The sequence below is a fragment of the Streptomyces sp. NPDC087859 genome (assembly GCF_044742595.1).
In the GTDB taxonomy this organism is placed as follows: domain Bacteria; phylum Actinomycetota; class Actinomycetes; order Streptomycetales; family Streptomycetaceae; genus Streptomyces; species Streptomyces canus_F.
The window spans coordinates 1-55,236 of record NZ_JBIUUU010000031.1 but is presented as its reverse complement, the minus strand read 5'-3'; the positions used below and the strand labels follow the sequence as shown (position 1 = coordinate 55,236).

General features: G+C 70.2%; 50 protein-coding genes and 6 pseudogenes (1 of these 56 only partly in view). 20 read left to right on the top strand and 36 right to left on the bottom strand.

Annotated features, from left to right (window positions below; genetic code table 11):
* Nucleotides 1-367 carry the 3' portion of a class I SAM-dependent methyltransferase gene (locus ACIOHP_RS46750; protein ID WP_401897478.1) on the top strand. Its footprint begins 299 nt before the window's first position, so only the last 367 of its 666 coding nucleotides appear in the window; its start codon lies off the left edge, out of view; it ends in the stop codon at nt 365-367.
* A 10-nt stretch (nt 368-377) separates the two neighbouring features.
* Here the strand turns inward: ACIOHP_RS46750 and ACIOHP_RS46745 are convergent, their stop codons facing one another.
* From ACIOHP_RS46745 to ACIOHP_RS46735, 3 genes are all read right to left on the bottom strand, one after another.
* Complete coding sequence (locus ACIOHP_RS46745; RefSeq protein ID WP_401897475.1) at nt 378-806, bottom strand: GNAT family N-acetyltransferase; 429 nt, start codon at nt 804-806, stop codon at nt 378-380.
* 54 nt (nt 807-860) lie between these two features.
* Entirely contained in the window at nt 861-1,388 is a 528-nt protein-coding gene (locus ACIOHP_RS46740; RefSeq protein ID WP_401897473.1) for an aspartate carbamoyltransferase, read from the bottom strand.
* Between the two features lie 98 nt (nt 1,389-1,486).
* The gene (locus ACIOHP_RS46735) at nt 1,487-2,899 is read right to left on the bottom strand and encodes an MFS transporter (protein ID WP_401897471.1); all 1,413 of its coding nucleotides are present in this window, start codon (nt 2,897-2,899) and stop codon (nt 1,487-1,489) included.
* Between the two features lie 104 nt (nt 2,900-3,003).
* Between ACIOHP_RS46735 and ACIOHP_RS46730 the strand changes: the two genes are divergently transcribed.
* A complete protein-coding gene (locus tag ACIOHP_RS46730; protein ID WP_401897468.1) occupies nt 3,004-3,624 on the top strand; it encodes a TetR/AcrR family transcriptional regulator in 621 nt (206 codons plus the stop codon).
* 77 nt (nt 3,625-3,701) lie between these two features.
* Here the strand turns inward: ACIOHP_RS46730 and ACIOHP_RS46725 are convergent, their stop codons facing one another.
* Both ACIOHP_RS46725 and ACIOHP_RS46720 read right to left on the bottom strand, forming a co-directional pair.
* Nucleotides 3,702-3,833 (bottom strand): hypothetical protein, encoded by a 132-nt coding sequence (locus ACIOHP_RS46725; RefSeq protein WP_401897465.1) that lies wholly within the window; start codon nt 3,831-3,833, stop codon nt 3,702-3,704.
* A 732-nt stretch (nt 3,834-4,565) separates the two neighbouring features.
* On the bottom strand, nt 4,566-4,700 hold the full coding sequence (locus tag ACIOHP_RS46720) for a hypothetical protein (RefSeq protein WP_401897462.1): 135 nt from the start codon (nt 4,698-4,700) through the stop codon (nt 4,566-4,568).
* A gap of 74 nt (nt 4,701-4,774) precedes the next feature.
* Here ACIOHP_RS46720 and ACIOHP_RS46715 point away from each other — a divergent pair, with 74 nt between their 5' ends.
* A complete protein-coding gene (locus tag ACIOHP_RS46715; protein WP_401897460.1) occupies nt 4,775-5,611 on the top strand; it encodes a DUF2182 domain-containing protein in 837 nt (278 codons plus the stop codon).
* A gap of 1 nt (nt 5,612) precedes the next feature.
* On the opposite strand, the gene nrtS is transcribed toward ACIOHP_RS46715, so the two are convergent.
* The 3 genes and pseudogenes from nrtS to ACIOHP_RS46700 all read right to left on the bottom strand — a co-directional run.
* A complete protein-coding gene (gene nrtS, locus ACIOHP_RS46710; RefSeq protein ID WP_401897459.1) occupies nt 5,613-5,810 on the bottom strand; it encodes a nitrate/nitrite transporter NrtS in 198 nt (65 codons plus the stop codon).
* A gap of 78 nt (nt 5,811-5,888) precedes the next feature.
* Nucleotides 5,889-6,038 carry a hypothetical protein gene (locus tag ACIOHP_RS46705; protein WP_401897556.1) on the bottom strand — a complete coding sequence of 50 codons (150 nt, stop codon included), beginning with the start codon at nt 6,036-6,038 and terminating at the stop codon, nt 5,889-5,891.
* Nucleotides 6,039-6,166: 128 nt separating this feature from the next.
* A pseudogene (locus ACIOHP_RS46700) lies at nt 6,167-6,439 on the bottom strand (hypothetical protein); the annotation flags it as partial.
* A 63-nt stretch (nt 6,440-6,502) separates the two neighbouring features.
* Between ACIOHP_RS46700 and ACIOHP_RS46695 the strand changes: the two are divergent.
* Nucleotides 6,503-7,111 (top strand): permease, encoded by a 609-nt coding sequence (locus ACIOHP_RS46695; RefSeq protein WP_401897456.1) that lies wholly within the window; start codon nt 6,503-6,505, stop codon nt 7,109-7,111.
* Nucleotides 7,112-7,206: 95 nt separating this feature from the next.
* On the opposite strand, the gene ACIOHP_RS46690 is transcribed toward ACIOHP_RS46695, so the two are convergent.
* Nucleotides 7,207-7,866 (bottom strand): DUF1326 domain-containing protein, encoded by a 660-nt coding sequence (locus ACIOHP_RS46690; RefSeq protein WP_401897455.1) that lies wholly within the window; start codon nt 7,864-7,866, stop codon nt 7,207-7,209.
* Between the two features lie 134 nt (nt 7,867-8,000).
* Here ACIOHP_RS46690 and ACIOHP_RS46685 point away from each other — a divergent pair, with 134 nt between their 5' ends.
* Complete coding sequence (locus ACIOHP_RS46685; RefSeq protein ID WP_401897452.1) at nt 8,001-8,243, top strand: hypothetical protein; 243 nt, start codon at nt 8,001-8,003, stop codon at nt 8,241-8,243.
* A gap of 208 nt (nt 8,244-8,451) precedes the next feature.
* Here the strand turns inward: ACIOHP_RS46685 and ACIOHP_RS46680 are convergent, their stop codons facing one another.
* The 3 genes from ACIOHP_RS46680 to ACIOHP_RS46670 form a co-directional block, all read right to left on the bottom strand.
* Complete coding sequence (locus ACIOHP_RS46680; RefSeq protein WP_401897551.1) at nt 8,452-8,982, bottom strand: winged helix-turn-helix domain-containing protein; 531 nt, start codon at nt 8,980-8,982, stop codon at nt 8,452-8,454.
* Nucleotides 8,983-9,517: 535 nt separating this feature from the next.
* On the bottom strand, nt 9,518-10,012 hold the full coding sequence (locus ACIOHP_RS46675; protein WP_401897450.1) for a MarR family winged helix-turn-helix transcriptional regulator: 495 nt from the start codon (nt 10,010-10,012) through the stop codon (nt 9,518-9,520).
* A 133-nt stretch (nt 10,013-10,145) separates the two neighbouring features.
* Nucleotides 10,146-11,378: an acyl-CoA dehydrogenase family protein gene (locus tag ACIOHP_RS46670; protein ID WP_401897448.1), complete on the bottom strand. Its 1,233-nt coding sequence runs from the start codon at nt 11,376-11,378 to the stop codon at nt 10,146-10,148.
* A gap of 63 nt (nt 11,379-11,441) precedes the next feature.
* On the opposite strand from ACIOHP_RS46670, the gene ACIOHP_RS46665 reads away from it, so the two are divergent.
* On the top strand, nt 11,442-12,269 hold the full coding sequence (locus ACIOHP_RS46665; protein WP_401897447.1) for an SDR family oxidoreductase: 828 nt from the start codon (nt 11,442-11,444) through the stop codon (nt 12,267-12,269).
* Between the two features lie 198 nt (nt 12,270-12,467).
* Here the strand turns inward: ACIOHP_RS46665 and ACIOHP_RS46660 are convergent, their stop codons facing one another.
* Nucleotides 12,468-15,119 (bottom strand): RICIN domain-containing protein, encoded by a 2,652-nt coding sequence (locus tag ACIOHP_RS46660; RefSeq protein ID WP_401897445.1) that lies wholly within the window; start codon nt 15,117-15,119, stop codon nt 12,468-12,470.
* A gap of 161 nt (nt 15,120-15,280) precedes the next feature.
* On the opposite strand from ACIOHP_RS46660, the gene ACIOHP_RS46655 reads away from it, so the two are divergent.
* Nucleotides 15,281-16,489: an RNA-guided endonuclease InsQ/TnpB family protein gene (locus ACIOHP_RS46655; RefSeq protein ID WP_401897443.1), complete on the top strand. Its 1,209-nt coding sequence runs from the start codon at nt 15,281-15,283 to the stop codon at nt 16,487-16,489.
* A gap of 59 nt (nt 16,490-16,548) precedes the next feature.
* On the opposite strand, the gene ACIOHP_RS46650 is transcribed toward ACIOHP_RS46655, so the two are convergent.
* Complete coding sequence (locus tag ACIOHP_RS46650; RefSeq protein ID WP_401897440.1) at nt 16,549-18,933, bottom strand: non-reducing end alpha-L-arabinofuranosidase family hydrolase; 2,385 nt, start codon at nt 18,931-18,933, stop codon at nt 16,549-16,551.
* Nucleotides 18,934-19,421: 488 nt separating this feature from the next.
* The gene (locus tag ACIOHP_RS46645) at nt 19,422-20,972 is read right to left on the bottom strand and encodes a sigma-70 family RNA polymerase sigma factor (protein ID WP_401897438.1); all 1,551 of its coding nucleotides are present in this window, start codon (nt 20,970-20,972) and stop codon (nt 19,422-19,424) included.
* Nucleotides 20,973-21,225: 253 nt separating this feature from the next.
* Here ACIOHP_RS46645 and ACIOHP_RS46640 point away from each other — a divergent pair, with 253 nt between their 5' ends.
* Both ACIOHP_RS46640 and ACIOHP_RS46635 read left to right on the top strand, forming a co-directional pair.
* Nucleotides 21,226-21,588, top strand: coding sequence for a hypothetical protein (locus ACIOHP_RS46640; RefSeq protein ID WP_401897437.1), 363 nt, complete (start codon nt 21,226-21,228; stop codon nt 21,586-21,588).
* A pseudogene (locus ACIOHP_RS46635) lies at nt 21,581-21,778 on the top strand (transposase); the annotation flags it as partial. The gene ACIOHP_RS46640 and the pseudogene ACIOHP_RS46635, both read left to right, overlap by 8 nt.
* Before the next feature lie 57 nt (nt 21,779-21,835).
* On the opposite strand, the gene ACIOHP_RS46630 reads toward ACIOHP_RS46635, so the two are convergent.
* Together ACIOHP_RS46630 and ACIOHP_RS46625 are read right to left on the bottom strand one after the other, a co-directional pair.
* Nucleotides 21,836-21,958, bottom strand: a complete 123-nt coding sequence (locus ACIOHP_RS46630) for a hypothetical protein (RefSeq protein ID WP_401897434.1) — start codon at nt 21,956-21,958, stop codon at nt 21,836-21,838.
* A gap of 515 nt (nt 21,959-22,473) precedes the next feature.
* Nucleotides 22,474-22,851 (bottom strand): ArsR/SmtB family transcription factor, encoded by a 378-nt coding sequence (locus tag ACIOHP_RS46625; RefSeq protein ID WP_401897431.1) that lies wholly within the window; start codon nt 22,849-22,851, stop codon nt 22,474-22,476.
* A gap of 98 nt (nt 22,852-22,949) precedes the next feature.
* On the opposite strand from ACIOHP_RS46625, the gene ACIOHP_RS46620 reads away from it, so the two are divergent.
* From ACIOHP_RS46620 to ACIOHP_RS46610, 3 genes and pseudogenes are all read left to right on the top strand, one after another.
* Nucleotides 22,950-24,212, top strand: coding sequence for an MFS transporter (locus ACIOHP_RS46620; protein WP_401897430.1), 1,263 nt, complete (start codon nt 22,950-22,952; stop codon nt 24,210-24,212).
* A 306-nt stretch (nt 24,213-24,518) separates the two neighbouring features.
* Nucleotides 24,519-27,089, top strand: a complete 2,571-nt coding sequence (fxsT, locus tag ACIOHP_RS46615; RefSeq protein WP_401897427.1) for an FxSxx-COOH system tetratricopeptide repeat protein — start codon at nt 24,519-24,521, stop codon at nt 27,087-27,089.
* Nucleotides 27,090-27,701, top strand: a pseudogene (locus tag ACIOHP_RS46610) (molybdopterin-dependent oxidoreductase); the annotation flags it as partial.
* Nucleotides 27,702-27,734: 33 nt separating this feature from the next.
* Here the strand turns inward: ACIOHP_RS46610 and ACIOHP_RS46605 are convergent.
* Nucleotides 27,735-27,940, bottom strand: a pseudogene (locus tag ACIOHP_RS46605) (hypothetical protein); the annotation flags it as partial.
* A 3-nt stretch (nt 27,941-27,943) separates the two neighbouring features.
* Entirely contained in the window at nt 27,944-28,819 is an 876-nt protein-coding gene (locus ACIOHP_RS46600) for a helix-turn-helix transcriptional regulator (RefSeq protein WP_401897426.1), read from the bottom strand.
* 105 nt (nt 28,820-28,924) lie between these two features.
* Between ACIOHP_RS46600 and ACIOHP_RS46595 the strand changes: the two genes are divergently transcribed.
* Both ACIOHP_RS46595 and ACIOHP_RS46590 read left to right on the top strand, forming a co-directional pair.
* Entirely contained in the window at nt 28,925-29,623 is a 699-nt protein-coding gene (locus tag ACIOHP_RS46595) for an SDR family NAD(P)-dependent oxidoreductase (protein ID WP_401897424.1), read from the top strand.
* Between the two features lie 94 nt (nt 29,624-29,717).
* A pseudogene (locus tag ACIOHP_RS46590) lies at nt 29,718-30,718 on the top strand (IS5 family transposase).
* Nucleotides 30,719-31,040: 322 nt separating this feature from the next.
* Here the strand turns inward: ACIOHP_RS46590 and ACIOHP_RS46585 are convergent.
* The gene (locus tag ACIOHP_RS46585) at nt 31,041-31,694 is read right to left on the bottom strand and encodes a TetR family transcriptional regulator (protein ID WP_401897423.1); all 654 of its coding nucleotides are present in this window, start codon (nt 31,692-31,694) and stop codon (nt 31,041-31,043) included.
* A gap of 114 nt (nt 31,695-31,808) precedes the next feature.
* On the opposite strand from ACIOHP_RS46585, the gene ACIOHP_RS46580 reads away from it, so the two are divergent.
* Nucleotides 31,809-32,264: a YybH family protein gene (locus ACIOHP_RS46580; RefSeq protein ID WP_401897548.1), complete on the top strand. Its 456-nt coding sequence runs from the start codon at nt 31,809-31,811 to the stop codon at nt 32,262-32,264.
* Between the two features lie 766 nt (nt 32,265-33,030).
* Here ACIOHP_RS46580 and ACIOHP_RS46575 read toward each other — a convergent pair.
* On the bottom strand, nt 33,031-33,615 hold the full coding sequence (locus ACIOHP_RS46575; RefSeq protein ID WP_401897421.1) for a hypothetical protein: 585 nt from the start codon (nt 33,613-33,615) through the stop codon (nt 33,031-33,033).
* 413 nt (nt 33,616-34,028) lie between these two features.
* On the opposite strand from ACIOHP_RS46575, the pseudogene ACIOHP_RS46570 reads away from it, so the two are divergent.
* Both ACIOHP_RS46570 and ACIOHP_RS46565 read left to right on the top strand, forming a co-directional pair.
* A pseudogene (locus tag ACIOHP_RS46570) lies at nt 34,029-34,683 on the top strand (hypothetical protein).
* Nucleotides 34,684-34,951: 268 nt separating this feature from the next.
* Nucleotides 34,952-35,815: a DUF1963 domain-containing protein gene (locus ACIOHP_RS46565; protein ID WP_401897420.1), complete on the top strand. Its 864-nt coding sequence runs from the start codon at nt 34,952-34,954 to the stop codon at nt 35,813-35,815.
* A gap of 693 nt (nt 35,816-36,508) precedes the next feature.
* Here ACIOHP_RS46565 and paaE read toward each other — a convergent pair.
* The 11 genes from paaE to ACIOHP_RS46510 all read right to left on the bottom strand — a co-directional run bounded on the left by paaE (nt 36,509) and on the right by ACIOHP_RS46510 (nt 47,115).
* The gene (gene paaE / locus ACIOHP_RS46560) at nt 36,509-37,609 is read right to left on the bottom strand and encodes a 1,2-phenylacetyl-CoA epoxidase subunit PaaE (RefSeq protein WP_401897419.1); all 1,101 of its coding nucleotides are present in this window, start codon (nt 37,607-37,609) and stop codon (nt 36,509-36,511) included.
* Entirely contained in the window at nt 37,606-38,112 is a 507-nt protein-coding gene (gene paaD, locus ACIOHP_RS46555; RefSeq protein ID WP_401897418.1) for a 1,2-phenylacetyl-CoA epoxidase subunit PaaD, read from the bottom strand. Before paaD ends, paaE begins: the two co-directional genes overlap by 4 nt.
* Nucleotides 38,106-38,972: a 1,2-phenylacetyl-CoA epoxidase subunit PaaC gene (paaC, locus tag ACIOHP_RS46550; protein ID WP_401897416.1), complete on the bottom strand. Its 867-nt coding sequence runs from the start codon at nt 38,970-38,972 to the stop codon at nt 38,106-38,108. The genes paaD and paaC overlap by 7 nt, the downstream gene beginning before the upstream one ends.
* Nucleotides 38,973-39,002: 30 nt before the next feature.
* Nucleotides 39,003-39,299, bottom strand: coding sequence for a 1,2-phenylacetyl-CoA epoxidase subunit PaaB (gene paaB / locus ACIOHP_RS46545; RefSeq protein WP_361558941.1), 297 nt, complete (start codon nt 39,297-39,299; stop codon nt 39,003-39,005).
* On the bottom strand, nt 39,296-40,234 hold the full coding sequence (gene paaA, locus ACIOHP_RS46540; RefSeq protein WP_401897546.1) for a 1,2-phenylacetyl-CoA epoxidase subunit PaaA: 939 nt from the start codon (nt 40,232-40,234) through the stop codon (nt 39,296-39,298). The genes paaB and paaA overlap by 4 nt, the downstream gene beginning before the upstream one ends.
* A gap of 124 nt (nt 40,235-40,358) precedes the next feature.
* Nucleotides 40,359-41,141 carry an enoyl-CoA hydratase/isomerase family protein gene (locus ACIOHP_RS46535; RefSeq protein ID WP_401897414.1) on the bottom strand — a complete coding sequence of 261 codons (783 nt, stop codon included), beginning with the start codon at nt 41,139-41,141 and terminating at the stop codon, nt 40,359-40,361.
* A gap of 44 nt (nt 41,142-41,185) precedes the next feature.
* Nucleotides 41,186-42,052, bottom strand: a complete 867-nt coding sequence (locus tag ACIOHP_RS46530) for a 3-hydroxyacyl-CoA dehydrogenase family protein (RefSeq protein ID WP_401897412.1) — start codon at nt 42,050-42,052, stop codon at nt 41,186-41,188.
* Nucleotides 42,049-42,810 carry an enoyl-CoA hydratase/isomerase family protein gene (locus ACIOHP_RS46525; protein WP_401897409.1) on the bottom strand — a complete coding sequence of 254 codons (762 nt, stop codon included), beginning with the start codon at nt 42,808-42,810 and terminating at the stop codon, nt 42,049-42,051. Before ACIOHP_RS46525 ends, ACIOHP_RS46530 begins: the two co-directional genes overlap by 4 nt.
* Complete coding sequence (locus tag ACIOHP_RS46520) at nt 42,807-43,988, bottom strand: thiolase family protein (protein ID WP_401897407.1); 1,182 nt, start codon at nt 43,986-43,988, stop codon at nt 42,807-42,809. The genes ACIOHP_RS46525 and ACIOHP_RS46520 overlap by 4 nt, the downstream gene beginning before the upstream one ends.
* The gene (gene paaN / locus ACIOHP_RS46515) at nt 43,978-45,687 is read right to left on the bottom strand and encodes a phenylacetic acid degradation protein PaaN (RefSeq protein WP_401897406.1); all 1,710 of its coding nucleotides are present in this window, start codon (nt 45,685-45,687) and stop codon (nt 43,978-43,980) included. The genes ACIOHP_RS46520 and paaN overlap by 11 nt, the downstream gene beginning before the upstream one ends.
* Before the next feature lie 75 nt (nt 45,688-45,762).
* Nucleotides 45,763-47,115 (bottom strand): dihydrolipoamide acetyltransferase family protein, encoded by a 1,353-nt coding sequence (locus ACIOHP_RS46510; protein ID WP_401897404.1) that lies wholly within the window; start codon nt 47,113-47,115, stop codon nt 45,763-45,765.
* Between the two features lie 161 nt (nt 47,116-47,276).
* Between ACIOHP_RS46510 and ACIOHP_RS46505 the strand changes: the two genes are divergently transcribed.
* A complete protein-coding gene (locus tag ACIOHP_RS46505) occupies nt 47,277-48,485 on the top strand; it encodes an RNA-guided endonuclease InsQ/TnpB family protein (RefSeq protein ID WP_401897401.1) in 1,209 nt (402 codons plus the stop codon).
* Between the two features lie 13 nt (nt 48,486-48,498).
* Here the strand turns inward: ACIOHP_RS46505 and ACIOHP_RS46500 are convergent, their stop codons facing one another.
* Both ACIOHP_RS46500 and pdhA read right to left on the bottom strand, forming a co-directional pair.
* Nucleotides 48,499-49,518: an alpha-ketoacid dehydrogenase subunit beta gene (locus tag ACIOHP_RS46500; RefSeq protein ID WP_401897399.1), complete on the bottom strand. Its 1,020-nt coding sequence runs from the start codon at nt 49,516-49,518 to the stop codon at nt 48,499-48,501.
* Between the two features lie 5 nt (nt 49,519-49,523).
* Complete coding sequence (gene pdhA / locus ACIOHP_RS46495) at nt 49,524-50,645, bottom strand: pyruvate dehydrogenase (acetyl-transferring) E1 component subunit alpha (protein WP_401897397.1); 1,122 nt, start codon at nt 50,643-50,645, stop codon at nt 49,524-49,526.
* Between the two features lie 120 nt (nt 50,646-50,765).
* Between pdhA and ACIOHP_RS46490 the strand changes: the two genes are divergently transcribed.
* Nucleotides 50,766-51,266 (top strand): Lrp/AsnC family transcriptional regulator, encoded by a 501-nt coding sequence (locus tag ACIOHP_RS46490; RefSeq protein ID WP_401897396.1) that lies wholly within the window; start codon nt 50,766-50,768, stop codon nt 51,264-51,266.
* A gap of 10 nt (nt 51,267-51,276) precedes the next feature.
* On the opposite strand, the gene ACIOHP_RS46485 is transcribed toward ACIOHP_RS46490, so the two are convergent.
* Complete coding sequence (locus ACIOHP_RS46485) at nt 51,277-52,968, bottom strand: aldehyde dehydrogenase family protein (protein ID WP_401897394.1); 1,692 nt, start codon at nt 52,966-52,968, stop codon at nt 51,277-51,279.
* A gap of 5 nt (nt 52,969-52,973) precedes the next feature.
* A complete protein-coding gene (gene hisC / locus ACIOHP_RS46480) occupies nt 52,974-54,020 on the bottom strand; it encodes a histidinol-phosphate transaminase (protein ID WP_401897391.1) in 1,047 nt (348 codons plus the stop codon).
* Between the two features lie 343 nt (nt 54,021-54,363).
* Between hisC and ACIOHP_RS46475 the strand changes: the two genes are divergently transcribed.
* Nucleotides 54,364-55,023: a hypothetical protein gene (locus ACIOHP_RS46475; protein ID WP_401897388.1), complete on the top strand. Its 660-nt coding sequence runs from the start codon at nt 54,364-54,366 to the stop codon at nt 55,021-55,023.
* Nucleotides 55,024-55,236 lie beyond the last annotated feature (213 nt).

Genomic DNA, 55,236 nt, shown 5'->3' with positions numbered 1-55,236 from the left:
CGTGCACGATGTGCGCGACCCGTTGCCGCTGCCCGACGCCTCGGTGGACGCGGTGTTCGCGCACATGCTGCTGTGCATGGCCCTGTCGACGAAGCAGATCCACGCTCTTGTCGGCGAGGTCGGCCGGGTGCTGCGGCCCGGCGGCGCCTTCGTCTACACCGTCCGCAACACCGGCGACGCTCACTACGGCACCGGTATTGCTCACGGTGACCACATCTACGAGCACGGCGGCTTCGCCGTGCACTTCTTCGACCGGGCACTGGTCGACGCTCTCGCCGGCGGCTGGACCCTGAACGAGGTACACGCCTTCGAGGAGGGCGATCTGCCGCGCCGGCTGTGGCGCGTCACCCAGACTCTGCCCCGGTGAAGGCGCGGGATCAGGCGCCCATCACGCGGTACATGCCGATCGAGTCGTGTGTGGCGGTGTCGGCGAAGCCGAACTTTTCGTAGAGGACGCGTGCCGGGCCGTCCGCGATCAGTGAGACGTAGGCGGTTGCGGGCGCCCGGCGCTCCAGTTCCTTGGTGAGCGCGGCCATGATGCGCCTGCCCAGGCCGCGACCCTGATGTGCGGGGTGTACGCACACGTCGACGATCTGGAACGCGGTACCGCCGTCACCAATGATCCGCCCCATGCCGATGGGCTTCCCCTCGTGGTGGAGGACCACCCCGTGCCAGGTGTGGGGCAGGGCGAGGGCCACCGCTTCTGGGGCCTTGTCCGAGAGGCCGGCATCGGTGCGCAGGCGGCGGAAGACTGCCACGGAGGGCACGCCCTCGCTCAACTCGTACGGGTCGTTCAAGGTGTCCACTTCCGATCGTGCGATGTGTGCGGCAGCGGCCTTCCGCAGTGCTCGTCTTGTTGGTCAGTGTCCGGTTTGGGCGTGGTCGCCGTGGTCGCTGAGCTGTGCTGCGAACCAGTCGTGCAGGGCGTCCACCAGCGAGGGCTCTTCGGTGGTGTAGGTGAGGGTGGCCCCGTCGGGCCGTTCCCGGTAGCGGACTTCGATGCGTTGGTAGCCCTCTTCCAGTCTTGCAAGGCCCGGCATGCTGTCGCCGTGGATCTGGGCGGGGTCGCCGAAGTCTCCCTGGCCGAACGCCCTGGCCTCCTGCTGGAGGTGGGTGCGTATGAGGCCGACCTGTGTGGCGTCGTCGGGCTGGTCGGCGACGACATCCTGGACCCCGCCCGTCTCGGCGGGGGTGAAGAAGTGGGTGGTGTCTTCGAGGTCGAAGGGCATCACGGTCCGGCCGCGTTCCGCCACCGTCTCCTGCCGGCGGGTTTGCCCGTTCTCCCGCTCTTGCTGGGTGCCGCTGATCACGAGGGCTATGCCCAGTGCCGCGCCAACACCTGCCGCGGCGATGCCGGCTGTCAGCAGCTGACGCTTGCGGTGATTCATCCAGTGCCTCCGCGAGCCTGTCGAGGGCGTGCAGTACGCCGGCTCCGTCGTGGGTGGGATCGCTGTAGCGCGGTGACCGATAGGGCGCATCGGGCTGGTCATCGGCTTGGGCTCACTGGTGCTCGGGCGGGGATCAGCCACACAGCGACGACGGCGGAGGCCGCGGCCAGGCCGGTGGCGACGAGGAACGCGTCGTCGAAGCCGGAGGCCGTCTGAGTGCCGGTGTGGGCGGCGATGCTGGTGGCGGCGGCGCTGGAGACGGCCGCGGCGCCGGCCGCGGCGCCGAACTCGTGGAAGGTGCTGACGATGCCCGACGTCACGCCGGCCTCGTGGGGGGCCACGGTGGTCAGTGCGGTGGCGGAGGCGACGACGAACAAGGCGCCCAGTCCCGCCGCGGCGATGCTCACCCCGGTGACCATCGCCGTGGTTCCGGACCACAGCACCGGAACGAGGAACCCGGCGGCTGCGGCGGCCAGGCCGAGCACAGCCAGCAGCCGGGCTCCCAGACGGCCGATCACGCGGCCGGCGGCTGCGGCGGCGGCCATGGTCAGCAGCGCCACCGGCAGGAACAGCACGCCGGTCATCAGGGCGCCGTGGCCCTGGTGGTTCTGGAGGTAGAAGGAGCCCAGGAAGAAGGCCCCCACCATCAGCGCCGTGGTGACAGCGATCACGAAGGTGCCCGCCACCACCGGGCGTCGGCCGAGCAGACGCAGGTCCATCAGCGGTGCCGCCGCCCGTCGTTGCCAGAGGGCGAAGACCGCGTAGGCGGCTGCCGCGGCGGTGACCAGGACAACGGTGACAATGTCGAGCCAGCCGTGGTCGCCGGCACGGATCAGGGCGTAGATGAGGGTGCCGGTCGCGGCAGCGACCAGGACGGCGCCGGGTATGTCGAGGGAGCCGGTGCCCGCTCGGGACAGACTCGGCAGGATCCGGGCGAGCGAGACGAGGACGACCAGGCCGACGGGGACGTTGACGAAGAAGACCCAGGCCCAGCCCGGACCTGCCGTGATCAGCCCGCCCAGCAGCACGCCGAGCGCGGCGCCCCCGCCGCCGAGCGCCGACCAGATGCCCAGCGCACGGTTGCGCTCGTCGCCATCGAACAGCCGCACCACCACCGACAGCGCGGCGGGCGAGAGCATCGCAGCACCCGCCCCCTGGGCGATTCGCGCGGCGAGCAGCAGCGGGGCGCCGGTGGCGAGTCCGGCGGCCAGTGACGCGGCGGTGAACACGGCGAGTCCGGCCAGGACGACCCGCTTGGGACCGAACAGGTCCGCGGCCCGCCCGCCGAGCAGCATCAGGCTCCCGAACGTGAGGGCGTATCCGCTGACCACCCAGGTCAGCGCCGCGCGGTCCAGGTCCAGTTCCACGCCCATGTCAGGCAGTGCGATCGCTACCACGGTGATGTCGAGGATCAGCATCAGCTGGGCCAGCCCCAGCAGCCCCAGGACCGTCCAGCGCAGCGGATGCGGTGCATCCGGTGCGCGTGTGGTGGTGGTTTCCGTGTCGCTCATGACGCTCACTCCTCGTCGTTAAGTCGTACAGGTGTGTTCACGTTATACGCCTGGGGGGTATAAGCCAAACAGACCTGTACGACTTACTGGGGTATCGTGGGCGTATGGGCAGCAAGAACTCCACAGCCACCAAACGCGCAGACGCCCTGCGCAGCATCGAGGCGATCGTGCAAGCCGCCGCCGAATGCCTCGGACGCAACCCCGAGGCGAGCCTGAGCGAGATCGCCCGGGCCGCGGGCGTGGGCCGGGTGACGCTGTATGCGCACTTCGCCTCCCGGGCGGAGGTCGTCGACGCGGCGATGAGCCGCGCCATCGACCGTGGCAATGAGGTGCTGGACACGGTTGACCTGGCCGGTGATCCGCTACTCGCTCTGGCCCGGTATATCGAGGCGGGCTGGCACCTGGTGGACGAAGCGCGGGCGCTGCTCGCCGCCGCGCAGCGGGAACTCTCCGCCGGACGCATCCGCGAACTCCATGCCGGGCCCGCCGCCCGGGTCGAGGCGCTGGTCGCCCGCGGCCGCGCCGAGGGAGCCTTCCGTACCGACCTGTCGATCGCCTGGATGGTCAATGTCCTGCACACGGTCATGCACAGTGCGGCAGAGGAGATCCGCGCAGGCCGTCTCACCGCCGACCGCGCCGCCGACCACATCACGGCCACGGTCCTCGCCGCCTTCACGCCCCCGGGCACACCGGTACCCGAGACCGGCGGCGAGGCCCGCACGTAACCCGAAGCGAAGACCTGCGAACCTCGGGGGAGCCCTCGGTCAGTCCGCCCAAGCGGTGATCTCGACGGCGGGCGTCGTCAGGCGGTGAAGGGCAGCGTCCGGTGCGGGGTGAGGTCGTCGCGCAGACGTACGGAGCGGACCGGGTGGCAGTAACGGCCGACGTCGACGTCGGTGTCGGAGACGAACTCGGGCGCCAGTTCCGGTCTCACCGTGCGGAACTCCAGCTCGCCACCAGGCTCCCCGTTTGGCGCTGAATTGCCGCTCGTGCCAAGGGTGCTCGGATCCTGACGGCGCAAGCCGTGTCCCAGCTCGCGGCGGACCGCAGTGTTCAGCGCACTGGTACGGGCGACCGGGCGCAGGTCACCTGAATCGTCGTAGCGGCCCAACAGAATCGCGAGCGCGACCGGGCCCTGAGCGCCCTACACCAGGACCTGCTGGAGCACCGCGAGCGGCTCTCGGCCGCCGCGCGTTCTTCGTGGTCCTCGGCAACTTGCCTGTCTTCCGCTGGGAGCGATGTACTGGTGGGGTGCGCCGCGCTCACCCTTGACCTGGGGCCCGGCCGGGGGCTGGCCCTGTCCTCCCTGGAGACCATCTCCAGCAGGCAGTACCTGGAGCGGGGCCCGGCCTGCCGACTCAGTGGTCTCCGTCCCTGCTGCTGGGTACACCGCGGCAGGATGTTCATCGCGGTCATCGTGAGTACGGGGTCGTCTCGCTGGTTGAGCACCTCGATGCGGGTGTGGACCAGTCCGCGGTCCGGCTTCGGGCGGGAGACACGGGCCTGTTGCACCGTACGGAATGACAGACTGTCCCCTGGACGGACCGGCCGGGCCCAACGCAGCTCGTCGACGCCGGCGGAGGCCAGGCTCGCGACCTTGCTGACGTAAGTGGAGGTCCTGCTCGCTTACCGTGATGCTGCCGTAGACGTACACCGAACCGGGCATCTAGTCCTCGAAGTACCGTTCCTGGATAGGGGCGTTGACGTCGGCGTCGCTCAACGTGGTGGTGGTCGTCATGGGCGGCACGATTGCCGTGCGACCCGCGGGCAGCCGCCCGGGCTCGGTGGTCCATGCGCGCACACCGCCGTGCTGTGCGAGGTCGCACCGCAGTGGAATGCGTGCTGTCCTGGAAGCATCCGCAGGAGGACTTGCCGATGCGTCACAGCCGGATTTCCGCCTTCGCTTCCGCCCGGTCGCCCGCGCCGACCGGAGCGGGCGGAGGCTTGCTGCCGGCTCGGGATCTCGCGGCCGCCTGGTTCCTGGTCGTTCTGATCGCGGCGCCGGCTTGGGCGCTGACGGTCGGGCAGGCCCGGGACATGGGGGTCGAGCCCGGCACGATGGGGATGGCGCTGCCGGTGTTCCTGCTGCTGTGGGTGACGATGATGGCGGCGATGATGCTGCCCTCCATGGCGCCGGTGGCCATCACGTGGGTGCGCGGGATCGGACGGCAGTCCTCCGGCTGGACGCGGACCTGGCGCACCGTGGAGTTCGTCGGCGGGTATCTGCTGGTGTGGACCGCCTTCGGACTGCTTGCCTACGCGTCCCTGGCCCTCACCGGCGGCCTGGTGGACGACCATCCGACTGCCGGGCGCTGGATCGGCGCGGCGGCGTTCCTGCTCGCGGGCCTGTATCAGCTCGGCCCTCTCAAGTACGTCTGTCTGCGGCACTGCCGCGACCCCATGAGCCACCTGGTGCGCTACGCCGGGTTCCGGCAGCCGGCCCGCGACCTTCGGGTGGGCGTCCATCACGGCGCCTACTGCGTCGGCTGCTGCGCGGGACTGATGGTCGTCCTGGTCCCGCTCGGCGTGATGAACGTGACGGCGATGGCCGGACTGGCCGTGGTGATCTTCGTGGAGAAGCTGTGGTCCCGTGGCCCGCTGCTCGGCCGGATCGTGGGCGTCGTGTTTCTCGTGCTGGCCGTGCTCGCGCCGTTCCAGGACTGGCTGCTGCCGGGGCTGCAGGGGACGATGCCCTCGATGGACGGCATGTGACTCACCTGGCCCCCGAGGACTGTGCCGTCCGCCAGGCGGCCCGCGGGCAGCCGAAGAAGCCCGCGCTGGACACGCAGAACGGCACCAGGTAGTTGAACAGCACCCGCAACCAGGTTGCGGCCGTGGCGTCGCCGGACGCGATTACCGAGCCCTGGTTGACCAGTGAGAGCAGGGTGCCCACAAGGAGGGCGACCGGCACACACCTCGACAACGAGGCCGCCGAGAACACCGTCGCCAGGAGTCGCGGTGCCTCGCCTGCGCTGACGTGCGTACTCGCTCAGACCCGGCCGTGGCCGGCCTCTTCGGTCTCCTCGCTGCTGAAGACGTAGCAGGCGCTCTCGCCGTACGACGCCTCGTAGCTCGGCCCGAAGGCGTTGGAACGACCAGTGGTGGTGCCGACTTCGAATTCGGCTGCGAACCCGGACACGGCGTTCTTGATCTTTGTCGAGCCGCCGTCGGCTCCGGTGAGCGGTTGGTAGGAGAGTTCCCTCCTGCCTCGACGGTGAGGCCGGGCCTGTCCCCATCCGTGAGGGACACCCTCACCCGCTCCATGCCCAGGTACTCGCCGTAGAACTGCGACAGCCGGCCGAACGGTCCGCCTTCCCGGCCGGACAGGATGCGCTCCAGGGCCTCGTCGTCCTGCTCGTGCGCGGCTGTGGCCCTGGCCCGTGCGTTGTTCCGCAAGGGCGCGAACTTCACGGTGGCGATGGCGTTGACGTACTCGCTGTGGTCTTCCGCCTCTTCCTGTGCGAGCGGCTGCTGAACCGGGCACGAAAAGGCCGAGCACGGGATCGCGGGATCGATGGAGGTCCATACCGCCAAGGACATGTCGGTGCAGGCCAAGGGCGGCTTCGCTCGCCGCCTGTTCTTCCGTGACGGTTTCACCTCCGCGTGCACGTCTTCGTCATGGAGTGGGCCGCGATGGTGCGCGACCTGGCGGCGGGACTGCTGATCGCGGGGGCGATCGAGGCCTGGGTGCCGGATGACTTCTGGCGCGCGTTCTTCCTGGAGGAACATCCGCTCGCCGCCAAGCTGATCGGCCCGCTGGTGGCGGTCGCGACGTTTGTCTGCTCGATCAGCAACGTGCCGCTGGCCGTGGTGCTGTGGAAGGGTGGCATCAGCTTCGGCGGCGTGATCGCCTTCATCTTCGCGGACCTGCTGATCCTGAACATCTACCGGAAGTACTACGGCGCCCGCATGGCCGTCTTCTTGCTGGTCACCTTCTTCGCCGCGATGGCCGTTGCCGGATACGTCATGGACTTCACCTTCGGCGGCACGGGACTGATCCCCGACCAGCCCGATGCCACGATCCCCGAGGAGGGGATCACCTGGAACTACACGACCTGGCTCAACATCGTCTTCCTGCTGCCGGCCGCGAATCTGCTCGCACGGTTCTGGCGCACCGGCGGCGAGGCCGTGCTGCGGATGATGGGTGGCTCACCCGAACCCGGCGAACAGGGGCACGGGCACGCTCCTACCCGCCATGGACACAGCCACTGAGCCCCCTTTCCCCTGCACGGGAAGAGGCCCGGGGTGGAGCCTTGGTCGTGCCGGGGTGCGCCGCCGGGCAGGGCTCCTGCGGGCCGCCCAGCCCGTCAGTCAGGACCGCTCCAGTCGAACGGGAAGTGTTTGCTCGACTTCCCCGAGCGTTCCCAGGAGAAGCCGAATGCGTCGGCGCGGTCGACGGTGGCCCGTCCCCAGGTGGCGACCTGGCCCGGTCCGACCTCGGCGCCCGGGGCGTTGTGGACCTGGACGCGTGCGCCGTCCGGCGCCGTCGGGCCGGTGAGTGCCTCGGCGGTGGCCGTGACCTTGCCGGGGATCTCGGCTCGCCAGCTGGCGAGGTCCTCGTCGATCTCGACGTGGATGGGAGCGAAGTCCATGCCGCGCATCTCGGGGTGGAACATGGCCCCGAACTGCGCAGGCCATCCGCCCGCCTCACCGCCGAAGATGGCCCCGAGTGCACCGCGCTGCTGCTCGTCGGCGCGCTCGTCGAGGAAGACCGCGGCGTACGCGTCGGTGTGCGCGCCGGCCCAGACGTTGCCCACGAAGGCGCCGAGCATCAGGACGTTGAGACCGTCGAGCCGCACGTCGCCGAAGCTGCCTTCCCGGATGTGCCAGACCAGCACGCCTTCGCAGTCGCCGTAGGTCGGGGGCTGCGCAAACGTGCAGGGGCACGGTATGGCGCACTTGCACACATCGAACCAATCACCGGCCAGGTGCCAGCGCGTACCGGTGGTGGTGACCTGCTCTGTCATCTCGCTTTCCTCCTGCCGAGCCCGAGGGAGCTCACTCGGAGTGGCGAGACCGCGTGTCCCGAGCCCACACCCGAGATGGCGAGGCGGCCTCTATTCCAGCTTGCACCGCACGTCCCGGTAGAGGGAACCCCGGCATGACCGTCACCGAAGCCACCACCGCCACCGGCCAGACCGCTGAGCGAGTCAAGTCCAGCCAGGCGATCCTCGGGCTGGCCCGCTGCCACGACGTGGAGATACCCATCACGGACGTCGTTGGCGACCTCATCAACGGCCAGCTCACCGTCCAGGACGCCGCCACTAGCCTCATGGCGCGTTGCGAACGAGGACTTCGAGTCGGTCGAGTGCGACGACCACGAGGTTGGCCAGGCTGCGTTTGACGTGGGCCCACACGCCCTCGACAGGGTTCAGGTCCGGCGAGTGTCCAGCCGGTCCCACACCAGCACGATCGGGGCTTGAGCGGCTGGTGGGCGCCGTCGATCAGGGCGATGAAGTCGCGTTCGCCCAGGCTGCGTCGCTTGCCCTTGCCGGCGGGGTGGGTGCGCAGGCAGCGGCAGAGTCGGGTGCGGGAGCCGGGCCGCATGGCGATCAGTCCTGCGACTGACATGCGTCCCGAGCGCCGCCCACTGACCGTGACGACCGGTGTGCGGCCGCGTCGTCCCCACGTGCGTCCTTTGGGCGGCCGTCGGGTGAAGCCTGCCTCGTCCTCGAAGCAGATGTAGCCTCCGCATGCCGCCCTGGCTCTTTTACCTCGGCCCAGGTCGCCTCCTTCCACACCTTCACGGCCTGCTCGTCGCGTTCGGCCACCCGCCGCGCCGGAACCTGCGGGCTGAAGCCATTGCTAGATCCCTGCGGTACGCCGTGGCCATGAGATACGCGCAAGGCGGTGGACTCACCGCGCAGGGTCAGGCCGCGAGGGAGGGCGACAGGCCCTGCGTCCTTCAGGGTCGGGCAAGCGGCCGAGGATCTGCCACAGTGACTTCGCTGTGCTCGAGCTGCTGTTACTGGACGGCGGGCGAACAGCTCCCGCAGCTGTGGCTCGCCGTTGGGCAGCGGCTTGTCGAAGACCGTACGGCCATGGGCCAGCAAAGCCGTGCCGTGGTGGGCGGACTTGCCCACGTTCAGGGCGCAGAATGCGTCGATCGATGTGAAGTCGTTGCTGGGCACCGGGCTTTTCCTACCCGGAGTCACCGTCGGTGGCCCGCTCGGGCACCAGAGATCGGCAGCCACATTACGCAGCCCTGCCTGTCGGCGGGCACGCTTCCATCAGCGACCATCCGGTGCCGCCAGGACCGGCGACAGCACTCCCCGGATCATCAACAACAAGGGCTAACGAGTCATACCGACCCCGGAGGCCACGAGCCCGAACCGGGCTCTACAAGGAAGGTATGGGTTACGCCGGTCATTCTTGGGATCGTGTACCCGAGGGCTCCGGGTATGGCAGGAAGTTTGTCGCCGCTGGATGGTTGAGATGGCTTGGCCGTCCGGAGTCCGTGACGGTCCCAACCGCCTATTGGGATAAGCGACTTGAACGCTGTGTAGGCAACGTCGGCGAGCGTGCCTGTTCGGTGGGCGGGGGCGGCTGACTGCGTGTGCCGCCCGGCGGTCACAGCCGGGGTGTATCCGCCTGGGCTGTGGAGATTTCCTGCTGTTGTTAAGCCTTCTTCGCGCCGCTCTGCTCGCGGATGGCGTCGAACATTGCGGTGAGAGCGGGACTCTCGGCGAGGCTGCTCAGCAGGGCGTGCAGCGAGTGCCGTTCAGTGATGCCGAGGTCGGGGAGGATTTCGGTGTCGAGGCCGACGAGTGTGCGATTGAGGTCGGCCAGGACCTTGCGCCCTTCGTCGGTGATGTCGACGGCGTAGCGGCGGCGGTCCTGCGGATCGCGTGTCCGCTCGGCGTATCCGGCCCGCTCAAGGTCGTCGAGACTCGTCACCATCGTCGCCGGGTCGATGCGCAGGAACGAGCCGAGCGCCAGCTGCGGCATGGCCCCGTTGTCGGCCAGGGCCTGCAAGACGCTGTAGTGGCGCACGCGCAGGCCGGCACCGCTGAGGCCGTCCTCGGCGATCCTGAATGCCACCTGCCCGAGTTTGACCAACAGGCAGATGGTGTGTTCAGCCACTGTCCCCGGTACCAGCGGAGCCTCGGACATCGTTTATCCCGCCTATGGTTAGCCCTGCGTATCGTCTGGGTCCATCGTACGAGAAGGTCTGAGGTGGCCGGACCGGGGCAGCGATCTCGGCGCGCGGAATCGGGGCACGCGGGGCGGGGGATGCGCGGGGTCGTCAGCCGGTGATGGTCCGGCCGAAGATCTGCCGGGCGATGACCCACTTCTGGATCTCGTTGGTGCCCTCGTAGATCTCGCCGATCTTGCTGTCCCGGTAGATCGCCTCGACGGGGCCGGGGCTTCCGTCGGCGCCCAGTTCGCGGGCGAAGCCGAGGCCTCCGAATGCCTGGACGGCGTCGCGTGCCATGTCCACCGACAGCTTGGTGGCGTAGTACTTCGCCATCGCGGCCTCGGGTTCCGGGGACGGGTTGCCGGCGTCCAGGCGCAGGGCGGCCTTGGTGACGAGGGTGCGGGCGTTGTCGATCTCGGTGGCCCGCTCGGCGAGCAGGAACTGCCAGTGCTGGTTGGCGGCCACCGGCTTGCCGAAGGCGTGGCGCGTCGACAGGTGGGCCACGGTGTGGTCGAAGGCGGCCTGTGCCATGCCGACCCCGGCGGCGGCGATGCCGATCCGGCCGTAGGTGAGGGTGGTCAGTGCGTGGCGCAGTCCGTGTCCCTCGGTGCCGCCGAGAAGGTCGTCGTCGGACAGGTGTACGTCCGTGAAGCGGATGTCCGCGGTGAGCTGGCCGCGGTTGCCCATCTTGCGGTCGGCGAGGCCGACCTCCACGCCCGGAAGTGCTGTGTCGACGATGAACATGCTCAGCCGCTCGCCGGTGCGGGCGAGAACCACCACGAACGCGGCCACGGGCGAGTTGGAGATCCACCGCTTGTGGCCGTTCAGTACCCAGCCGGTCTCGGTGCGTACGGCCTCGGTTTGGACGGCCTGCGGAGACAGGTCGCTGGAGGCGTCCGGCTCGGTGGTGGCGAACGCGCCGACCACCAAGCCCTCCGCGACCTTGGGCAGCCAGCGCTGCTGCTGCTTCTCGGTGCCCTGCCGCAGGGCGTTGCCCGCCAGGATGCAGTGCACGTCGAAGACGGCCGCGACGCTGCTGGAGTAGTAGGCCAGTTCCTCGATCGCCGCGGCGGTGGCGGTCGCCGGGTGGGTCAGACCGTCGCCGCCGACCTCGCCGGGGAAGGGGATCCGGAAGACCCCCGCCGATGCGAGCGCGTCGAACACCTGCCGGGGGAAGCCGTCGGTGCGCTCGTCGCCGTTCGCGATCACCGCGGCGTGCGGAGCCACTTCTTGCTCCGCGATCCGGCGCACGGCGGCGCGTACGGACTGGGTCTCTTTGGGGGCGAGGAGCTCGTGGTAGAGCCGGTCGCTCTGACGTGCGGGAGAGGAAGTGGAAGTCATGAGCGGACCATATCATTCGTACCGCGTATGATTAGTTCATCAATCGATTTTGGAGGTTCGACCATGACACGGACGCTGGCCGGCAAGACCGTCCTGATGTCGGGAGGCAGCCGCGGCATCGGACTCGCCATCGCCCTGCGCGCGGCCCGCGACGGTGCGAACGTGGTGATGCTCGCCAAGACCGCCGTACCGCACCCGAAGCTCGAAGGCACGGTTCACACCGCGGTCGAGGAGATCGAGCGCGCGGGCGGCAAGGGGCTGGCCGTCGTCGGTGACGTCCGCAACGAGGACGACGTACGCACCGCCGTCAACGCCGCGGTCACTGCCTTCGGCGGCATCGACATCGTGGTGAACAACGCCAGCGCGATCGACCTGTCGTCGACGGAGCAGCTGGAGATGAAGCGGTACGACCTGATGCAGGACATCAACACGCGCGGCACGTTCCTGCTGAGCAAGGCCGCGATCCCGCACCTGCGGGAAGCGGACAACCCGCACATCCTCACCCTCTCGCCGCCGTTGAACCTCGCGCCGCACTGGGTGGGCAAGCATCTCGGCTACACGCTGTCGAAGTACGGGATGAGTCTGTGCACCATCGGGCTCGCCGAGGAGCTCGCCGCCGACGGCATCGCCGCCAACTCGCTGTGGCCGCGAACGCTGATCGACACGGCCGCCGTACGCAACGTGGTCGGCGGCGCCGGACAGGCCCGTAGTCCGCGGATCATGGCTGACGCCGCATACGCCGTCCTCACGCGTGACGCGCGCAAGTGCACCGGCAACCTGTTCATCGACGACGACGTCCTGCTCGACGAAGGCGTCGCCGACCTCTCCGGGTACAGCCCCGCCGGCTTCGAGGGTGATCTCGCGCTCGACATATTCGTCGATCCGGCCTGATCCCGCTCGGTTTCCAGGCGTGGGCGGGCCTCGCCCCGCTCGCGCAGTGACGATCCGTGCCGCCGCTGCGCCAGTGTGCTGCGCCTGAAATCGCGGGCTCAAGTCTGTCGCTGGTTATCGCCGGCTGGACCAGCCGGAAGGCGGCGGCATGGCGGGGCCGCAGGCCGTTGTGGCTGCGGCCCCGCTCGGGCATCGGGGTCAGGACGGGTCGCCGTACTGGAGGCCGCGTCCGTTGGTGCCGACGTAGACGCGGCCGTAGGTGTCGGGGTCGCCGGTGATGACGCCGACGCTGCCGATGGCGCCCCACTGGTGGGCCTTGTCGTTGACGCGGAGCCAGGTGGCGCCCTTGTCGGTGGAGCGGAAGACTCCGGTGACGTCCTTGACGGTACCGATCAGGTACAGGGCCTGGTAGTTGGCGCCCGGCTTGGCCTTGCCGAACCCGAGGGCGGAGGCGGACTGCACCGACCTGAGCGTGGTGAAGGTGCCGCCACCGTCGGTGGAGTGCAGCAGCCCCTTGTCACCGCCGGCGATCCACAGGTCACCGGCGATGCCGGGGACGGCCGCGAGCCGGCCGCCGGGCAGGTTGCCGGCGCGGGCGGTGAAGGTTGCCCCGCCGTCGGTGCTGGCGTAAAGCGTGCCACCGGACAGGGAGTAGAAGGTCTTGGCCGAGGAGCGGTCGGCGACGACCACGGCGTCGGTGCCCAGACCACCGACCCTCGACCAGCTCGCACCCTTGTCGGTCGAGCGGTACGGGGCCTGCCCTGCCTCGGTCCACACGATGGCGGAACCATCCGCCGCGAGCGCGACATGGCCGTCCTGGGCACTGGCCACCGGCTCCGCCTTGAAGCCGTTCCAGCTGCGGCCGCCGTCGGTGGAGTAAGCGCCGTCCTGCGCGCCGCCGCGGCCGACGCGGACCATCAGCGCCGGCTTGGACTGGGCGAAGTCGATGTCGGTGCTGTTGGTCATCAGCGGGTTGTTCAGCCGCCCGGAGGGCACCTTGGTCAAGGAGTCATGCCGGAAGCCGCCCTGGTCGCCCATGGAGGTGATGACGGTGGCGCCGCCGGGAGGGGCGATCGCGTCCATCAGCGCGGTCTCCTCCAGCCCCCGGGCGCCCATGCTCCAGTGGCTGGTGCCGCCGCTGTCGGAGGCGCCCGCGTCCTTGCTGCGCAGGATGCCGTTGCCGGTGCCGTACAGCACGTGCCCGGAGTTGAAGGGATCGATGGCCAGGGCGGTCATCCAGTGCCCGGTGTGCGTGCCGACGTACGGAGCGGCGGAGGCGCTGCGCACCGACTTGTCGGCCAGCGCCTTCCAGCTCCTGCCGCCGTCGGTGCTGCGGTAGATCTCGTCCTGGGGCCACCAGCGGCCGAGGGTCGTGACCATCACCGTGGACGGCTTGCGCGGGTCGACGGCCAGACCGGAGAACCCGTAACTGCCCTGGGACGGGGAGATGTTCTTCCACGCCCCGCTGCCCGGCGTGTACTTCCACACCGAACCCGCCGTCACGCCGTTGGGTCCCAGGTTGTCGGTGTACGTCAGGTACAGCGAGCCGTCACCGGAAAGCACGCCGTGCTGCGGCAGCTGGCCGGTGGGCTGCCCAGTAACGGCCTGCCAGGTGCCGCCGCCGTCGGTGGAGCGGTACAAGGAGGTGGACCTGTCGCCGACCCCGACGTAGATGGTCCTGCTGCCGGCCTTGCCGTACGTCACGAAGGAGATGCCCGCGCCGCTGCCCGCCCCGTCCTTGACGGGGAACGACGAGACCTGGCGCCATGTGACGCCGTGGTCGGTGCTGCGCCACAGGCCGTTCTTGCGGGTGCCCAGCAGCAGGTTGGCGTTGTTCGCGGGGTCGACCACCAGCCGCTCGCCCGCCCCGCGGCCGTCCTCGTTGCCGCCCAGTTTGAAGGGCAGGTTGGTGCGCTTGAAGGTGCGGCCCTTGTCGGTGGAGCGCAGGATCGCACCGTTGCCGGCCCAGTCGTTGGTGTAGGTGCCCGCTCCGAGGTAGAGCCGCTTGGGGTCGACGGGGTCGGTGGCCACCGAGTCGATGCCCAGCAGGTTCCAGTCCTTCTCGCCGATCCAGTCGGTCAACGGGATCCACTGCTCGGCCGCGGTGTCCCAGCGGTAGGCGCCGCCCATGTCCGTGCGCGCGTACAGCAGACCCTTCTCCTTCGGGTTGAACACCAGCCCGGTGACGTAACCCCCGCCCACCACCTGGGCGTTCTTCCACCTGTACGGTCCGGTCGCGGCCGTGGTCTGCGCACCACCGGACCCGGCCGCCGGGGCCTCGGCCGTCTTCACCAGCTTCCACTGCTGGCTGGTGCTGCCCTTGCCGGGAGCCTGGACGACCGCAGCGCCCTCGGCCGTGGAGCCTCCGGAGACGTCCAGGACCTGGCCGCTCCTGCGGGAGGTGAGGGTGACGGCGTCCGAGCCGCTCACCTCGCTGATCCGCCACTCCTGGGAGGTGGCGGAGCTGTCGGTCTGCTGCTCGGCGGCAGCCGCCTGGGCTGTCGAATTGCCTGCTATGCCCAGCACTTTGCCGCTGTTGCGGTTCACCAGCTCGTAGTAGCCGTCCCCGGCGGGTCTCAGCTTCCACTGCTGGTTCGCGGTGCTCTGGTCGGTCCACTGCTGGATACGGGTGCCGTCGGCGGTGGAGAAGGCGTTGACGTCCAGCACCTTGCCGCTGCGCACGGAGACCAGCCGGTAGTAGGCATCGTCGTCGACCGTCGCGGCCTGCGAGTCCTCCTGTGCGAACAGGAGATACGGCACGACGATGGCGGGCACGCCGAGCACCAGTCCGGTGGCGGTCCAGCGACGGCGGTGACGCCCGCGGCGCCCGCCGTTCGTGGGGTTGTTCATCGGGTCTGTCCTTCGTGGATACCCCGGCCTTCAGGCCGGGGAGGAATCGAATGCCCTGCGGAGCAGGGCAGGGAAAGCCGGTTCGCTGCCAGGGCGGACCGGCGTGCGCCGTCCACCTGCCGACGCCCGCTGCTCTCACGGAAGTTGATACGGTGTGAGGCGTGACACGGCAGGTCAAGCGGGCGTTCAAGTACCGCTTTTACCCCACCGGCGAACAGGCGGCTGAGCTGTCCCGCACGTTCGGCTGTGTCCGCCTCGTCTACAACAAGGCGCTGGAGGAACGCACCCGGGCCTGGTACGGCGAGCAGCGCCGCATCTCCTACGTGCAGTCCTCCGCCGCCCTCACGGCATGGAAGAAGACCGAGGAACTGGCCTTCCTGGCCGAGGTGTCCTCGGTCCCGTTGCAGCAGGCGCTGCGCCATCTGCAGACGGCGTTCGGGAACTTCTTCGCCCAGCGCGCCAAGTACCCGCGCTACAAGTCGCGGAAGAGGTCCCGTGCGTCGGCCGAGTACACCCGCAGCGCCTTCACCTGGCGCGACGGACAGCTGACTTTGGCGAAGATGGCCGAGCCGTTGGACATCCGCTGGTCGCGTCCGCTGCCCGAGGGGACGGAGCCGACCACGGTGACGGTGTCCCGGGACGCGGCGGGCCGCTGGTTCGTGTCCCTGCTGTGCCAGGACACCATCGCCCCGGCTCCCGCCACCACGGCGGCGGTGGGCCTGGACGCCGGGATCACCTCCCTGGTGACCCTGTCCACCGGCGAGAAAATCGCCAACCCCCGGCATGAGCGGCGTGACCGTGCCCGCCTGGCGAAGGCGCAGCGTGAGCTGTCGCGCAAGGCGAAGGGCTCCAACAACCGGGAGAAAGCCCGCCGCAAAGTCGCCCGCGTGCATGCGCGGATCGCCGACCGGCGCCGTGACGTCCTGCACAAGCTGTCGACTCGGCTCGTCCGTGAGAACCAAACGGTCGTGATCGAGGACCTGAGCGTCCGCAACCTGCTGAAGAACGGCACGCTCGCACGCGCCATCAGTGATGCGGCCTGGACGGACCTGCGCATGATGCTGGAGTACAAGTGCGCCTGGCACGGGCGTGAACTCGTCGTGATCGAGCGCTTCTTCCCCAGCTCGAAGCTGTGCGGGGCGTGCGGCACGGTCGCGGCGAAGCTGCCGCTGAACGTCCGCGAATGGACGTGCGCCTGCGGCGCGGTACATGACCGCGACGTGAACGCGGCACGCAACATCCTGGCCGCCGGGCTGGCGGCGTCTGCCTGTGGAGACGGTGTAAGACCTCAACGGGAGTCCTCCCGGACGGGGCGGTCGTCGGTGAAGCAGGAACCCCAGCGGGCGACCGCTGAAATCCCCCGCCTATAGGTGGGAGAGGAAGTCAAGGGGGTGAGGTTCTCCTTGTATGTCACCGTGGATCGGGTAGGTCAGCGCTTCAGCGTGAGGACGCCCGGCCGGTACGGCAGCTTCACGTAGTCGGTGCCGTCCGAGGAGGGGTTCCTGCCCTGGTAGAGGAACTGCAGGTTGCAGGGGTCGATGGTCATGGTCTGGTCGGGGTTGGTGCGGACCAGGTCACCGTGGCTGATGTCGTTGGTCCAGGTGGCACCGCTGTTGGCCTTGCCCGCGAAGGGGCTGGACTCGCTGCCGGCCTGCTCGGCCCACGGGCCGTTCAGGCTGGAGGCCGTGAACGAGCGGAAGTAGCGCCCGCCCGCACCCATCGCCTCGACGATCATGAGGTATTGGTTCTGGCCCTGGACCTTGTAGACCTCCGGCGCCTCGAACAGCTTCGCCTTCGTGTCGCTCATGACCGTGGTGTACGAGGAGCCGAAGCTGCCCGGGAAGTTCCCGAGGGGCATGGTCGACTTGTAGATCTTGCCGTTGTCATCGGCGAAGAACAGGTACATGTTCTTGTCGTCGGCGATCACGGTCGGGTCGATCGGGGTGCCTCCCGAGCCGGCGGGGAGGCTGCCGGTGAACAGCTCCTTCGGCGCGGACCAGCCGCTCGGGTTGGTGGGGTCGCTGGACGTGCGGTAGCTGAAGGGCCAGGCGGTACCCCACCCGTTCGAGACCAGCACCCAGATGTTCTTGGGCGCGAAGTAGAACAGTTTGGGCGCCACCGCGGACCCGCTGATCTTGGTCTGGGTGGCCGTTGCCATGTCCGACCAGTTCGTGAACGGACGGAACGTCATCGCGCCCCACTGCGTTCCGGTGGAGGTGGTCGCGTAGACCAGGTGCTTGCCGTTGTACGTCACGGTGGTGAAGTCCTTCAGCGCGACCGACCCGTTCGCCGGCTCCGCCAGCGGGCCTGTCGAACTCCACTTGTACGTCGATGGAAGCGCGCACGTGGTGCCGCCCGACCCGGACGACCCGGACGGGGCGGTCCATTTCTGGTTGTCGACGGACGCGCAGGAGTACAGCTGGATCTTGGTGCCGTTGGCCTTGGCCGCGCCGACGGCGTCGAGGCACAGCCCGGACTGGACGCCGGTGATCGTGCCGTTGGTGTTGATGTTCCACTGCTGGTTGGCGCCGCCGTTGCAGTCCCAGATGATCACCGCGGTGCCGTTGGTGGTGCCCTTGTTCTTGGCGTCCAGGCACTTGTCGCCGTAGATCTTCAGCTGTTTGCCGGAGGTGTGGGTCCAGCGCTGGTTGGTCTGTCCGTTGCAGTCCCATAGCTGCGCCGGGGTGCCGTTGGCGGTGGTGGAGTTGTTGATGTCGATGCAACGACCGGAGGCAAGGCCCTTGATCTCCCCGGTACCGGTCGTGCCGGTCGTCCCGCCGGTGGGGGTACTGGGGGCGGCGGCCTTGAAGGCGTCCGCGACGGCGGTGTAGGCGGCCTTGGGCTTGCCGTTGTTGTCGAACAGCAGCGGGTTCTCGCCGGTGCGCCAGGAGTCGCTGTCCCGCACGCCCCACACCGTGATGCCGGTGCACCGGGCCACGGACAGACAGGCCTTGACCGCGTTGGCGTAGTGGGTGGGCGATGCCTGGGCGATGTCCAGCTCGGTGATCTGGACATCGACGCCCAGGGCGGCGAAGTTGGACAGGGTGGTCTGGAAGCTGGACGGCGCGCCGCTGGTGCCGAAGTGGCTCTGGAATCCGACGCAGTCGATCGGCACGCCGCGGGACTTGAAGTCCTTGACCATTTTGTAGACGCCCTGGGTCTTGGCGTCCGACCAGTTCTCGATGTTGTAGTCGTTGTAGCAGAGCTTGGCCGAGGAGTCGGCCGTGCGGGCGGTGCGGAACGCTTCCTCGATGAAGCCGTTGCCCAGCACCTTCTGGAACACCGAGCTGCGGAGCTGACCGCCGGGGCCGTCGGCGAACGCCTCGTTGACCACGTCCCAGGCGTAGATCTTGCCCTTGAAGTGGGTCATCGTGGTGGTGATGTGGCCGTTCATCACGCTGCGCAGCGTGTTCGCGTCGCCGATCGAGCTGACCCAGGACGGCAGCTGCGAGTGCCAGACCGTGGTGTGGCCGCGCACGCGCTGGCCGTTCGCCTTCGCACGGTCGACGATCCGGTCGGCGGGGCCGAAGTTGAAGTTGCCGCGGGACGGCTCGACGGCGTCCCACTTCATCTCGTTCTCCGGGGTGATCATGTTGAACTCCCGGTCGGCGATCGTGGTGTACGCCGAGTCGCCGAGCCTGCCGGCGGCCACAGCGGTGCCGAAGTACCGGCCTGAGGGGGCTGCCTCCGTATCCAGTGATGCCGCTCCGGCGGAGTTCGGGAGGATCGTCACGACACCGGCGACCACCGCCGCGGCCGAGAGTCCTATCGCCCATGTCCGGCGACGCCGGCCGAGCCGGTGCAGGCCCTTCATGATTCTCCTCGGGGGCCGCGGGTCACCCTGGGTGCCGTGATCGTGCGCGCATCGAGCGCTGCGGCCGGATCCGCCGCGGTGTGGGTGCGGTGCAGGACGTGGGGCCGTTCCTGCGTACCGGTCGCCCGGGGTTCGTGGGTGTGTCGCGTCATTGCAGGGGCTTTCGTCAGGAGATACGTCAACGGTGGAAGTCGGGGAACCTCCCACGCCGGCACGTCATGGTGAGCGGCGGGAAAAGCACCCCACGAAAGGGAGGCCCCCGAACTCGCGCTCTCGTAACGGAAAAGTCGCGCCGTCCGGACGATCGCTCAGTGATGTATCTCGCGGGCAAAAAGCGTTATGCCGAGTCCCGCGGTCTGGTCGTCCCTGCTGAAGGGCTTGCCTCACTCGGCTCACTGCCGGGCTGAGAACGGTGTGTTGCAGGATCGTGTTGCGGGATCACCAGCTGTCACCGCGCCACTCGGTCCCCCATGCTCAAGCAGCGGTTGTCAAGCCGAGGCCCTGCGCACGATGAAGGAAGCCTGGCCGGCGAAGGCCCGGGTGCCGTCGGAGCCATCGAGAAAGATGCCACCGTCGCGGTGGCGGATGGCCGATCCGGGATAGTTGTGCGCGTGCAGGGTCACCGACCCGGCGACCGCCCCGGGGCGCGCGCAGAAGGTGGCGTCTTCGCGGAACAGTTCGCTGCCGTCGTTGGTGCTCAGCCGTAGCCGCAGGTCACGATGGCGCAGATAGCGGCCGTCGGCGGCGCGGAGGGTGACGCACCGTGTGTCGGCCAGCCCCTGGACGACCGTGAAGGTGACCTGCTGCCGTGCCTGCGTGCTGCTGGACGAGGAGACCGGGCCGAGCGTCGCGAAGTCGCCGGCATACGTGAGGTACAGGGTGGGCTGATCCACGGACTCCAGCGAATGTGCGCCCAGCGGAACAGCGTCGGCGGTGGCGGACGGACTCGCCGGGGACGGCCCGGCCGAGGTGGTGGTGCGCGACGGGGTCGGCGTGGGGTGGCCGGCCGTGGGAGCGGCGGTGACGCCGGGCACCCGAGGCGCCGGTTCGGGCCAGGCAACGTAGGTGGCGCCCCCGGCGATGAGCACTGCGCCGGTGGTGAGGCCCGCCAGGGGATGCGCGGTCACCGCATAGAGTTTGCCGATCAGCGAGGTGTGCAGACTGCCCGCCTCCGTCGCCGTGCCGACGGCGACAGAGGCCGTGGCCAGCCCGGCGGTGCTCGCGGCCGTACCCGACAGCAGGCCCTTGGCGGCCAGCGCGGCGATGAGTCCGGCGGGGACGGCCAGCGGCGCGAGGCTGAGGAGCAGTCGTTCGGCCGGAACCCGTTCTGCCGTCGTCGCCATGCAGAGCGGGCAGTCGCGGGTGTGCCGCGCGATCCGCTTGCGCCACACCGATGTACGCAGACCGTCCCACTCGGCGACGGTCTCGTCCAACTGCGGACAGCGTGGGTCGGCCTCCAGAGCGGCGACGATCGTCCGGCTCACTTCCAGCTGCTCGCGCATGCGCTGCAGGCGGACTCCGACGTGGGCGACCGTGAGCCCCGTCGCGGCGGCGATGTCGTCACGGCTCAGCGAGCCGGCGCATTCCTGCCACCACAGTGACAGCAGCACCCGATGATCCGGGTCGAGCCATCGGCCGGCTTCGACAGCTTGACGGCGCTCGTCCGACACATGCAGACGAAGGATCGTCACGTCCTCGGGTTCGGCGCGGAGATCCGGTATCTGGCGCGCCTCGTCGATGACCGTGGTCCGGTCGGCGAAGGTGCGTTGGCGGTGCCAGTGGGTGTTGATCTGGCGCAGCGTGATCGACACCAGCCAGGACCGGAAGCTCTCCGGGGCACGCAGAGCAGGCAGGTCGCGCACCACGCGCAACAGGGTTTCCTGGACTACGTCATCGACGTCGGCATGACCGCTCAGCGCTCGCCCGACGATGTTGTAGAGCAGTGGCAGGTACGCGGCGATCAGCTCCTCGCGCGCCCGATCGTCACCGGCCTGCGCCGCGACGACCAGCCCCGCGTGGTCCCCATCCATGAACGCCATTCCACTTCCCTCTACGAGTGATCCGCCGAGTACGGCGCCTCACCCTAACGTCGGCAAGATATGCGCCCAAAGCCTGCGCCTCGGGTCGACGGGCCGGCCCGTGCCGGCTTGGAGGGCCTGGCACGGCGGGTGCTTTGTCAGTACGCCCCGCCCGAGGACGGCCACCCGCAGGGATGACGCTGGTGCGGCTGATGGGCTTGTGCGAACTCAGTCGCTGGCAGACCAGACGCGGGCTGGGCGCACTGCGGGACATGTGCGCGGAACGCGGCTGGCCGCCGGTGATCTGGACACGGGAGTACGGCTACCACTTCTGCCGAGCGAGGCCGAACTCGAGGAAGGGGAGCGGGCCTGGATCAGCGAGAAGCTCACCCAGTTCCGCCGGATGCTTACGGGCGCGATCGGCCCGCACCTGGCCCTCTTCCCCAAGAGCGTGTGGGCCGCCTACCTCAGTGACCAGATGAAGGCGATCGAGTCCACCCTGGCGTGGCCGCCCGCCCACTGTGCTGACCTCGTCGGAAGGCCAGGACGCCCACCGAGGAATCAGGAGACCGGGGCCCGGTCCACGCGTCCGCAGCACTCCCCACCCGGGGCCGGGCCCCACCCTCCCGATGCGTGAGCGTCGCTACCCCTCCGACATGACAGATGCCGAATGGGCTCTCATCGAGCCCCTGTTGCCCGTCCCGGCCTGTCAGACCCCGACCGGCGGACACCCCGAGAAGTGGCCACGCCGGGGGAGCATCGATGGTCTGCGCCACCTCGTCGACAACGGGATCAAGTGGCGCTCCATGCCCGCCGCACAGAAGCCGTCCTCGTCGGCGTCGAGCGCGACATAACGATCAGAGTCCGTGCGGCGGGCTCGCCGCTCAGCCGCCGACGTGGATGCCGGGGCGGCGATCGGGGTCGGGTTCGTTGCTGCGGATGATCTCGCGGGTGACCGGGGCGGCGTCGCCGCGGCCGAGGAGGAAGTAGCGGAACATGTGCACCACGGGGCTTCCCTCGGGTCCGCGTAGCGCGGCCTGCAGTGACAACCACTCTCGCTTCTCATCAACATTTTGCGGCCGCGAGAACCGGTGCCCTTCTGTGACGGCCGAGAGGTCAGGGCTGGGCGGCGGCAGAGGGCGGGGCGGACGGTCCACGGACACTGACGGATGCGAAGGTTCGGAACCTGCGGGGGCGGCGGCTTGGGCTCGCGCGGGCGACCACGGGGTGGGTCTGCCTCGGGCGCGACGTTTTGAGAATGAGGACCGGTCAGCCCCTCGATCGGCGCATGCCGGGGGCAGCGGGATCCGCTCGCCGCTCTGCTGGCAGGTTGGCTGCACGGCGTGGGTGTTGTCCAGGTGGCACCCGAGCCTGATCTCCTCGCCGCTGATGATCCCGATGTGCTTGCGCGCCGGCTGCAAGTGCCCTTTTCGTTGTTCCGGCAGGTGGGTGATGTGGCGCGGCGGTGCCGGGGTTTGGCGTGGCCCGGCCTGCCGGTCTTCTTATGTGGAGCGTCGTCTCGTCATGCCTTTGGGGTCCAGGCCGTGATGAGGTCGAGGAGGCCGGGGAAGCGGGCGTTGAGGTCGTCGACGCGTACATGGCTGCGGCGTTCGAGTCCGTACTGGCGCTGGCGTGTGACCCCCGCCGCTCGCAGTGCCTTGAAGTGGTGCGTGAGCGACGACTTGGGCCGGTCGAGGCCGAACCAGCCGCAGGGGTGGTCGAACTGCTCTGATTCCAGAAGGAGTTTGCGGACGATCGTCAGCCGCAAGGGATCGCTGAGCGCCCCGAGGACGGTCTCCAGGCGCAGCTCCTCGACTGTGGGCTCCGCCAGCGGTTCGGGTAGGCCGGGAGGGGCCGGGAGCACCTTGATGGCGGGTGCGGTGCCCGTGGTCGTAGGCATGGGCAGCTCCTCTCGACTCGATTCCATTGTACGACTCGAATCGTACTGCATGCTAAGTTCGACTAAAGTCGTACTGCAGGAAGTCGGAGGGAACCGTCATGCCCGAGACCCGGAACGCGCCCGTCCAGGTCGTTGACGGGAGGCAACGAAGTGGCACCGCGGAGCCCGGCGGACGATTCGCGACTCCGCTGGGGTGGGTATGGCTGGCCGCCTGGCCGGTCACGGCCGTCTTCGTCCTCTCGAACGCGGCAACACCGTTGTACGTGCTGTGGCAGCGTGACATCGGCTTCTCCAAGGGCACCCTGACCGTGGTGTTCGCGTTCTACATCGTCGGCCTCATCGGCTCGCTTCTGGTGTCTGGAGTGGTCTCCGACCGGCTCGGGCGCAAGCCCGTACTGCTGCCTGCCCTGGCGCTCGCCCTGGCCGCCTGCCTGATCTTCGCGACCGCCACCACCGTGGCCGCGCTGATCGTGGCACGGCTGTTCACCGGAATCGCGGTCGGTGCCATCGTCTCGGCCGGCATGGCCGCGGTGACCGACGTGGCCGGTCCCGAGCGCAAGCGGATCGCCGCCCTACTCGCCTCCTGCGCGATGGTCTTCGGTGCCGGCCTCGGCCCGCTCCTGGCCGGGGTGCTCTCCGAGACGCTGCCCGCGCCGACCGTCACCGTCTTCGTCGTCGAGGCCGTGCTGCTCCTCACCGCGGTGCTCGCCGTGCTGAGCATGCCCCTCCCACGTCCCGCGGCGCCCGCGAAGGGCGCCTGGGTGCGGCTGCCCGGCGTGCCACGCGGCAGCGGCCGCCAACTCGCCCTCGGCATCGCCGTGTTCGCACCCGGCATCACCGCCACCTCCTTCGTGCTCTCGCTCGGCCCCTCGCTCCTGTCGGGCCTGCTCGGCACCACCAGCCGGATCGTCGCCGGCGCCATGGCCTTCGTCATGTTCCTCGTCGCCACCGGCGTGCAGTTCGCCGTGCAACGCCTTGACCGGCGCACCATCCTCACGGCCGGCGCGCTCAGCACCACGCTGAGCATGATCACTCTGATCGTCGCCGTGCACATCTCGTCGGCGCCTGTCCTCATCGCCTCCGCACTGCTCGCCGGCGCGGGCCAGGGCATGGGCCAGCTCGGTGGCCTGTCACTGCTCAACTCCCGCATCCCACCCCGGCACCTCGCGGAGGCCAACGCCGCGCTCAACGTCGGCGGATACGTCCCGGCAGGGCTGCTGCCCGTGTCCGCCGGTTACCTCAGCGACGCCGTCGGTCTGACCAGCGGCGCCACGGTGTTCGGTGCCGTCCTCATCGGCCTCGCGGTCATCGGCGGCCTGGTGGTCCTCGCCAGTCCGCGCCAGGCGACGGAGCCTGCCTGACGGCTGCGAGCCACAGCAAGCCGAGATACCGGCACTTGATCACCAGATCTCTGACGTCGAAAGGCAAGCGAATCCGCAACTCTTGGCGATTGCTCACTGAATCCTTCGGAGCCGCGGTGCGTGCCACATACGGAGCTACGCGATGCACGCCGCGTCCCCACTCATGGTCGTCCTGCTTGGCCTCACCTGAGATGTAGCGCCCTGGAACCGTCCCGGGGAAGACCGGGCAGGGCGGTAGAGGGGGCCCTAGGCTGGACTATTCAGCACGGCGTGGGGTGCGGGGGTGTGATGGGTGCGGGTGCGGGGGTGTCTGACGGGACGTCGGATAGCCGATGGTTCATCAGTCACGCCGGGGCCGATCGGGCGTGGGCGGAGTGGATCGCCTGGCAGCTGCTCGACGCCGGGCACCAGGTCGAGCTGGACTACTGGGACTGGGGCGCGGGCGACAACTTCGTTCTGAAGATGAGTGCCGCACTCGAGCGGGGCCAGTTGCTGGCGTTGTACTCCCCGGCCTATTTCGAGCCAGAGCGGTTCACGACGCCGGAGTGGACGGCGATAGTCGCGATGCGGGAGAGGATTACTCCCGTCCGGGTGGCCGAGGTCAGGGCTCCGGCGATCCTGCGTCCGCTGTTGTGCCGGGACCTGTTCGGTCTGAGCCCGGTAGAGGCGCGCAGGGTGTTGCTGGAGGCGGTGAATGGCCCGTCCCGTCCGGACGAGGAGCCGTCCTTCCCCGGACCGGATGGGGTGTTGCGGCAGGTCGGAGCCAGTAGCCCCCGCCTGCCGGGGAGTCTGCCGCGGGTGCGGAACCTGCCGGCCCGCAATGCGGCTTTCACCGGCCGCGACAGCCTCCTGGTCCATCTGCGGGAGGCGCTGGCGTCCGGGCAGCGGGTGGCGGTCCAGGCCCTGCACGGCCGCGGCGGGGTGGGCAAGACACAACTGGCAATCGAGTACGCCTACCGGTTCGCCGGCGAGTACGAGCTCGCCTGGTGGATTGCCGCGGAAGACCCGGCTCTGGTCCCCGACCAGCTTGCCGCTCTCGCTGCCCGGACCGGCGCCGCCCCGGCCGGCACGCTGCCCGCTGCCGCTGTGGAGTTGTTGGTGGGTGAGCTGGGGGAGCGTTCGCGGTGGCTGTTGGTGTTCGATAACGCCGAAGACCCCAACACGCTGGCTCCGTTCCTGCCCGGCGGCCTCGGGCATGTGCTGATCACCTCTCGCCACCCGCACTGGCATGCCCACGCCGTCCCCCTCGACATCGACACCCTCTCCCGGGCGGAGTCCGTGGCGTTGCTGGGTGCCCAGGGCGCCGTCCTGGCCGACGCGGACGCGGACGACATCGCCGCCACCTTGGACGATCTGCCGCTCGCGCTGGCGCAGGCCGCTGCGCTGTTGACCCGGGGTTTGTCGGCTGCGGATTTGAAGGAGGAGTTGGCGGCGAACCTGGTGGAGGTGATGGCTCAGAGCCCCCCGCCCGGCTACCCGACCGCGCTGGCCGCACAGGTCCGCCTGACCCGCACCCGCCTGGAGACCGACCACCCCGGGGCGGCCGCGGTGGTGGATGCGCCGGCTTTGCTGGCACCCGAGCCCTTCCCCCTCACCACCTGCGCCGGCCACCTCCCCGACCAGACCTCCGCGCTCTTGCAAGAGGCGGTCGGTTCGCGGCTGGCGGCGGTGGGTGCGGTGGAGGCGGTCGCCCGGCACGGTCTGGCCCGCGTCCAGAACGGCACCCTCCAACTGCACCGCCTCACCGAGGACATACTCAAGGGCCAGATGACCAGCCAGGAGCAGGACCAGGCGATGGCCGACGCCGAAGCACTCCTTGCCGCGGCCGACCCCGGCGCCCCCGATGAGCCGCGGTTGTGGCCGGCCTGGCAGGTCCTGCTCCCGCACGCCCTGGCCCTCGACCCAGCCCGGCTCACCACCAGCCGGGGACGGTACATAGTGGCGGATGTGTGCTGGTATCTGATGGACCGCGGTCAGGCCCGCCCAGCCCGGGAGCAGCTGCAACGGCTGTTTGACACCTGTCTGCGGCAGCTGGGCCCCGACCACGAGGACACCCTGCGGGCCGCCTACAACCTGGCCCGCGCCTACGACGACACCCAGGACCACGAGCGCGCCCGCGCCCTGCACGAAGACACCCTCGCCCGCTGCCGACGCCTCTACGGTGACGCCCACCCCCGCACTACGTCCAGCGCCCGCAGCTATGCCGTCCAACTGTGGGCGCTGGGACGGTATGAGGAAGCTCTCGCCCTGGACGAGAAGACGTTGGAGGTGCAGCGTCGGGTGTGGGGGCCGGAGCATGCGAGCACCATGCTCACGGCGGCCGGGCTGGCCGTCCAGTTGACGGAGGTGGGCCGGGTGGAGGAGGCGGTGGTGTTGGGGGAGGAGACGTTGGAGGTGCAGCGTCGGGTCCTGGGGCCGGAGCATCCGGACACGCTGAACACAGCGTCCAACCTAGCCGCCGATTTGACGGAGGTGGGTCGGGTGGAGGAGGCGGTGGTATTGGGAGAGGAGACGCTGGAGGTGCAGCGCCGGGTGCTCGGGTTGGATCATCCGCACATGCTGCTCACGGCGTACAACCTGGCCGTCCGGTTGGCGGAGGTGGGCCGGGTGGAGGAGGCGGTGGTGTTGGGGGAGGAGACGCTGGAGGTGCAACGCCGGGTGCTGGGGCTGGATCATCCGCACACGCTGGCTACGGCGTGCAACCTGGCCATCGACCTGGCGGATGTGAGTCGGGTGAGGGAGGCGCGGGTGTTGGGTGAGGACACGCTGGAGCGCCAGAAGCGGGTGCTGGGCGAGGACCAGTACGAGACGCTCCGGACATCCGGATGGCTTGAGTCGTTGGACGAAGCACCGGAGAGTCCCAAGTCCGAGACGTGAAACGGTGAACCGCTGCCGCACGATCACGGCTGCCCGCTGCCCGCTGCCCGCTGCCCGCTGCCCGCTGCCCGCTGCCCGCTGCGCGTGCTGATGCCCTCCTGGGTGGGGATCGCGTCCATCAAGTGGCTCGGCGACATCGAGGTGTGCGCGCAGCCCCTTTACTCGCCCTGGAACACCACCTTTTATCGCCTGTCCGGCCCCGCCCACCCGGACGGCGGCAGCGCGCCGCTCACTCGACAGGCGACGAAGAGCGCCTTCGAACTGGCCAGTGGGGCCACGTTTCGGGCGGGGTGCCGTCACGCCCTGCACGGACGGTCGTGGTCCGGCGCGGGTGTCGTGGTCCGGGTCGACGTCAGCACCGACGACGGCGCGACCTGGCGGCAGGCCCACTCTTACGACCGTCCCCGGGTCGGCACCTGGTTCCGCTGGTCTCTCGGCCGGCAGCCCGAAGCACCCGGCGCCACCCATTTGCTGGCGCGTGCCACGGACTCCGCTGGCCGCACTCAACCGGAGGCCGCGGTGCCCCATACGCAGGGGTACCTGTTCGAGGGCCTTGACCTGGTCAAGGCCCCTACCGCAGTTACACCACACTCGTTTGACAGTCCCACCTAACGGAGTCCTACCAGGGCGCATATCGAGTCGTGATCAATGAGTGGTCCGGGTGAGGTCATTGATCCAGATCATCGAGGCGCGCGGGTGGAGACCGGCAAGGTAGCTGTCCGAGGGACTTGTCGTCTCGCCAGGCCTTGAGCTTGTTGATCAGGCGCTCGCGCGTGTTCCTCTCCCGAGAGGTCCGCATCGTGGTGTGGCACTCGCCGCGCACATGAGGCCGGTCGATCGCTGCGTAGGTCGGATCAGTTGTGGGTGGTGGCCGGTGGGCCGGCGATGGCGGTGAGCCGGAGCTTGGTCTCGTCCTCGCTGCCGGGCACAGCGGTCATGATGACGATCTTGAGCTCGGAGTCGCCGTCGGCCAGGATGTCGCAGTCCACCGTGACCGGGCCCACTGACGGGTGGTCGATCGTCTTGTGATCCTCGCGGTGTGCGGCCACCTCTCCGCTCGCCCACAGCTCGGCGAACCTGCTGTTGCCCGAGTTCAGATCGCGGATCAGCGCTGCCAAGCGGTTGTCCTGGGGGAAGCGGCCGGTGGCGCGGCGCAGGTCGGAGACGACGGCGGCGTCGGTGGCGTCGCGGTCCGCCTCGGTCACCGGCCACAGCGCGAGGTGGGCGGGGCCGGCGTTCACCGGGAACCTGTCGCGGGCGAAGTTGCGCAGGCGCGGCGGCGAGGCGGAGGGGTCGCCCAGCAGGGCGGCCCATCCACGGTTCCACCACACCAGTTGCCAGTCCGCCGCGAACACGGCAACCGCCACGTCCCCGAGGCGGGTGAGCACCCGCTGCACGCCGGGCGGGAGATGGTCAGAGATCGCGCCGTCCACGGGCGGTACGAGCTGGGCCAGCCGGTACAGGTGGTCCCGCTCGGCGGTGGACAGCTGCAGGGCGCGCGCCAGGGACGCCACCACCGACGCGGAGGGTGTCGTGGCCCGCCCCTGTTCCAGGCGCACGACGTAGTCGACCGATACCCCGGCCAGGTCAGCCAGTTCTTCGCGCCGCAGCCCGGCCGCCCGGCGCCCGCGGGCCGCCGGCAGCCCGGCGGCCGATGGGGGCAGCCGGTCCCGCCACGTGCGGATCATCGCGCCCAGTCCGGTTCCGGGTGTCGTCGACATGGTCTCCATCCTCCGGCATCCCCGCTCGTGTGTGCGGGCGCGAGGGTGGTACTGGTCTTCCTACCGTCGAAGCGTCCCTGGCCCGCCTCCGTCGTCGGGGCCAGTATCGAACGCATGACGATCACCTTCATCACCGGAGCCAACAAGGGTCTCGGCCGCGAGACAGCCCGCCGCCTGATAGAGAGTGGGCACACCGTGCTCGTCGGATCCCGCAACCGCGAGCAGGGCGAGGAGGCCGCCGCCGCGCTCGGCGCACGCTACGTCCCCATCGACGTGACCGACGACGCGTCCGTGGCCGCCGCCGCCGCGAACGTCGCCGAACACGAGGGCAGGATCGACGTCCTGATCAACAACGCCGGTGTGCACGGCCCCCTCGGCGATCCCGGCGACCTCACCGCCGCCGACGCCCGCTCTGTCCTCGACGTCAACGTCATCGGCGTCGTCCGCACCACCACCGCGTTCTTGCCCCTGCTGCGCCGCTCGGACGACCCTGTGATCATCAACGTCAGTAGCGGCATGGGCTCCCTCGCCCTCACCCACGACCCCGCCCGGCCCGAGTCGCACGTTGTCGCGCCGCTGTACACCTCCTCGAAGGCGGCCCTGACGATGCTGACCACGCAGTACGCCAAGGGCCTCAAGGACATCCGCGTCAACGCCGCCGACCCCGGCTACACCGCGACCGACCTCAACGGTCACAACGGCCCCCAGACCGTCACCGAGGGCACGGACGCGATCGTCGCCCTTGCCACCGAGGAGCCCGGCGCCGGCACCGGACGCTTCCTCTCCCGCCACGGCGAGATCGCCTGGTCCTGAGACCGGCTTCCGTCACCGGCGAGAGGAACCTTCCGCCGGTGCTTCTCAATCTGCGGGAGTCGCCCTCGGGGCCCGGACCGGTAGATGTTCTTGCGTGATACGCGTGCAACTGACGGACGAGAAGCGGGAGTTCATCGGGCCGTACCTGCCAATCGGCACGTACGGCCCGTACCCCGAGAGGCTGCGGCAGCAGTTCGAAGGCGTGATCTGGCGGTTCAAGACCGGCGGGCAGTGGCGGGAGATGCCCCAGGAGTTCGGCGCCTGGTCGACCGTCCACAACCGCTTCCGGCAGTGGCGTGACGCCGGTGTCTTCGAGGCCCTGCTGGAGGTCTGATTGCGGAAGCAGCGAAGCGGGGTGAGGTGGACCTGTCCCTGGTCGGTATCGACTCCACCACTGCGCGCTCACCACGACGCTGCCGGGATGCACCTGGACGAAGACGTCCTCGGCGCACTGGAGAAAGCCGCCGCCCAGGAGGGAAGGCCAGGTCAAAAGGGGCAGCCTCCAAGAACGAAACGGGCAGGACGCAGAGTCCAGTCCCGAACGGGAGGAGCGACGACGCATCCGGCGCCGGCGCGCCCTCCGCCTGAAGGTTGCCCTCCTCGGACGCTCCCGGGGCGGGCAGACCAGCAAGGTTCACCTCGCCGCCGATCGCAAGTGCCGCCCGCTGGCGTTCGTCCTGACCGTGGGCCAGGCGCCGCGGACCGCTCACAGTTCACCCGGGTGCTGGGAAAGATACGGGTCCGCGGCCCGGTCGGCCGCCCTCGCACCCGGCCGGACGCCGTTGCGGGGGACAAGCCTACTCGTCCCGCTGCAACCGGGCCCATCTGCGCAGACGCGGCATCGAGGCCGTCATCCCCGAGAAGAGGGACCAGGCCGCCAACCGGAAGAAGAAGGGCACCCGGGGCGGCCGGCCCGTCAGTCACGATGCCGATCTCTACAAGAAGAGGAACATGGTCGAGCGGCTGATCAACAAGCTCAAGACCTGGCGAGGCATCGCCAGCCGGTACGACAAGACCCCAGACGGCTACCTCGCCGGCCTCCACCTGCGCGCCTCGATGATCTGGATCAAAGACCTCACCCGGACCACCCATTGATCACGACTCAATACGTGCCCTGAGTGAGTGCGTCGAGACCCGTATGTGTGGGGTATGGGCCGCGTCACGGTCGGGTGAACAGACGAACAGGAGACGCCCTCGGTGGCCGACGGTCCACTCAGCCGAAAGGCTCGTCTACTTGATGCTTCACCGCACTGCCGTCCCGGCTTCCAGGCTCGCACCCATCAGGTTGGTGTGATGGGCCTGTTCGAAGTAGAGGCAGGATCCTCTTGCGCAGCCAGCTGCCGTCGCGGTCCCGGCTCGCGGACCTCACTGCCGCAAGCGGATCTCATCCACCGCCTGTTGACACCGTTTCAGCCGCCTACTGTCGCACCAGAGGCAGGCCGGCTGCAGTGGCCGCCACCATGCGTTTCAGTGTGGGGCGGAACGGCGGGAACGCCCCCGCGATTTCCGGCTCACGCGCGTACAGTTCACGCAGCGCCTCAGGCGGTCGGGTGATGGGAAACAGCTTCGCGACGAAAGCGCTGGCTGTCATCACGAGTGCGGCGCCATCGGCGGGGGTCAGTTCCGGGCAGGCGGCGGAGATGCGCTGGCCGATCGCCCAGTAGGTGTCGATGGCCCACCTCTTGAAGACCTTCAGCACCTCCACGGACACATTGTGCTCGAGCATCGTCTCCGCGTGCGTGGTCAAATCACAGTAGAGCGGCCGGTCCACGAAGGCATCCGCGAGAACGCCGGCTGTTGCCTCGGTCCCACTCACTTCCTGCAACCGGGCACTGACCACGCTCGCCCACTCAGAACCCGCACTCATCAGCAGATGCAGGTAGATCTCCTCACGCGTGCCGAAGTAGCGCAGCACGTTGGACTTGGCGAGTCCGACCGCGGTGGCGATGTCCTGCAGGCTGACCCTGGCCACGCCGGAACGCTCGGCGAGCTCCCGAGCGGCGCTGAGGATGGCCTCACGGCGCTGGTCCTTCTGATCAGGGCGTCGAGCCCGCTGGAATGGCGCTGACATGACCGTTCATCCTAGTCCAGATCTAACAGAACGCCCATCTCTTGTTAAGGGACGGGTGTTCTGTTAATGTCCCGGCATCCGACAACCCCATCGCGCTCCCGGGAGTGAACGACCATCTCCGCCACCTCGACCAACCTCAGTCAGACCATTGACGACTTCGTTGCCGCCTTCAACGAGCCGAGCCCCGATCTCGACAAGGTCATGTCCTTCTTCGCCGACGACGCCGTGTACCTGCCCGGCCACCTTCCGGAGCGACGTGGCATCGCGGCGATCCGCAAAGAGTTCGAGCCGCACTTCGCCGGGCGCTACGGCGCCATGCACTTCGCCGTGTACGACAAGACCGTCGATGAGCCGAACCGGCGCGCCACGATCCGCTGGGCCTGTCGGCTCGACATGAGCGGAGAGTCCGGCCGTCATGTGCCGTTGCCATTGCGCTTGTTCGCCCGTGCGCGCTACGGCGGCCGCATGCAGTGGCACGGTGTGGACGTGTTCCACTTCGACATCGCAGGACGTATCAGCGGCAAGTTCACCTACGCCATGTTCCGGTTGCCGTTGTGGGAGCGAGGCTGACAGGCATGGCGGCCCCTGCTCGCCTTCGTGGTCACCGGCGGACTCCTGGTGTTGCTCTGCTACTTGGCGCTGCGGCCAGAACATCTCCTGTCCGTACCCGAGGGGGCCGCCTCCGGGTCGCTCACCATGCGCCCCTGCAAATGAGCGCTCATCCCAGATGCGGCGTGCAGGGTTGGTGGCCGCGGTCTGCGGGGCGTTGCTCGGGGCATGGATCGGCTGTTACGCGCCTTCCGATCTCCTGGCGCCTGCTGCAGCCATAGTCGGTGCGGGTGCGGCAGCGAATCTTGGGTTGCTGTGCGTCGAGCACTTCCGCAGGTGGCCGGACCACATTTGGCCCACACCGGCGATGCATAAGAGCTCTTGAGTCCGTAGCAGGAGACCATGGGATGGGCGGGCGCCGCAGGGACCAGCGGCGCCCGCCCACCAAGCAGTTTGGGCGCGGCTCTGCTGCAGTGAGCTGGTGATGCCGTGCGCCGTGGCCGTTCGGGGCCGGACGGCGGTTCGTCGTTTCCTGGGACGTGGTCTTGCAGGCGGCGATGGTGTTGTAGCTGGAGGAGCTTGACCGGCGGGAGGAGTGGCTGTCCCAACTGGAGATCACGCGGGAGACGATGACGGAGATTCTGTCCAGCGACGGGACAGTCACCCTTGCCTGGGCGGACGCGGATGCCGGCAGAGCGAGGGGTGAGGAGTATGCATCCCCGGAGGGATCGCCCGTCGGAGTGCGGCTGGTGCTGCAAACTGCGCGCTCATGGCCTGACCGACGATCTCACTCAACAACTGCCGCGTCCTCCGGTGAATCAGGGGACGTTCCCGCGGGGTGGTCGCACGTGACGTAGACCAGCTGCCACAGAACCCATCCGCTCACGGGAACACTGGCGAGAGAGGCGATCCATAGTGCGGTAACGGCGCTGAGCTGGGCCGGGCTCAGATGGCTGCTGGAGTAGAAGTAGGTAGCCGCCCAGACCGCGGCCGCGCCGGAGACAGCCGGAAAAGCCAGCCACAGACCGGCCAAGCGTAGGGCTCGTTGGGTGCGGCTCTGGTCGGCGTGGGCATGGAGCCAGGGTTCCCAGCCCAGCCCTCCAGGGATACGTGGTGAGAGCTCCGTGGTGATGTATTGCGCAGCGAGAAAGGTGAAGTGCAGCTCATCGGTGTACTTGGTGCTGATGAGGTACGAACTGAACGGGATGATCACCAGCAGTCCGCCCCTGCTCGGCGCAGCGGCGGCGAAGCTGAAAACGACGGCAGCTGTTGTGAGCTGAAGAGCCATCAGGGTATGAGCGGCGGTGCTGCGGCGCTCGATCTCTTGTCGAAGGGCGACAAACTCGGCCAACGGGCCCTCGTGTCTGCTCACTGCAGCATCTCCCATGCCCGGAGGTTTCCCGCCCGGAAGATGGGACATTCCGGCCCGGCAGCCGCGGTCGGCTCGGGGAGTTCCGACGACCACGAAGTCCTGCGGAAGAACCTGTCCACAGGCTGGTCGAACACAGGCTCGCGCAGTGCGGCTTCCTCAGCTGAGCACGGCGCCCCTGAAGCCGATGGCGTCACTTGGCGGGTGCAGAGGCTGTCGCCAACTGGCCTCCGTGGTCCAGCCGGTGGCCGCCACCCTCTGCGCGCCCCCATCCATACCAACTGCTGTTCGGGGCGGGCCCACTTCAAGAGAGGCACACCCACACTGCTCTTTTGCGGACCGGCTCCTTGCGCAGATCGCATCGCGATCAATCTTCGGGAGTCGCCCTCGGGGCCCGGACCGGTAGATGTTCTTGCGTGACACGCGTGCAACTGACGGACGAGAAGCGGGAGTTCATCGGGCCGTACCTGCCAATCGGCACGTACGGCCCGTACCCCGAGCGGCTGCGGCAGCAGTTCGAAGGCGTGATCTGGCGGTCCAAGACCGGCGGGCAGTGGCGGGACACCGGTGTCTTCGAGGCCCTGCTGGAGGGCCTGATCGCGGAAGCAGCGGAGCGGGGTGAGGTGGACCTGTCCCTGGTCAGTATCGACTCCACCACCGCGCGCGCTCACCACGCCACTGCCGGGATGCACCTGGACGAAGACGTCATTACCGCCCTGGAGAAGGCCGCCGCCCAGGAGGGAAGGGCAGGGCAAAAGGGACCGCTTCCAAGAACAAAACGGGCAGGACGCAGAGTTCAGCCCCGGACGGGAGGAGCAACGACGTATCCGGCGCCGGCGTGCCCTCCGGTTGAAGAGCGCTCTCCTCGGACGCTCCCGGGGCGGCCGGCCCGTCAGTCACGATGCCGATCTCTACAAGAAGAGGAACACGGTCGAGCGCCTGATCAACAAGCTCAAGACCTGGCGAGGCATCGCCACCCGGCACGACAAGACCCCAGACAGCTACCTCGCCGGCCTCCACCCGCGCGCCTCGATGATCTGGATCAAAGACCTCACCCGGACCACCCATTGATCACGACTCAATACGTGCCCTAGTACGGCAGAAGGGGTCGGACTATCCGGTGTGTGCTTCGATCTCGGTCGCCAGCGTCTGTTGGGTGGCCGCCCACGACGCCAGGAGCGCCAAATGGTCAGCGGTCGGCGTGCCCGCGGGTGCGGTGTAGACGATGAGGTGCAAGCCGGGCGGGCTCGGATCCGCCAGTGAGGGATGGGGTGCTGCTCGGAGGACCGGGCCACGGCTGCGAAGCCGCTGAGTCAGTCCCTCCCTCTACGGTTTGCCCATGACTCCTGAGATGTGGGACCGGCTACGTCCCTTCCGTGACAAAGCGATTGCCCAGGGCATACCTGCCGAAGATGTGGAGCGATGGCTGGCTACCGCCGCCCGCCCCTGCGCGACGCTGAAGCGGGGCGGGGACGGACCGGTCGTGGGCCGATTCGGCGGTCCGCTCCTGCTGCCTGCTGACACTCCGGACCCCGCCCACCCCTTCGTCGCCGCCATCGACCTTGGGGCGCTGCCCGCCGACGCGACGGACCTGCACCTGCCTCTCGAGGGCCACCTGCTGTTCTTCGCCTTCCCCGAGACCGCCGACGCTTACGAAAGCATGGGCAGCGTGGTGTATGTCCGCGTCGGGTCAGCCGTGGTCGAACGGGACAGGCATGCTTGGAACTCTTTCGGCTGGGAGGACTACGAAGCGATGTTCGAGGAGTTCCCGCAGGGTCCGCTGCGGGCGACGCCCCAGGTGTCGCTGCCCCACCACCATTCGGTCGAACTGCCCGGTCCGCTGGTCGGCGGTCCACTTCCCGCGCATCCTCGCTCCGAAGAGCTCATCGCTGTCTGGGAGAACACCCGTGACGACGTCGCTCCCGAGGGGCCGTTGCAGATCGGGGGGTACGCCGATGAGGAGGCCATCGACACCGACCCGGTCGCCATTGCGGTGTCCAGGGCCGTGAAAGCCGCGGAAGCAGGCGAGTGGGACGGGCCGGTTTCGGATGACGTCTCGGACTGGGTACTGCTGGCCGACTGGCAAGCCGGCATGGATGTGCAGGGCTGGGAGAGCGCCACCGTCCACTGGGTGATCCAGCGCGAGGACCTGGTCGAGCGGCGCTTCGACCGCGCGTTCACCAGCGTCTTCTGGAACCCGTGACCTGTTCCTGGATGGGTTCACGGTGAGTGCGTGCGGCTCGGGCGCGGTAGTGGTTGGTTCGGGACCGGGCCTGGTGGCGGATGCGCCAGCGATCCCAGTGCATGGCCGGCCAGGTGCGAGCCGCGCGAGCGGGGGCGAGGACGATCCGGTCGCAGAGGCGACGGAACTCGTTCATGGTCGGAGCCGGGTGTCGGCGGCCGGCGGGGTATTAGCCCCACCTGTCCCTCGGCCACATGAAACGACTGACCTCGCGCACGAGTTGGCCAGCCTTCTTCTCCTTCTTCTTGAGCACAGTGGAGCGGCGGATCAGCAGGCGGCGCTCCAGTACCTGGACGGTGGGTGAGAGGTGGACGCTGGCCGTAGTCGCGGGGGCCGCCTTTGGCGCCATCGGCGCCCGAGCGGCGCTCGAACGCTTCCTCGGGCACGAGGGCGTACAACTCGCGGACTTGGCGGGTGCGCTTGTCCGACAGGGGAACCGCCTGGTCCTTGGGCACCGCGAACACATAGCGCACCCGGCGCACTTCCAGCCGGGCGCGCAGCGCGCGGTACTGCCGGTACGCCTCGCCGGCGAGGAAGCAGGTGCCGGCACGTCGGCTTCCAGGGCGCTCCAGCATGCGCCGGGCCGGCTCTGGCTTGGAAGCGCGTGGCCCCGTTCGGATCGCGGGCCCCGACGAGGAAGGCCGGTTCGACGGCTCAACCGTCGAAGTCGACCGTGAGAGCGTCGGAGGCGGCGTAGGTCTGGCAGGTGAGGACATAGCCTGCGGAGATCTCTGCCGGTTCCAGGGCGTAGTTGCGGCGCATGTCGGCGTCGCCGTGGGTGACGAGGGCGCGGCAGGTTCCGCAGACGCCGCCCTTGCAGGCGAACGGCAGGTCGGGCCGGACCTGCTGGGCGGCGTCGAGAACGGTGCGGTGGCGTGGCGCGGTGAACGTGGTCGCCCGGCCGTCGAGGACCACGGTGACCTCGCTCCCGGGGCCTTGGCCGGTGGCGTCTTCGGGGTTGGTGGTGGTCGCCGCGGGCGGTTCCTCGTCTGCGTGGAACAGTTCCTGGTGGACGCGGTCCGCGGGGACGCCGAGGCCGGTCAGGAGTGCGCGGGTGTCGCGCACCAGGCCGTGCGGGCCGCACAGCCACCAGTGGGCGACCTCCCGGATGTCGACGAGGGCGCCCAGCAGTGCGGTGAGCCGCGCCGTGTCGAGGCGGCCGGAGAGCAATTCGGCTTCGCGCGGCTCGCGGGACAGGACGTGGGCGAGCTGGAAACGGGCCGGGTACCGGTCTTTGAGGTCGGCGAGTTCGTCCGCGAACATCACGGTGCCGGTGCGCCGGTTGCCGTACAGGAGCGTGACGCGCGCGTCCTCGTCCGCGGCGAGGACGGACGCGGCGATGGACAGCATCGGCGTGACACCGGACCCGGCGGCGACGAGCACCTGGTGGCCGAAGCCGCCGGTACCGGTCGGGTCCGGGGTGAACGCACCGGCCGGGGCCATGACCTGCAGGGTGTCCCCGGGGCGTACGCCGTGCACGAGCCAGGAGGAGAACAGGCCGCCCGGCACCACACGGACGCCGATGCGCGGCGCCGTACCGGCCGGTGAGCAGATCGAGTACGAGCGCCGCTCGTCGCGACCGTCGATCTCGCGCCGCAGGGTGAGGCACTGACCGGGCCGGAACGCGAACTCGGTGGCCAGACGGTCGGGGACGTCGAAGGTGAGAGCGGCCGCGTCCGCACACAGCGGTTCCACGGCGGACACCCGTAGGGCGTGGAAGGCGGGGCGGCGGGACCCCGAGCGGGGCATGGTCATGGCAGGTCCTTGATGTGGGGGAACGGCTCCAGGCAGGTGCGGCAGCGCCGGAGCGCCGTGCAGGCGGTGGCGGCGAAGCGCGAGATCTCCTCGGTGTCGGCCGAGGCACAGCGCGGGCAGGGAACTGCGGGAGGCGCGACGGTGAGGCTCACCCAGGTCGGGCCCTGGGTGTTGCGCGGGCCGGGCGGTGCGATGCCGTGCTCCGCGAGCTTGCGGCGGCCCTCGTCGGTGATCCGGTCGGTGGTCCACGGCGGGTCGAGCACCGTGACCACCCGGACGTCGGCGAAGCCGGCGGCCAGCAGCCGGGCCGTCACCTCGGCGCGCATCTCGGCCATGGCGGGGCAGCCGGCGTACGTCGGGGTGAGCCGTGCGATGACGGTTCCCTCCGGCGTCACCTCGACGCCGTGCAGCACCCCGAGGTCGGCGAGGGTCAGCATCGGCAGTTCGGGGTCGGGGACCTCGGCGGCGATCCGTGACGCTCGCTCCGGCGGCGCCGTCACCACGACGCGTCCGGGTGGGCGCGGGCGACGCTCTGCAGTTCGGCGAGGAGGGGCGGCAGGTGCGGGGTGTGCTGTCCGTTCCTGCCGGAGCCCGGGACCGGGGGCGCCGTCACGTCGAGGGGGGACCCCTCTTCGGGCTGGTTCAGCCCGGCATCGGCCAGCACGTGGAACAGCTCCAGGCGGGTCCGCGCGGCGACGGCTGCCGGATCCGCGCCCAGGCGCGCGGCCGCACGCTCCGTCAGCAGTTCGTCCAGCCAGGGGGCGAGGGCGTCCAGCGCGGCCCGTACGCGCCCGGCGGACTCGGCGGTGCCGTCGCCGAGCCGTACCGTCCACTCCGCGGCCCAACGCCGGTGGTAGGCAAGCTCCTTGGCGCTCTTGGCCGCGATCGCGGCCAGCATCGGGTCGGGTGCGCCGGTGAGCGCCTCGCACACGGCCAGCCGCCAGACGGACAGCACCAGCAGGCGGGCGATGGTGAAGGCGAAGTCACCGCCGGGCAGTTCGGCCAGGCGTATGTTGCGGAAGTCCTCCGGGTCGCGGAAGTAGGCGTACGCGTCCTCGCCACGGCCCGTGCCGTCGGCCCGGCCGGCCCTGGCGTACAGCAGCCGGGCCTGGCCGAGGAGGTCGAGGCCGATGTTGGCCAGCGCCAGCTCCTCCTCCAACTCCGGGGCGCGGGTGCACCATTCGGCCAGCCGTTGCGCGGATACCAGGGCGTCGTCGCCGAGCGCCAGACAACAGGCGGCCAGGTCTTCGGCGTCGACTCCGTCGGGCACCGCCTGGTCGACGCCGTGCAGCGGGTCGGTGAACCCGGTGCCGAACGCCCACCGCGCGCCGTCGCCGTCGACGTACTGGTCCTCGTCGGTCATGCGCTGCTCCTCAAAGGTTCCGGGAGGTCCCTAGATGTGCGGGACGTCGTCGGGGATGTCGTAGAAGGTGGGGTGCCGGTAGACCTTGTCGCCGCTGGGTGCGAAGAAGGGGTCCTTCTCGTCGGGCGCGGAGGCGGCGATGGTGTCCGAGCGCACGGCCCAGATGCTCACGCCCTCGTTGCGCCGGGTGTAGAGATCGCGGGCGTGCAGCAGGGCCATGTCGTCGTCGGCGGCGCGCAGGGAGCCGACGTGGACGTGGTTGAGTCCGCGCTTGCCGCGGACGAACACCTCGTACAGCGGCCAGTCGCCGGCGTTCTTCGTGTTCATGCGGCCGCCCCTTCCCGCAGTCGGGTCGTCCGCTTGGCGGCGTGCGCGGCGGCGGCCCGCCGTACCCAGGCGCCCTCCTCGTGCGCGGCCCGGCGTCGGGCGACCCGCTCGGCGTTGCACGGTCCGTCACCGGAGACGACCCGCTTGAGCTCGTCCCAGTCGGGGGCGGAGAAGTCGTGGTGGCCGCGCTCCTCGTTCCACTTCAGGTCCGGGTCGGGGAGGGTGACGCCGAGCTTCTCGGCCTGCGGGACGGTCATGTCGACGAAGCGCTGGCGCAGTTCGTCGTTGGTGTGCCGCTTGATCCTCCAGGCCATGGAGCGCGCCGAGTTGGGGGAGTCGTCGTCGGGCGGGCCGAACATCATCAGGGAGGGCCACCACCAGCGGTCGACGGCGTCCTGCACCATGGCGCGCTGTGCGTCGGTGCCGCGCGTCATTGTCAACAGCAGTTCGTATCCCTGCCGTTGGTGGAAGGACTCCTCCTTGCAGACGCGGACCATGGCGCGTCCGTACGGGCCGTAGGAGGTGCGGCACAGCGGGACCTGGTTGCAGATGGCCGCCCCGTCCACGAACCAGCCGATCACTCCGACGTCGGCGAAGGTGCGGGTGGGGTAGTTGAAGATCGAGGAGTACTTCTGGCGGCCGTCGATCAACCGCTCCGTCAGGTCGGTGCGGTCGGCGCCGAGGGTTTCGGCCGCCGAGTAGAGGTAGAGCCCGTGGCCTGCCTCGTCCTGCACCTTGGCGAAGAGGATCGCCTTGCGGCGCAGCGAGGGCGCCCGGGTGATCCACTCGCCCTCCGGCTGCATGCCGATGATCTCCGAGTGGGCGTGCTGGGCGATCTGGCGGACGAGCGTGGCCCGGTAGGCGCCGGGCATCCAGTCGCGGGGTTCGATGCGCCGGTCATGGGCGATGGTGTCCTCGAACGCGGACAGGTTCATGGAGTCGGACGCCTCCTGCGAGGGTGTTGTTCGCGCGGGTGTCGTTGGCAGGGGGGTCTGTCGCATGGGTGCTCCTGGCGTGGGTGTTCGTGTCACGGGTGCTCGTTTGATGGGTGACGGGCGGTCAGTGGCCGCGGAAGACCGGGCTTCGCCGTTCGAGGAAGGCGGTGACGGCCTCGCGGTGGTCGTCGGTGGTGCCGAGCCGCCGCTGGACGACGGACTCGCGCTCCAGCGCCGCCGGCAGGGCGGTGGTGGCCGCCGACCGCAGCAGTGCCTTGGTCTCCCGGTGTGCGGCGGTGGGCCCGGCGGCCAGCGCGCGGGCCAGGGCGACGCCCTCGGCGGCTGCTGAGCCGTCCGCCACGACGCGGTGCACCAGCCCCCACTGCTCGGCGTCCCGCGCGGAGAAGGTGTCGCCGAGCAGCATGAGTCCGGCGGTGCGGGAGGGGCCCAGCTGTCGGGCCAGGGCGCGGGCCACCCCCGAGTCCGAGGCGAGGGCCACACCGCCGAACGCGGTGGCGAAGCGGGCGCCTTGGGCCGCCACCCGTACGTCGGCGCAGAGCGCGAGGCCCAGTCCGGCGCCGACACAGGAGCCCTCGACGGCGACGACGAGCGGGATCGGCAGCGCGTGCAGCTCCTTCACCAGCGGGTTGTAGTGGTCGGGGATGTTGGCGAAGGCGGTCGCGGGCGAGGTCTTCAGCAGGTGGGCGTGTTCCTTGAGGTCCTGGCCGACGCAGAAGTGCCGGCCGCGGGCGGTGATCAGGGCGGCCCGCACCTCGTGCCGGGCGTCCGTGGTCAGCCGTCGGGCGGCCATGAGGAGGGCGCCGCGCAGGTGTGCGTCGAGCGCGTTGCCGGTCGCCCGTCCGCGCAGTTCGATCACGGCCACGGCGTCGGTGACCTCGTACGACACTCCGTGGGATGCGGGGCTTTCGCTCGAAGCCCTGACTTTTTCGCTCACTGCCATTGGTAGAACCCCTGACCGGTTTTGCGGCCCAGCTCGCCGCGGGCGACCTTCTCCCGCAGCAGCCGCGGCGGCGCGAACCGTTCGCCGAGCGTCGAGTGCAGGTGATCCGCGATGGCGAGGCGTACGTCGAGTCCGACCACGTCCGTCAGCCGGAGCGGGCCCATCGGGTGCCGGTAGCCCAGGTGCATGGCCGTGTCGATGGCCTCCGGGTCGGCGACGCCTTCCTCGAGCATGCGGATCGCCTCAAGGCCGAGGGCGAGGCCGAGGCGGCTGCTGGCGAACCCGGGTGAGTCCTTGACGACGACGTCCTGTTTGCCGAGGGCGTGCGTCCAGCGGACCGCTGCGGCCCGGGTCGCTTCGGTCGTGTCGGGAGCCAGGACCAGTTCGACGAGGCCGGAGACGGGCACGGGGTTGAAGAAGTGCATCCCCAGGAACCGCCCGGGACGCCGCAGGACCGTCGCCAGTTCGGTGACGGAGAGGGAACTGGTGTTGCTGGCCAGCACGCATCCGTCGTGTACGACGTCCTCGGCGGCGGCGAGCAACTCGGCCTTGAGAGCCGCGACTTCAGGGACGGCCTCGACGATCAGGTCGGTGTGGTGGGGGAGTTCGGCGATCGAGGAGACGACGGCGACACGGTCCGGTGTGTCGGGGTCCGATGGTCCGGCGGGCGTCTCGCGCTCGGCCGCTTGCCGAAGTCCCTTGGTGATCCGTTCCATCGCGGCGGCGGCCGCGGAACCGTCGCGCTCCACGACGACCACGCGCGACCCGGCGGACGCGAAGGACTGGGCGATACCGGCCCCCATGCGACCGCCGCCGACGACCCCCACCACGGGGGGTGGTGTTGTTGCCGAGGTCATGCCCGGCCTCCCTTCTTCTCCAGGAAGCGCGTCATGCGCTCCTCCTTGTCCGGGCTCTCGAAGAGCACCGCCTGGGCGAGGTCGTCGGCCACGGGATGAGCCCCCGAGGCGTCGGTGACGAGCTTGGTGAGCCGCAGGGCGAGTGCCGAGGAGCGGGCCATCCGGTCGAGCAGCGCATGCGCCTCGGCGAGCAGGCGGTTGGTCGGTACGACGTCCATGACCAGCCCGCAGGCGAGTGCGGCCCGGGCGTCGAGGGTGCGTCCGGCGAGCAGGACCTGCTTGGCCACCGACTCGCCCACCAGTTCCGGCAGCCGCCAGCACGCACCGGCTGCGGCGAGGATGCCCAGGCCCGGTTCGGGGTTCCCGAACGCCGCGTCAGGCCCGGCGATCCTGAGGTCGCAGGCGTACGCCAACTCGGCGCCGCCGCCCAGCGCCCAGCCGGGCACCGCGGCCACGGTGGGCAGGGGCAGCCTGCGTACCCGCTCGAACAGGCGGCTGTTGATGCCCTCCAGTGCCTCGTCCCTGCCGCGCCGCCGCAGTTCGCCGATGTCGGCACCGCCGGCGAAGACCTGGCCGTGCCCGGTGAGCAGGAGCAGCTTCGGTGCGCGCTCCAACTCCTCGCATACGCGGTGTAGTTCGGCGACCATGCGACCGTTGACGGCATTGCGGGCGGCGGGCCGGCGCAGGGTGACGACCACCCGGTCCGTGTGCTCCTCGACCGACAGTGTCTCGTACGACGGTTCCTCGCGCGTGTTCACACGCGCTCCACGAGCATGGCCACGCCCTGTCCGACCCCGACGCAGAGGGTCGCAAGGCCCCGTCGGCCGCCCTCCCGTTCCAGTCGGCCCAGCAGGGTGAGCAGGATGCGGGTGCCGGAGCAGCCCAGGGGGTGGCCGAGGGCGATGGCGCCCCCGTCGGCGTTGACGCGGTCCGGGTCGAGCTTCAGCCGGTGCGTGACCGCGAGGGCCTGTGCGGCGAACGCCTCGTTGAGTTCGATCGCGTCGAGGTCGTCGGCTGTCCAGCCCGCCCGCTCCAGGGCCTTGGCGGTGGCCGGCACCGGGCCGAGTCCCATCAGACGGGGCTCGACCCCGGCCGAGGCGGCGGTGACGACCCGCGCCCGGGGAGTCAGCCCGTAGCGCTGCACGGCGGCGCTGCTCGCCACCACCAGGGCGGCGGCCCCGTCGGACAGCGGAGAGGAGTTGCCCGCGGTGACGATGCCGTCCTGCCGGAAGGAGGTGCGCAGGCCGCTCAGCTTCTCCAACGTCGTGGTCGGGCGCGGCCCTTCGTCCTCGGTCACCTCACCGTCCGCCACCGGTACCGGGATGATCTCCGCCGTGAAGCGGCCCGCCTCCCGCGCGGCCACGGCCCGGCGGTGACTGCGCAGCGCGTAGGCGTCCGCCTCCAGGCGGCTGATGCCGTCCAGGGCGGCGACCTCCTCCGCGGTCTCGCCCATCGACAAGGTCGTCGTCGCGGGGAAGCGGGGGTTGGTGAAGCGCCAGCCCAGCGAGGTGTCGTGGACGTCGCCGGGCCGGGCCCAGGGTGTGCCTGGCTTGGCCATCACCCATGGCGCACGGGTCATCGACTCGACCCCGCCCGCCACGACCAGCTCGGCCTCGCCCGCACGGATGGACTGCGCGGCGGAGGCGACGGCCGTGAGTCCCGAGGCGCACAGCCGGTTGACGGTGTATCCGGGCACGGTGTGCGGGAGTCCGGCCAGGAGTACGGCCATCCGTGCGACGTCGCGGTTGTCCTCCCCGGCCTGGTTCGCGGCCCCCAGGATCACTTCGTCCACGGAGTCGGCCGGGACCCCGGCGCGGCGCACGGCCTCGCCGACGACGAGCGCGGCCAGGTCGTCGGGGCGCACGGAGGCCAGCGCCCCGCCGTAACGGCCCTGCGGGGTACGGGCCCCGTCGATCAGATAGACCTCATCGGGCATCGGCGTGCTCCTCGTGCTCGTGCTCCTCGGCGGGGGCGTGGCGGCGGGACTGGAGGACGGCGAACCGGCCGGTGACGAACGCCGGGTCGGTCAATGTCGCGTTGGCCGCCGGGTTGGCCGACGTGCCGTGGAAGTCGCTGAAGGCGGCGGACTGGTTGGGGAACACCTCGCCGGTCAGGTTCTCCGACAGGTGCACCCCCGCCTCCAGAGCCGTGGCACGTGCCGCCGTCAGGACGTCGTCCCCGGTTGCGTACACGCAGGCGGTGAGGGCGCCGTGGCGCCGTACGGTGTCGTGCAGGACGCGCAGGGAGTGCGCCGTGTCGTCGGTGGCGATGACGAAGGAGACCGGACCGAACCACTCGCTCGTGTAGGTCTTCTCGTCGGCCTCGGCGTCGAGCCGGGCGACCAGCGGGGTGCGGACGACGGCGTCCGGGTGGTCGGGGTGCGTCACGGCCCGCGAGGGGTGGGCGGTACGGCCCAGGGCCGCGGCCTGCTCCAGACGCGCCAGGACCGAGCCGTTCACGATCGCGCCGAGGGTGGCGGCGGCACGGGACGGGTCGCTCAGGAGGTTGTCGAGGGCGGAGCCCAGATCGGCGGCGAACTCGGCGGCCGTACGCGGCCCTTGGTCGGTGGGAAACCCGTCGCGGGGCACCAGGATGTTCTGCGGGGTGGTGCACATCTGCCCGCTGTAGAGCGACAGCGAGAACGCGAGGTTGCGCAGCAGCCCGGCGTAGTCGTCCGTGGAGTCCACGACGACGGTGTTGAGACCCGCCTTCTCCGTGTGCACCACGGCCTGGCGGGCGTTGGTCTCCAGCCAGTCGCCGAACTCGCTGGAACCGGTGAAGTCCACGATCCGCACGTCGGGGTGGGTGGCCAGGGCGGGAGCGGTGCGCTCTTCGGGCCGTGAGGCGGCGAGCAGCACCACGTCGGGGTCGAAACCGGCCTCTGCCAGTACCTCACGGGCGATCCGCACGGTGATCGCCAGCGGCAGTACGGCCCGCCGGTGCGGTTTGACGATCACCGGGTTGCCCGTGACGAGGCTCGCGAAGAAGCCCGGATAGCCGTTCCAGGTGGGGAAGGTGTTGCAGGCGACGAGCACAGCCACGCCCCGGCCGACCGGGGTGTAGGTCTTGTCCATGACCAGCGGACCGCCGCGTCGCCGGGGCTTGCTCCAGCGAGCGGTGGCCGGATGGCGCCGCTGTGCCTCCCAGGCGTACGCCACCGCTTCGAGGCCGCGGTCCTGGGCGTGCGGGCCGCCCGCCTGGAAGGCCATCACGAAGGGCTGTCCGGTGGTGTGCTGGACGGCGTGTGCGATCTCGAAGCTCGCCGCGTTCAGACGGGTCAGGATCTCGGCCGCCACGCCGGCCCGGACGTCGGGGCTCGCCGAACGCCATTGCGGGGCTGCGGACTTGGCCGTCGCCACGGCGGCCTCGGGTGCCAGATGCGGGTAGCTGATGCCGAGCGGGAAGCCGTAGGGCGACATCTCCGTGGCGGGGACGGTGCCGGTGGTGGGGTGCCCGTCGAGCGGGAACGGGCGGTCCAGGAGGGCGCGGAAGGCCGCCTCGCCCGACTCCGGCGCTCCGGCTCCGTAAGCCGAGGTGCTGGGGATCTCCGGGTACGGCGTCCAGTAGCCGCGGTCGGTGGTGCGGGCCACGGCCTGTTCGAGCAGGTCCGCGTGGCGGGCGTAGAAGGGTGACATAACAGCTCCAGGCCGAACGTTCGGTCGGTTGGTGGGTGGAGTGCGCCCGGGCGTGAGGGCGACGAAAGGGGTCGGTCAGACGTCGGCGAGCAGGACGGCCGGGCGTTCCACGCAGTCGGCCACGAAGCGCAGGAAGCCGCCGGCGGTGCCGCCGTCGCAGACCCGGTGGTCGAAGCTGAACGACAGCTGCGTGACCTTGCGGACGGCCAGCTCGCCGTCCACCACCCAGGGTTTGTCGACGATGCGGCCCACGCCGAGGAGCGCCGCCTCCGGGTGGTTGATGATGGGCGTGGAGCCGTCGACGCCGAACACGCCGTAGTTGTTGAGGGTGAAGGTGCCTCCGGTCAGCCGGTCGGGCGGCAGGCTGCCGGTCCGGGCCAGCTCGGTCAACCGGGCGAGTTCCGCGGCCAGTTGAACCGTCGTCAGCCGGTGGGCGTCCCGCACGACGGGGACGACCAGGCCGCGGTCGGTCTGGGCGGCGAAGCCCAGGTGCACCTCGTCGAAGCGCAGGATCTCCCGGCGCTCGGTGTCGACGCTCGAGTTGAGCTCGGGGTAGCGGCGCAGACCGGCCACACAGATGCGGGCGAGCAGTGCCAGCAGTCCGACACGGCGGCCTGGTTCGGCGGCTTCCAGTGCCTTCTTGGCCTGGAGCAGGCCGGTCGCGTCCACGTCGACCCAGGTGGTGGCGTCGGGGATCTCGGTCCGGCTGCGCGCGAGCTTGTCCGCGACGGCTTTGCGGACGCCCCGCAGGGGGATGCGGACCGGACCGTCGGAGGCGGGCTGTGGGGCGGGTTCGGTCGAGGCCGGTGCCTGTCGAGCCGGCGCCTGTCGGGCGACGGCCTGCTCCACGTCCCGCCGCAGGACGACCCCGGCCGGACCCGACGGTGCCAGCGCGCCGAGGTCGATCCCGTGGTCCCGGGCCAGCCGCCGGACCAGGGGCGAGATGACGCGGGGAGCATGGGCCTCCGCGACAGGCACGGGTGCGGCCGCCTCCGTGACCGTCGCGGCCGCGGGCCTCACCGGTGCGGCGGCCGTACGTCGGCGGCGACGGCGCGGGGCCGGTTCGTGCCCGGTGCCGTAGCCGATCAGGACGTTGCCGGAACCGGCCTGTTCCTCCTCCCGGTACCGCTCGGCGGCGGTGTCCGGGACGGCCGGTTCCGGCGCATCGGGGGCCGCCGCTCCCACCGTGATCAGCGGTTCGCCCACCCCCAGCGGCGTTCCCGCCTCCGCGTGCAGCCGCAGCACCGTGCCCGCGTACGGCACCGGCACCTCGACCGCGGCCTTGGCGGTCTCCACCTCGACCACGATCTGGTCGATCGTCACGGTGTCGCCGACGGCCACCTTCCACTCGACGATCTCGGCGTCGGTGAGTCCTTCGCCGAGGTCGGGCAGCCGGAACAGCTGCTCGTTCAGGGTCGCGGTGGTCATCGGGTCTGTCCTTCGTGGATACCCCGGCCTTCAGGCCGGGGAGGAAACGAAGCTCCTGCGGAGCAGGGCAGGGGAAGCCGGTTCGCCGCCAGGGCGGACCGGCGTGCGCCGTCCACCGGGCGACACCCGCTGGCCACACGGAAGTTGATACGGTGTGAGGTGTGACGCGGCAGGTCAAGCGGGCGTTCAAGTACCGCTTCTACCCCACGATCGAGCAGGCGGCTGAGTTGTCGCGCACGTTCGGCTGTGTCCGCCTTGTCTACAACAAGGCGCTGGAGGAGCGCAGCCGGGCCTGGTGTGGCGAGCAGCGCCGGATCTCCTACGTGCAGTCCTCCGCCGCGCTCACGCAGTGGAAGAAGACCGAGGAACTGGCCTTCCTGGCCGAGGTGTCCTCGGTCCCGTTGCAGCAGGCGCTGCGCCATCTGCAGACGGCGTTCGGGAACTTCTTCGCCAAACGCGCCAAGTACCCGCGGTACAAGTCGCGCAAGAAGTCGCGTGCGTCGGCCGAGTACACCCGCAGCGCCTTCACCTGGCGCAACGGACAGCTGACTTTGGCGAAGATGGCCGAGCCGTTGGATATCCGCTGGTCGCGTCCGCTGCCCGAGGGCACGGAGCCGACCACGGTGACGGTGTCCCGGGATGTGGCGGGCCGCTGGTTCGTGTCCCTGCTGTGCGAGGACAGCATCGCCCCGGCCCCGACAACCACGAATACGGTGGGCCTGGACGCCGGGATCACCTCCCTGGTGACCTTGTCCACCGGCGAGAAGGTCGCCAACCCGCGGCACGAGCGCCGTGACCGCGCCCGCCTGGCGAAAGCACAGCGGAAGCTGTCGCGGAAGGCCAAGGGCTCCCACAACCGGGAGAAGGCCCGCCGGAAGGTGGCCCGTGTGCATGGGCGGATCGCCGACCGGCGCCGGGATTTCCTGCACAAGCTGTCGACTCGACTCGTCCGCGAGAATCAAACGGTCGTGATCGAGGACCTGAGTGTCCGCAACCTGCTGAAGAACGGCACGCTCGCACGCGCCATCAGTGATGCGGCCTGGACGGACCTGCGCATGATGCTGGAGTACAAGTGCGCCTGGTACGGGCGTGAGCTCGTGGTGATCGACCGCTTCTTCCCCAGCAGCAAGTTGTGCGGGGCGTGCGGGACGGTCGCGGCGAAGCTGCCGCTGCACGTCCGCGTGTGGACGTGCGCCTGTAGCGCGGTGCATGACCGCGATGTGAACGCGGCACGCAATATCCTGGCCGCCGGGCTGGCGGCGTCTGCCTGTGGAGACGGTGTAAGACCTCAACGGGAGTCCTCCCGGACGGGGCAGTCGTTGGTGAAGCAGGAACCCCAGCGGGCGACCGCTGGAATCCCCCGCCTCTAGGCGGGAGAGGAAGTCAAGCGACCGCTCCCTTCGACAGGTGCCGGGGGTCGGGCTCGTCGGCGAACTGCAGGCGGTCGACGGCGTCGAGGATCCGGTCGACGCCGGGCAGGTGCGCGTGCTCCAGCTTCGGCGGCGGATACGGGATGTCGAAGCCGGCCACCCGCAGGACGGGCGCGGCGAGCGAGTGGAAGCAGCGCTCCTGCACGCGCGCGGCGATCTCGGCGCCCACCCCCGCGAAGCCCTGGGCCTCCTGCACGACCACGCAGCGCCCGGTCCTGCGCACCGACTCCGTGACCGTCTCGTCGTCGAAGGGCACCAGCGTGCGCAGGTCCACGACCTCCAGCTCGACCCCGTCCGCGGCGGCTGCCTCGGCGGCGGCCAGCGCGACCGGGACCGAGGGGCCATAGGCGACGACGGTGGCGTCACGCCCCGCTCGCCGGATCGCCGCCCGCCCGAACGGCAGCGCCCCGCGCGTGTGGAGGTCGGTGTCCTCGCGCGACCAGTACAGCTTCTTCGGCTCCAGGAACACCACCGGGTCGGGGTCCGCCACCGCGTCCCGCAGCAGCCAGTACGCGTCCTCGGCGGTGGCCGGGGTGACGACCTTGAGGCCGGGCGTGTGCGCGTAGTAGGCCTCGCTGGAGTCGCAGTGGTGCTCGACTCCGCCGATCCCGCCGGCGTAGGGGATGCGGATCACCATCGGCAGGCCGATCCGTCCGCGGGTGCGGTTGCGCGTCTTGGCGACGTGCGAGGCGATCTGCTCGAACGCCGGATAGGCGAACGCGTCGAACTGCATCTCCACCACGGGCCGGAAGCCGCCCATCGCCATGCCGACCGCCAGGCCGACGATGCCGGCCTCCGCGAGCGGGGTGTCGAAGCAGCGCTGCTCGCCGAAGTCGCGGGTCAGCCCGTCGGTGATGCGGAACACCCCGCCGAGCGGACCGACGTCCTCACCGAAGACGAGGACCCGTTCGTCCTCGTGCAGCGCGTCGCGCAGAGCGGTGTTGAGCGCCTGCGCCATCGTGACCTTGGCCATGGTCGTCAGTCCTCCTGGGCCTGGGCGGATTCGGCGAGTTCGGCCGCCAACTGGGCTCGCTGCTCGCGCAGTTGTGGGGTGGGATCGGCGTAGACGTGGTCGAACAGCTCCAGCGGTTCCAGCACCGAGTCCGCGTTCATGCAGGCGCGCACCCGCGCCGCCAGTTCCTCGGCCTCCTCCCGCAAGGCCGCCACGTCCTCGTCGGTGAGCGCGCCGCGCGAGCGCAGGTATGTCTCCAGCCGGTCGAGGGGGTCGGCGGACCGCCACTGCTCGACCTCGTCGTCCTCCCGGTAGCGGGTGGCGTCGTCGGCGTTGGTGTGCGCGTCCATGCGGTAGGTGTGCGCCTCGACCAGGACGGGACCGTGTCCTGCCCGGGCGTGCTCCACGGCCGCGGTCAGCACCGACAGCACCGCGACCAGGTCGTTGCCGTCGACCTGCTCCGAGCGCACCCCGTAGCCGATGCCCTTGTAGGCCAGGGCGGGCGCCGCGGTCTGCCGGGCCAGCGGCACCGAGATCGCGTACTTGTTGTTCTGCACGAAGAAGACGACCGGGGCGCGGAAGACGGCGGCGAAGTTCAGCGCCTCGTGGAAGTCTCCCTCACTGGTCGCACCGTCCCCGACGAGCGCCATCGCCACACCGTCCTCGCCCTTGCGGCGCAGGGACTCGGCCATGCCGACGGCGTGCAGCACCTGGGTGGCCAGCGGGGTGCACTGAGGGGCGGTACGGGTGGCGGCGGGGTCGTAGCCGCAGTGCCAGTCGCCGCGCAGCAGCGTGAGCACCTCGGCGGGGTCGATGCCGCGGGTCACCAGGGCCACGGAGTCGCGGTAGGTCGGGAACAGCCAGTCGTCGGGGCGCAGCGCGAGCACGGCGCCGATCTGGCACGCCTCCTGGCCGCGGCTGGACGGGTAGACGGCGAGGCGGCCCTGCTTGGTGAGGGCGGTTGCCTGGGTGTCGAACCGGCGGCCCAGGACCATCCGACGCCAGGCCGCGAGCAGGGCTTCGACGGGAGGTTCGCCGTACTCGGCCGGGGGCCTGGCGACCGGGGTGCCGTCCTCGGCCACGAACCGCACCGGCGACAGGGACGGCAGGAGGCCCTGGACGGTCTGGCGGAGGCTCTTCACGGACATGGAGGGCACTCGCTTTCTCTGGACACTTGACAGGAGAATGGTGGCCGTAGCGGAATATGTGTTCAATAGCTCGGCTGAACCGGCGACGAACTGCCGGACATCAGGGTCTGGGAGGACAAAGTGTCCGAGGAAAACTCGCTGCCGGGGGCCGCGCCCGGACGAACTGCCGTCCCGCTCGACGACATCGACCGGGAGATCCTGAGCAGGCTCCTCCAGGACGGCCGGATCTCGGTCCGCGCCCTCGCCGAGCAGGTGCACATCTCCCGGGCCAACGCCTACACCCGCATCGGCCGGCTCGTCGCCGAGGACGTCATCACCGGCTTCACCGCGCAGCTCAACCCCCCGCGGGCGGGCCTGGGTACGAGCGCCTACGTGACGCTGGCCACCGACCAGAACGCCTGGCGCGAAATCTCGCGCGAACTGCGCGAGATCCCCTACGTGGAACACGTCGCCCTCGTCACGGGCGACTTCGACGTACTGGTGCTGGTGCGGGCGCCGGACAACCTGGCGCTGCGCCAGGTGGTGCTGGAGAGCATCCAGGCGGTGCCGGGCGTGCGCTCCACCCGCACCTGGCTCGTCTTCGACGAGGTGCGCGGGCGCGGCGCCACCTGGACGGCCTGAGAACCCGCGGTCATACGTCCATCAGCGCGGCGGCGACCTCGAACCCGGCCGGTGCCGGGACGGGAGCGGCCTGCGGCGCGTGCCGCCGGGAGCGCACCACGCGGAACCGGCCGGTGACGAAGTGGGCGCCGGAGCCCGGCAGTTCGGCGAGGGCCGAGGACGGGTCGGCGGGCAGGTCGTCGAGGTTCTCCACCAGATGCACCCCGGCGTCCAGCGCCGCCGTCCCGGCCGCCGCCAGCACCAGCGGGTCGGTGGAGTGCACCGAGGCGTACAACGCGCCGTGCCGCGCCACGGTACGGCGCAGCAGAGCGAGGCTGTGCGAGGTCGAGTCGGTGCCCACCAGGAAGGAGACGAGCCCGGGCCACTCGCGCGTGTAGACGCGGTCGTCGCAGGCGCGCAGCCGGACCAGCAGGGGGCTGCGCAGGTCGGCGTACGGGTGGTCGGGGTGGGCCACGGGGCCGGAGGCATGCAGGACCGGGCCGTACCGTGCGGCCTCCGCCAGGGCGCCGCGCACCTCCTCGGCGGTGACCGCGCCCAGCAACCGTGCCACGCGGGCGGGATGGCCGAGCAGCCGGTCCACTGCGTCGCCGAGGTCGGCCCCGAGGTCCCGCAGCGTCTTGTGCCCCTCGTCGGTGCCGAAGCCCCCCTCCGGAACCAGAATGTTCTGCGGCGTGGTGCGCACGGTCCCGGTGCACCGGCACGAGGCGAGGGCGAGCCCCCGGACCAGGCCCCGGTAGTCGTCGGTCGAGTCCACGACCACCGTGTTCAGTCCGGTCCGGTTGGCGAACACGGCGGCCTGGCGGGCGTGTTGCTCCAGCCAGTCGGCGAAAGGCGCGGAGCCCGTGTAGTCGACGATGCGCACCGCCGGGTCCGCGGCCAGCCGCCGGTGCACCTGCCGCTCCGGTTCCGCCACCGCCAGGGTCACGAGGTCGGGGGAGTGACCGGCCTCCGCCAGCACCTGCCGGGCGACCCGTACCGTGATCGCCAGCGGCAGCACCGAGCGCGGGTGCGGAGCGACGACGACCGGGTTTCCGGTCACCAGACTGGCGAAGAGGCCCGGATAGCCGTTCCACAGCGGGAAGTCGGGACAGCCGACGAGCAGCGACACCCCGCGGGGCACCAGGGCGCAGGTGCCCTCCAGCGGTTGCCCGCCCCGTTCGCCACTCGGCCAGCGCAGGCCGGCCGGGACGCGCTCCGACTCGGCGAAGGCAAGCGCCACCGCCTCCAGGGCACGGTCCTGGGCGCGCGGCCCGGCGGCGCGCAGGGCTCCCTGGAGGGGCTGGCCCGTCGTGTGGTGCACCGCGAGGGCCAGCTCGTGGCTGCGGGTGTTGAGCCGGCGCAGGATCTCCACGGCGAGTCCGGCGCGCTGGTACGGTCCGGCGGCCCGCCAGCCGGCCGCCGCCCGTCCGGCCGCCGCGACCAGCTCCGCGGGATCGCAGCGCGGGTGGTCGATGGCCAGAGCGAGGCCGTAGGGCGACGACTCCGTTCTCACCCGGCCGAGTTCACCGGGCTGCCCCAGCTCGAACGGCCGCCCGAGCAGCGAGCGGAACACCTTCCCCGCGGTGCGGGTCGACCTCATGCCCGCGTCGGCCGCGTCCTGGCCGGTCGCCTCGGTGAAAGGGCGACGGCACTCACCGGCGGCGATCGCGCGAACGACGCTCTGCAGCAGCTCGCGGTGCCTTTCGTAGGGACTGGGGCGCATGGCCGTCAGCCCTGCCGGCTCGCCGCGAGCGCGAGGAAGACGTCGTTCTCCTCCGGCAGCCCGATCGTCACCCGGACGCCCTCGCCGGGGAACGGGCGCACCATGACCTTCCCCTCGGCGCAGTGCCGGGCGAAGTCCGCGCTGTCCTCGCCGAGCGGCAGCCAGACGAAGTTGGCCCGGGAGTCGGGCACATCATGGCCCAGCGCCCGCAACCGTCCGGTGACACGGTCGCGTTCGGCGACCGTGAGGGCGGCCCGCCGGGCGACCTCCACGCCCTCACCGAGGGCGATCACGGCGGCCCGCTGCGCGAGCGCGCTGACACTGAACGGCACCTGCGTCCGGCGCACTTGCGCCGCGATCCCGGGCGGCGCGACACAGTAGCCGACGCGCAGCCCCGCCAGACCGTACGCCTTCGAGAAGGTCCGCAGCACCGCGACGTTCGGCCGGTCGCCGAGGAGGGCGAGACCGTCGGGGACCAGGGCGGGATCGGCGTACTCCCGGTAGGCCTCGTCGACGACGATCAGCACGTCCCGCGGCACCCGGTCCGCGAAGTCGGCCAGCGCTCGCGCGCCGACCGCCGTGGAGGTCGGGTTGTTGGGGTTGCACACGAAGACCAGCCGGGTCCGGGGGGTGATCGCCGCGGCCATGGCATCGAGGTCGAGGGCGTGGTCGCGCAGCGGCACCCGCACCGCCGTACCGCCCGCCACGGCGGTGAGGATCGGGTACGCCTCGAACGAACGCCAGCCGAAGACGACCTCGTCACCGGGCCCGACGACGGTATGGAGCAACTGCCCGCACACCTCGGAGGAACCGGCGCCCACCGCGATCCGGTCCGGCTCGACCCCGTGCTGCGCCGCCAGGGCCTCGATCAGCGAGGCGGCGTGCAGATCGGGATACCGAGAGACGCCGCCCACCGCCTCCGCGAGGGCTTCGGCCACCCCGGGCAGCAGCCCGTACGGGGACTCGTTGCTGGCCAGCACGACGGCGCCGGGCAGTTTACGGCCCGGGACGTAGGCGGGCAGCTGGGACAGGGACGCGCGGACACGCACCATGCTGGTCTCGCTTCTGCAGCGCTGGGACCCGAGGCCTGGCCGTCGGGCACTTGACAGGGCACATCGTGAAGAGCGGACGACATGTGCTCAACCGTTTGGGAAATTCGGCTACGAATCGCCGAAATCCACGTCGCGGGTCGGCAAACCGTCTCGCGGCGAGCCCTGCCGGACCTTTGGTACGAGACGGACGGCGCGCTCTCCCCGCACCCTGGGCCGCCTCCTTGATCACGGGACGGACACAGCGGGCCGTCGAAGCCCCCGCCGCGGCCGGGGCGACAGCAGACTGCTCGCCGCCCGAGCCACGCGACGTCCGCGGCCCGCCCCGCTCCGATCGAGGGAAACCATGCACAGCACCCAGAACCGTCTCCACCACGCAGCCCTGACGGCGGGCGCGGCGGTCCTCGCGTTGCTCGCCACCGGCTGCTCGACAGCGTCCGCCGGCGCGCAGACCGGCGGCTGCCGCGACAACGGAGACTGGTCGGGTCGGCAACAGGCGGCCTGGCTGCGGAAAGCGGTCGCCTTCCACGGGACGACCGAGGAGGCCGGCCCGTTGTACCAGGGCGCGGCGGTCGTCGTCCGCGCCCAGCACTCGGGCGATGAACGGCCGTTGTGCCGACCGCTCGCCGTGCAGGTCCAGTTCTGGACCCTCACGGCCACCGCGACGGGGACGGAGACGGCGTCCGTCATGCGCTACCGGCTGTCCGCGGACGGCAGCAGGACCCGTACGGTCGGTTTCCCCGCCGCACTTCCCACCGGACAGGACGGCGCCTGCACCCGGGTCCTCGTGGCGGCGTACGCGGGCGCACCACTGAGCGACCGCGAACTGCCGCAAAAGACGCGGGACCTGGCCACCGCCGGGGAGGCGGACATACGGTTCAGGACGCAGCGGATCGGCGCGTACCGGCTGCTCCCGCCGCAGGATCCCGCACCATGCGACGCGGACCGGTCGGCCCCGAGCCCCTCGCCCACCAGGTCGGAGACCTGGGACATCTACCACCCGTGACGTGGCCACGGCCGGTTGGTCGACCGCAACCACGTTCAGCTGTGGGCGTGTGATCCGCTGGGACGGCTCTCATCGGTCCCGACCGGAAGGAGAGGGGGCCTGATGGCGCCTGGGCGGACCGGGGGGGGTGCCCCTATGTCTTTGGTCAAGGTGGTCGGGTCGGTGTCTGGTGGGTCTGGCAGTGTGGCTGTCGTGAGTGATGACGTGTCTGTT

Excerpts from the sequence above, each read along its gene's own strand:
- ACIOHP_RS46740 (WP_401897473.1), bottom strand. The coding sequence starts at position 1,388 with ATGAATCACCGCAAGCGTCAGCTGCTGACAGCCGGCATCGCCGCGGCA.
- ACIOHP_RS46735 (WP_401897471.1), bottom strand. The coding sequence starts at position 2,899 with ATGAGCGACACGGAAACCACCACCACACGCGCACCGGATGCACCGCAT.
- ACIOHP_RS46730 (WP_401897468.1), top strand. The coding sequence starts at position 3,004 with ATGGGCAGCAAGAACTCCACAGCCACCAAACGCGCAGACGCCCTGCGC.
- ACIOHP_RS46715 (WP_401897460.1), top strand. The coding sequence starts at position 4,775 with ATGCGTCACAGCCGGATTTCCGCCTTCGCTTCCGCCCGGTCGCCCGCG.
- ACIOHP_RS46690 (WP_401897455.1), bottom strand. The coding sequence starts at position 7,866 with ATGACAGAGCAGGTCACCACCACCGGTACGCGCTGGCACCTGGCCGGT.
- ACIOHP_RS46685 (WP_401897452.1), top strand. The coding sequence starts at position 8,001 with ATGACCGTCACCGAAGCCACCACCGCCACCGGCCAGACCGCTGAGCGA.
- ACIOHP_RS46675 (WP_401897450.1), bottom strand. The coding sequence starts at position 10,012 with ATGTCCGAGGCTCCGCTGGTACCGGGGACAGTGGCTGAACACACCATC.
- ACIOHP_RS46670 (WP_401897448.1), bottom strand. The coding sequence starts at position 11,378 with ATGACTTCCACTTCCTCTCCCGCACGTCAGAGCGACCGGCTCTACCAC.
- ACIOHP_RS46665 (WP_401897447.1), top strand. The coding sequence starts at position 11,442 with ATGACACGGACGCTGGCCGGCAAGACCGTCCTGATGTCGGGAGGCAGC.
- ACIOHP_RS46660 (WP_401897445.1), bottom strand. The coding sequence starts at position 15,119 with ATGAACAACCCCACGAACGGCGGGCGCCGCGGGCGTCACCGCCGTCGC.
- ACIOHP_RS46650 (WP_401897440.1), bottom strand. The coding sequence starts at position 18,933 with ATGAAGGGCCTGCACCGGCTCGGCCGGCGTCGCCGGACATGGGCGATA.
- ACIOHP_RS46645 (WP_401897438.1), bottom strand. The coding sequence starts at position 20,972 with ATGGCGTTCATGGATGGGGACCACGCGGGGCTGGTCGTCGCGGCGCAG.
- ACIOHP_RS46625 (WP_401897431.1), bottom strand. The coding sequence starts at position 22,851 with ATGCCTACGACCACGGGCACCGCACCCGCCATCAAGGTGCTCCCGGCC.
- ACIOHP_RS46620 (WP_401897430.1), top strand. The coding sequence starts at position 22,950 with ATGCCCGAGACCCGGAACGCGCCCGTCCAGGTCGTTGACGGGAGGCAA.
- ACIOHP_RS46600 (WP_401897426.1), bottom strand. The coding sequence starts at position 28,819 with ATGGAGACCATGTCGACGACACCCGGAACCGGACTGGGCGCGATGATC.
- ACIOHP_RS46595 (WP_401897424.1), top strand. The coding sequence starts at position 28,925 with ATGACGATCACCTTCATCACCGGAGCCAACAAGGGTCTCGGCCGCGAG.
- ACIOHP_RS46585 (WP_401897423.1), bottom strand. The coding sequence starts at position 31,694 with ATGTCAGCGCCATTCCAGCGGGCTCGACGCCCTGATCAGAAGGACCAG.
- ACIOHP_RS46565 (WP_401897420.1), top strand. The coding sequence starts at position 34,952 with ATGACTCCTGAGATGTGGGACCGGCTACGTCCCTTCCGTGACAAAGCG.
- paaE (WP_401897419.1), bottom strand. The coding sequence starts at position 37,609 with ATGACCATGCCCCGCTCGGGGTCCCGCCGCCCCGCCTTCCACGCCCTA.
- paaC (WP_401897416.1), bottom strand. The coding sequence starts at position 38,972 with ATGACCGACGAGGACCAGTACGTCGACGGCGACGGCGCGCGGTGGGCG.
- paaB (WP_361558941.1), bottom strand. The coding sequence starts at position 39,299 with ATGAACACGAAGAACGCCGGCGACTGGCCGCTGTACGAGGTGTTCGTC.
- paaA (WP_401897546.1), bottom strand. The coding sequence starts at position 40,234 with ATGAACCTGTCCGCGTTCGAGGACACCATCGCCCATGACCGGCGCATC.
- ACIOHP_RS46530 (WP_401897412.1), bottom strand. The coding sequence starts at position 42,052 with ATGACCTCGGCAACAACACCACCCCCCGTGGTGGGGGTCGTCGGCGGC.
- ACIOHP_RS46520 (WP_401897407.1), bottom strand. The coding sequence starts at position 43,988 with ATGCCCGATGAGGTCTATCTGATCGACGGGGCCCGTACCCCGCAGGGC.
- paaN (WP_401897406.1), bottom strand. The coding sequence starts at position 45,687 with ATGTCACCCTTCTACGCCCGCCACGCGGACCTGCTCGAACAGGCCGTG.
- ACIOHP_RS46510 (WP_401897404.1), bottom strand. The coding sequence starts at position 47,115 with ATGACCACCGCGACCCTGAACGAGCAGCTGTTCCGGCTGCCCGACCTC.
- ACIOHP_RS46500 (WP_401897399.1), bottom strand. The coding sequence starts at position 49,518 with ATGGCCAAGGTCACGATGGCGCAGGCGCTCAACACCGCTCTGCGCGAC.
- pdhA (WP_401897397.1), bottom strand. The coding sequence starts at position 50,645 with ATGTCCGTGAAGAGCCTCCGCCAGACCGTCCAGGGCCTCCTGCCGTCC.
- ACIOHP_RS46485 (WP_401897394.1), bottom strand. The coding sequence starts at position 52,968 with ATGCGCCCCAGTCCCTACGAAAGGCACCGCGAGCTGCTGCAGAGCGTC.
- hisC (WP_401897391.1), bottom strand. The coding sequence starts at position 54,020 with ATGGTGCGTGTCCGCGCGTCCCTGTCCCAGCTGCCCGCCTACGTCCCG.
- ACIOHP_RS46475 (WP_401897388.1), top strand. The coding sequence starts at position 54,364 with ATGCACAGCACCCAGAACCGTCTCCACCACGCAGCCCTGACGGCGGGC.